This is a genomic window from Ensifer sp. EB106-03-01-XG145, assembly GCF_058792075.1.
Genome location: NZ_JBYTEC010000027.1, coordinates 1 through 49199, shown reverse-complemented (window position 1 = coordinate 49199; position 49199 = coordinate 1). Strand labels below are relative to the sequence as shown.

Here is a 49199-nt window from a genome sequence, read left to right as displayed (position 1 = left end):
CAAAAAAGAACAAGCCATTGAATCTAAATATGTTTTTCGACTGTTGATAAACTCTGTCGATTTCGAGGAGCGAAAACACGGGCGTTTGCGGCGCAAATCACCCCTTGGCTACGAAGAGACCCATCCCGGCATCACCCGACACGGATTACGATCGCGATATGCGCCGCATGCCCGTCATCAGCGGCCCAGTTTCCCGGGTGAAATCCGCCCGGTGTTCCCGAACGATCTGCATCAGGAATTCGCGCACCGCCCTTACCCGCGGCACCGCGACCAGATCCCGGTGGCAAACCAACCAATAGGTGCGCTTGAGCTCGATCTCTTCAGGCAGGACGATCTCCAGGTCTTCTTCCTGTTGCGCTATGAAGTACGGCAGCACGCATAGTCCCAGCCCCTGCCGCACAGCCTTTAGCTGCGTCAGGATGCTCGAACTCTGGAAATGAGCATGCAGGCCCGGCTGGAGTTCTCCCAGATAATCGAGACCCGGCGCAAAGATCATGTCTTCGATATACCCGACGAAGCGGTGCGCGGCGAGGTCGTTGCGTCCGGTGATCGGCGGATGTTTCGAGAGATAGCTGCGCGCGCCATAGACATGCAGCGTATAGGGCGTCAGCACCTCGGACTGGTAAGGTCCGGCCTTCGGCGCCGTCAGCGCCACCTGGATATCCGCTTCCTTGCGCGACAGCGACATGATCTGCTGGATCGCCACCAGTTCCAGCGAGACGTTCGGATAGTTTTCGGCAAAATCCGCCAACCGATCGGCCAGGAAGAAATTGCCGAAGCCTTCGAGCGTGCTCAACCTGACGACGCCGCGCTGCGCCGTCAGGCCATCATTGATGTCGAGCTGCAATTGTTCAGTCTCGCGCTCGATGCGCTCGGCGGTTTCGATGAAACGCTGGCCCATGCCGGTCAACACGTAGCCGCGCGGATTGCGCTCGAACAGCTTGACCTTGAGCGCGAACTCCAGCCGGTCGATGCGCCGAGAAACCGTGGCATGGCTGGTCCTCAAGCGTCGGGCCGCCGTCGACAGTTGTCCGGTACGGGCAACCGCGAGAAAGAACTGCAGATCGTCCCAGGTGAAATTCGGATTCATCGCCACCCCCATCTGTTCGAAAATGAACAGATCCTGTTTCGCAATTTACGGTCCAGGCCGCTTGCATCCAAGCGGTTTTTTCCGGATTGTAATCACCGGAGCCGACATCTGAGGAGCATGTCTGGCCAATTATGAACAGAACGAAACGGCACCGCCATCCGCGCAGAGGAGCCCGCGTACATTCCTACGCGCCCGTTTCGCGGCGGTTCCCGAACACCAAGAGAACCCAATGGACACGTTCGACTATATCGTCGTCGGGGCGGGTAGCGCCGGCTGCGTGCTTGCCAATCGCCTTTCCGAAAACTTGAGCCATCGCGTGCTCTTGCTGGAGGCCGGTGGCCGCGACAACTACCACTGGATCCACATTCCGGTCGGCTATCTCTACTGCATCAACAATCCGCGCACCGACTGGTGCTTTACGACGGCCGCCGAAGAGGGCCTCAACGGCCGCTCGCTCGGCTATCCCCGCGGCAAGGTGCTCGGCGGCTGCTCGTCGATCAACGGCATGATCTACATGCGCGGCCAGGAGCAGGACTACGACCATTGGCGTCAGCTCGGCTGCACCGGTTGGGGCTGGGACGATGTGCTGCCGCTCTTCAAGAAGTCGGAGGACCACTATAAGGGCGCCGACGATATGCACGGGGCCGGCGGCGAATGGCGGGTGGAAAAGGCCCGCGTGCGCTGGGACGTGCTCGACGCGTTCCAGAAAGCCGCCACCGAAGCCGGCATTCCCGAGACGCCGGATTTCAACCGCGGCAGCAACGAGGGCTCCGGCTATTTCGACGTCAACCAGCGCTCCGGCATCCGCTGGAACACGGCGAAGGCGTTTCTTCGTCCGGCGCAGAAACGCGGCAATCTGACGGTTCTGACCAAAGCGCATGTGCGCAAGCTGATCATCGAAGGCGATCGCATCGCCGGCGTCGAGTTTCAGCACGATGGCACGGTCAAACGTGCCCGCGCAGCCCGTGAGACCGTGCTTTCCGCCGGCGCGATCGGCTCGCCGCATATCCTCGAGCTCTCAGGCATCGGCTGCGGTGACGTGCTTCAGGCCAACGGCATCGAGCTTCGCCACGAACGCGCAGGTGTCGGCGAGAACTTGCAGGATCATCTGCAGCTGCGCATGGCCTACAAGGTGACGGGCGTGCCGACGCTCAACGAAAAGGCCAATTCACTCTTCGGCAAGGCGTCGATCGGGCTGGAATATCTGCTGCGGCGCTCCGGTCCCATGGCGATGGCGCCAAGCCAGCTCGGGATCTTCACCCGGTCCGGCCCGGAGAAGGAAACGCCCGACCTGCAATATCACGTGCAGCCGGTCTCGCTCGACAAGTTCGGCGAGCCTGTTCATTCCTTCCCGGCAATCACCGCCAGCGTCTGTAACCTGCGTCCGGAAAGCCGAGGCTCGGTACACCTGAAGGGGCCGGATTTTGCCGCGGCACCGGACATCCGGCCGCGCTACCTGACCGCAGAGGCCGATCGCAACGTCGCCGTCAGCGCCATCCGCCTGACGCGGCAAATCGTCAAACAGCCTTCCTTCGCCCGCTTCAACCCGGTCGAGTTCAAGCCGGGCCCATCCTACGAGACGGAGGACGACCTGAAGCGCGCCGCTGGCGATATCGGCACGACGATCTTTCATCCGGTCGGCACCTGCCGCATGGGCGCTGACGCTGAAAGCGTCGTCGATCCTGAACTGCGCCTTCGCGGCCTCAGGGGGTTGCGCATCGCCGACGCCTCGATCATGCCGACGATCACCTCGGGCAACACCAATTCGCCGACGATCATGATCGCCGAAAAGGCGGCAAGCCTGATCCTGGCAGCCAATCGCTAGCGAAAATGCGGGGTGGTTTTGTGTCAGCGAATGCGACATCCAGTGTGATCGAAGGTGCTGATTCGACGCCGGATTCGGCCCGGAGAGGGGCAGCGGATAACGGTAAACTGTCCGAAAAGCGACGCGAAACGCTTAAATCACGGGCCTTGAACCCCTATATCGGGCCCTGATGGCTCAGTTTTGAGCCCAAGCAAGATTAGGGGTTGTGATGGCAATGCAGCGATTTGGGCGTTTTGGACGAGCTCTGGCAATGATGGCGATCGGCTTGACCGTCGCGCTGACAGTTGTGGACGTCGCCGAAGCGCGGCGTTCGGGCGGCGGCTTCGGCAGCCGCGGCACCCGCACCTTCTCGCAACCGCCCGTCACCCGGACCGCACCGACCAACGCGGCACCGATCGACCGCTCGATGACGCCGCGCCAGGACGCCAGCCCCACCGCCACCAATCCGGCGGCCGGCCAGACGCGCCCGAACGCTACCCAGCCGAACGCCCGTCCGGGCTTCTTCAGCGGCTTTGGCGGCTCGCTGCTCGGCGGCCTCATGGTCGGCGGTCTGATCGGCATGCTGATGGGCGGCGGCTTCGGCGGTGCGGCCGGTTTCCTCGGCCTGATCGTGCAGATGCTCCTCATCGGCGGTCTGATCATGCTTGCCATGCGCTTCTTCGGCCGCAACCGCCAGCAGACGGCCTATGCCGGCCCGTCCGAGCGGTCGTCGGCTCAGCCGAACGGTATGCCGTCGTTCAAGATCCCGAGCATCGGTGGCGCCGAGTCCGGCGGTCAGGCGAACACGCGCCCGACCGCGGCGCCGACACCGGCCCCCGTCACCGACGGCCCGGCTGACGAAATCGGCGTCCAGCAGGCCGACCTCGAACAGTTCGAAAAGATGCTGAAGGACGTGCAGGCGGCCTACGCCGCTGAAGACTACGGCACGTTGCGTCGCCTGACGACGCCGGAAGCCATGTCCTACCTCGCCGAAGAGCTGAGCGACAACGCGACGAGCGGCGTCAAGAACGATGTGCGCGACGTGCACCTTGTCCAGGGCGACGTGGCCGAGGCCTGGTCCGAAAACGGGACCGACTACGCGACCGTTGCCATGCGTTACGAAAGCATCGACGTGATGCGCGACCGCGCCACGGGCAAGGTCATCAGCGGTGATCCGGACAAGCTGACCGAAGCGGTCGAGCTCTGGACCTTCGTCCGCAAGCCGGGCGCGGAATGGCAGGTTTCGGCGATCCAGGGCGTCAGCCACGACTGACGCGAAACAGAGTCTATGAGAAAGGCCCGGTCGGCATCGCCGCACCGGGCCTTTTCATTTTCAGGATCACATTTTCCCACGATCAAACGATGGCCGGAACCGACTCCGATGGCGCGAGAATGTGGGTGATCAGATCCCGGAGCCAGCGGTGGGCGGGATCGCCGTCGCGCCGCCGATGCCAGATCTGACGGAACGAAAAAGGCGGGATGGCGAAGGGCGGATCGAAGACGGTCAGTGACCCGGCCTCAGCATCACGCGGCAGGATGCGGTGTGCCACCGTAAGCACCATGTCCGTGCCGAGAACCAGGCCGGGCGCAGCACTCCAATGGGGCAGCGCCAGCACGATGCGGCGCTTGTGCCCCGCGGCCGCCAGCGCCAGGTCGATCTCGTTGCCGGTGTCGCCGCGCAGCGAAACGAGAATATGCGGCCGCTCCAGATAGGCCGTCAGATCCATCGCCTTTTCGCCACCAAGGCTCGCGCCATCTGCCAGGCAGGCGAAGTGTTCCTTAAACAGGAGCGATGTCCTCAGATCCTCGGTCAGCGTCGGAAACACCCCGAGCGCCAGATCGATCTCGCCGTCGACAATTTGCGACATCATCACTTCACGGCTCGCCTGTCTAACGATGAGATCGACGTACGGCGCTTGCCGGCGCAGCACCGCCATCAAGCGCGGCAGCAGAACGAGGGCGGCATAGTCGGACATCGCGAGCCGAAAGATATGGCGCTCCATTGCCGGATCGAACGGCTGAGACCCCATGAGCTGGCGCATGTGCGCCAGGGCCTCGGCAAGCTGTGGCGCGATCTCCAGCGCCCGCACCGTCGGTTCAAGCTGTCCGCCATGGCGGACGAGCAAGGGATCGTCGAAAAGAGCCCGCAAGCGCGCAAGCGCATGACTGACCGCCGGCTGGCTCTTGTTCAGCCGCAGGGCCGCACGCGATACATGGCGTTCCGCCAGCAGGGCATCGAGCACCACCAACAAGTTCAGGTCGATTCCGCCGAGATTATTCATGAGGCGAATGTAACACGTACGAAATTTGAATTTCCATTCATCCCATCGATGCGTGAGGATGAGGCAATCAAGAAGGAAAAAACAATGCCCACTCTCTCCTCCCTCCTCATGCTTGCCACGGCGATCTTCGCCGGCGCCGTCGTCCCCCTCCAGGCCGGCGCCAATGCCAACCTTGGCCGCCTCCTCGGCCATCCGCTCTGGGCGACGGTCGTCTCGCTCGGCGTCAGTCTCGCGCTCATCCTGCCGATGCTGATCGCGTTGCGGGCGCCGTTGCCCAGCCTTGCGACGGCATTCAAGGGTCCGTGGTGGATCTGGATCGGCGGCGCCGCCGGCGTGATCTATATCACCGCTGCTCTCCTCCTTGCGCCGAAGCTCGGCGCGGCAAGCTTCATCGTCGCCGTCATCGCCGGCCAGATGGCGGTCTCCCTGCTCATCGATCACTTCGGCCTGATGGGTTTCCCCGCAAAGCCGGTCAATGCGGCGCGACTGACCGGCCTACTCTTCATCGTCGGCGGCATGGTGATCACACAGATCGCCAATGTTGCTCCGGCATTAGCCAACGCAACGCGATAGCGGGTAGCCTCAAAGCATGGCGCGGGCGGCTTACCGACCGCTGAGCGACGTCTCCGAACCAAAAAGATCAACGCCAGCCGTAACTTGCGACTGGCGCGCTTCGCATAGTCTGGCCATACTTGCTCCGGGCTAAAAAGGGGTTATGGCATGCAGGATCGGCTGTTCATTGGCGGCAAATGGGAAAAACCGCGGCGCGGCGGCACGCTCGACGTGGTCGACCCGGCAACGGAAGAGGTCATCCACCGGGCGCCGGCCGCGACCTATGAAGACGTGGACAGGGCCGCAAAGGCCGCCCGCATCGCCTTCGACAGCGGTTCCTGGCCGAAACTGTCAGGCACTGAGCGTGCCGTCTATCTCCGGGCGATCGCGGCGAAGATCGAAGAGAAGCGCCACTCGCTGGCGCGGCTCGAAGTCGCCGACAACGGCAAGCCGCTGCCTGAGGCGCTCTGGGACATCGACGACGCCGCCGGTTGCTTCCGCTTCTATGCCGGCCTCGCCGAGGAACTGGACGCCGATCCGGAGGAGACGATCCCCGTCGGCGACAGCCGCTTCACCGCACGCGCCGTGCGCGAGCCGCTCGGCGTGGTCGGTGCCATCACCCCCTGGAACTATCCGCTGCTGATGGTCTCCTGGAAGGTAGCACCGGCGCTTGCCGCCGGCTGCACCATCGTGCTCAAACCCTCGGAACTGACGCCGCTGACGGCGCTTGAGCTTGGCGTCATTGCCGAGGAAGTCGGGCTGCCGCCCGGCGTGCTCAATATCCTCACCGGCACCGGCCAGGATGCCGGCCAGCCGCTCACCGAGCATCCGCTGATCGACAAGCTCGCCTTCACCGGCTCTGTCGTGACCGGCCGCAAGGTGATGATGGCCGGCGCTCAGGACATCAAGAATGTCAGCCTCGAACTCGGCGGCAAGTCGCCCTTCGTCGTCTTTGCCGACAGCGACATCGACAAGGCCGTCGAATGGATCATGTTCGGCATCTTCTGGAACCAGGGCCAGGTTTGTTCGGCAACCTCGCGGGTGCTGGTCGAGGAGGAGATTTACGAGACCGTCGTCAGCCGTCTTTGCGAAGAGGCCGCGAAGATCAAGATCGGCAATGGCCTGGAGGACGGCACGTTGCTCGGGCCGATCGTTTCGAGAGGTCAATACGACAAGGTTATCGGCGCCATCGATCGCGCCCGGCAGGACGGTGCCACGGTCGCTGCAGGCGGTGGCCGCCCGGCCGGCCTCAACAGCGGTTACTTCCTCGAGCCGACCGTGCTGACCGACATGCGCGAAGACAGCTTCGTCTGGCGCGAGGAGATCTTCGGCCCAGTCGTCTGCGTCAAGCCGTTCCGCGAAGAGGCGGACGCGATCCGCATGGCCAATGACAGCCGCTTCGGTCTCGCGGCGGCTGTCATGTCGGCTGACCGCGAGCGTTGCGAACGCGTCGCCCGGGCTTTTCGCGCCGGTATCGTCTGGATCAACTGCTCGCAGCCGACCTTCCCCGAGGCTCCCTGGGGCGGCTACAAGCAATCGGGCATCGGCCGCGAGCTCGGCCGCTGGGGCCTTTCGAACTATCTCGAGACCAAGCAGATCACCAGCTTCGACACCGACGAACCCTGGGGCTGGTATATGAAGGGATAGGGACGATCAGGGGCGCAGAAGCGCCCGGCGTCAAATTCCTTTCATGCGTCTGTGAAATAAGCCGACTAACGATAGAATTTGCAAAGCTGTCGGTGGACACATCGTATCGGAGGGTCAGATGAACAGGTCGAACGACGAGATCGAGACGCAGGACTGGCTGGAAGCGGAACTGGCCGACACGCTCGACGAAGACTACGAACTCGAGCTTTCAGAACCGGCGCTCTCTGAGGAGATCCGCAAGATCTATCGCAAGAGCCACCCGCCGACGATCCCGCGCATCGATTACTTCCGCGCGCTGCTGAAGCTGCAGTCGGAGCTGATCAAGCTGCAGGACTGGGTGGTCTACCACAAGGAAAAAGTGGTGGTGATCTTCGAGGGGCGTGACTCCGCCGGCAAGGGCGGCGTCATCAAGCGCATCACCCAGAGGCTCAATCCGCGCGTCGTGCGCGTCGTCGCGCTGCCGGCACCCTCCGACCGTGAAAAGACGCAATGGTATTTCCAGCGCTACGTGCCGCATTTGCCGGCCGGCGGCGAGATCGTGCTCTTCGACCGCTCCTGGTACAACCGCTCCGGCGTCGAGCGGGTCATGGGCTTTGCCGCCGAAGATCAGGTCGAGCAGTTCTTCAACGACGTCCCTGAATTCGAGCGCATGCTGGTGCGTTCGGGCATTCGGCTGGTCAAGTACTGGTTCTCGATCACCGATGAAGAACAGCAGATGCGCTTCCTTGTGCGCATCCATGATCCGCTGAAGCAGTGGAAGCTGTCGCCCATGGACCTGCAATCGCGGGTGCGCTGGGAGGGCTATACCAAGGCCAAGGAAGAGACCTTCGCCCGCACCAACATTCCGGAAGCGCCCTGGCATATCGTCGAAGGAAACGACAAGAAGCGTGCCCGGCTCAACTGCATCGATCATCTTCTGACGCAGTTCCCCTACGAGGAGGTGCCGCACGAGGAAATCTCGCTGCCGGAACGCGTCTTCAACCCGGATTACGAGCGCAAGGTGCTGCCGCCGGAACTCTACGTGCCGTCGAAGTACTGACGGCGGGGCTACTGCATGTCTCCTTAAATCGACCTCGATTTAAGGACGAAGACATGCAGCAAATCAAAGTGCTACAGCGACCTTCGCGCGTCTGATAAGACGCGCGGCGCTGTAGGACCTTCCCCCGTTCCCAGTTGAAAGCGAGGCGGCACCCGCCCGCCTCGCTTGCAATATCCTCTCGAAAATCAGAGATTGCCGTGAAACGACAGTTTCATGGAATCGACATGAGCCCCAAAGAACGCTCCTTCCTCACGCGCGTCCGCCAGGTGCTGCCGGAGCTGCATCCGGCCGAGCGGCGGCTGGGGGATTTCCTTTGCGATTTTCCCGGCGAGGTCGCGAGCTACTCGGCCCAGGAGCTGGCGGCGCTGGCGCATGTGTCGAAGGCGACCGTCTCCCGCTTCATCCAGCGCTTGGGCTACGACAACTACGAGGAGGCGCGCCGTCATGCTCGCGCCGACAAGCAGACGGGCTCGCGGCTGTTCCTTGCGACTGCCACCGACAGCGGCGGCGAACAGTCGCTCTCCTCACATGTGGCGCAAGGCGTGGCCAACATCGAGGCGACCTTTCTCGCCATCTCCGAGACCCAGGTGACGGCGGCGGCAAACGCCATTCTCGGCGCCCGCAAGGTCTGGGTCATCGGCTTCCGCGCCAGTCATTCCTTCGCCACCTATCTGCAATGGCAGATGACCCAGGTGGTCGAGCACATCGCCGCCATCCCCGGCGGCGGCCAGACGCTCGGCGAACATCTGGTCAGCATCGGGCGCGACGATGTCGTGATCCTCTTCGGGCTGCGCCGGCGCGTCTCCCTCATGGAGCCGATTCTCGGACAGCTGGAAAAATCCGGCGCGCGGCTGCTCTACATCACCGACGAGGGCGTGCCCTTCCTCAACCAGGCGGAATGGCATTTCCGCTGCCAGACACTGGCGCCAGGCCCCCTCTTCAACCACGTCTCGGTCATGGCGCTCTGCCATCTCTTGACGACACGATGCATCGAAATCGCCGGCACTGCCGGTCGAAATCGGCTGCGTGGCATCGAAGCCATCAACGATGCGCTCGAGGAATTGTGAGCGTAGATTGGGCAGCGGCCTGAAACGCCAGATTATTTTTTGCACATAAGAAATCTCAGTTTCGTTCGCTTGCGACACGACAGCCAGCCTCCAAGCCGCTGACTGCAAAAGAGAAACTGTGGTTTCTCTTGAGATGGCACGAAACCTGCATTCCACGAATTTTATGCAGCGAAGGGCTCCTTCCTTTCGCAGTGCATCACAGAATCTTCTATGAAACCTCAGTTTCATGATGTAGATTTCATGAAACTGAGTTTTCACATTTTCACGTTGTTAAGCCATAAAGGGGAACGAACCATGGCAGCGGAAAATATGGTGCCGTCCGGCAGGTCATCGCCGGCCATCAGACAGTTGGAATCAGCCTTCACCAAAATTGGCGTCACCGGCGCCCACAAGCAGATCCTCGCCCTCGTGCTCATCGGCTGCCTGTTCGACAGCTTCGAGCAGAACACCATCGGCGTCGCCGGCCCGATCCTGAAGGAACATTGGGGGCTCACCGGCACCGACATCGGCTTCCTCAACACCATCACCTTCGGCAGCGCCGCCATCGGCCGCCTGCTCTCCGGTATCCTTGGCGACCGCTACGGCCGCCGCGTGATGCTGACCATCAACCTCCTGCTTTTCACCATCGGTTCGGCCGCCTGCGCCATGGCGCCGAACTTCGCCACCCTCTGCTTTGCCCGCGCCATCGTCGGCTTCGGGGTCGGCGGCGAGATCTCCACGGCGGTCACGATGCTGTCGGAATTCTGCTCGCCAAAATTCCGCGGCACGGCAGCCGGCCTCGTCAATGTCGGTGCTGGCGGTTTCGGCAACTTCCTGGCACCTGCCTTCGGCCTGATGATCTTCACCCTCTTCCCGGGTGAAAACAGCTGGCGCTGGCTTTTCGCCTCGCTTGCTCTGCCGGCCCTGCTTGTCGTCTTCTATCGCCGTTTCGTGCCGGAAACACCGCGTTTCCTGGCATCACAGGGCAAGATCGACGAGGCCAATAAGGTGCTTTCGATCCTCGCCTCCGGGTCGCTGCGCCCGCGCAACCTCAAGGTCCAGGAATATCTGACCAAGGACCACCTCAAGGACCAAGAACCGGCCAAGAGCGACTGGAAGGAACTCTTCCGCGCGCCCTTCATCGGCCGCACCGTCCCGGTCGCCATCGCCATCCTGATGAGCTACGGCGCCCAGCTCTCGGTGCTCACCTTGATGCCGATCATCTTCGTGTCCATGGGCTACACGCTCCAGGGAAGCCTGCTCTACAGCATGATCATCCAGAGCGGCAGTGTGCTCGGTGCTATCGCCGCCTCGATGTTCGGCTATTACTTCCCGCGCAAGAGGGTGCTGACCCTGGGTGCCGTCTTCGCCTGCCTTGCGGCGGTCTCGATCGCCTATCTCGGCACCAACATCTATCTGGTGCTGATGTTCGGCGCGATCTTCCAGTTCTTCGTGCTCTTGCTCAACACCTCGATCTGGATCTATGCGCCCGAACTCTTCCCGACCCGCATCCGCGCCTTCGGCGTGGCGCTGATCCTGGCAACCGGCTCGGCCGCGGGCTCCTTCATCCCAACCATCGCCGGCGCGCTCTTCGACGTCTACGGCATGGTCGGGGTCTTCGGTCTCGCCGCCGGCATGTATGCGGTCTTCGCCTTCTGCATCCAGCTCGGGCCCGAGACCTATGGCATGTCGATGGAAGACCTGACCCAGCCTGCCGATGCCGACCTCGCAAAGGCTGACACTTCTGAAATCAAAGTCGGCGCGGAACTGAGAACGTGAGTGCACATATCCTTCTGATTAACCCGAACAGCTCGCTTGCCACCAGCGACATGATGGTCTCCATCGCACGCCGGGCTGCATCAGGACGCATGGCCGTGGCAGTCGCCACGGCCATGCGGAACCCGCCGATGATCGTGACGCCCGAGCAGTTGGATGCGGCCGCTGCCGAGGTCGTCGAGATCGGCGAAAGGCATGAGGCTGGATGCCTCGGTATTGTCGTCAGCGCCTTCGGCGATCCCGGCCTTGCCGCCCTCAAACGCCGCCTCGCGATCCCCGTGATCGGCATCTGCGAGGCCTCGATGATCGAGGCCTCGCAGGGCGGCCGCAAGTTCGGCGTCGCCACCACGACACCGGAATTGATCCAGGCGATCGACGACCGCGCCCGCGATCTCGGCGTCTGGGACCAGTATACCGGCATCCGCTGCACGTCAGGCGACCCGCTCGCGCTCTCCGCCCACCCCGAGCGCCTGCTGGAAGCCCTCGGCGACGCCGTCCGTCAGTGTGTTGAATTGGATGGCGCCGAGGCCGTCATCATCGGTGGCGGCCCGCTCGGCCAGGCGGCCGAACAGCTCCAGCCGCTGTTCCCGACGCCGATCATCGCGCCCATTCCGAGCGCGATCGACCGCATGCTCGACCTGATGCAGGTCGCCGCCTGACAGGCATTCATCATCGCAGCCACCCAAAAGGAGTATGGATCAGGCAACGGTAACGCCTGTTTCCACCGGTCGCCCTGTGGTATTTTCGCTCTTTCCAATTGGGCAAGACCGAAGCTGGGGCGGAGGTTGCGCGATGAAATCTATCCTGGCAGCATTCGTCGCGGTGGCGTCCTTTGCTGCGGTGGCCATGGCCGGCCCTTTGCATGACGCGGCACGGGACGGCGACACGGAGCGCGTCAAGCAGTTGCTCGATCAGGGAACCGACATAACCGAGCCCGATGCGGCCGGCGAGCCGGCGCTGTTGATTGCCGCTCTGAAAGGACGCACCGAGGTTGTCGCGCTCCTCATCGACCGCGGCGGCGACATCGAGATCCGCAACAAGGGCGGCCTGACGGCCCTGCACGCCGCCGCCTATGGCGGTAATCTCGAAACCGTCAAACTGCTCGTCGACAAGGGTGCTGCTGTCAACGACGTCGCCAACTTCTACAAGATGTCGCCGCTGCATGCGGCAGCCGAAGAGGGCCACGCCGAGATCGTGGCCTTCCTGCTGACCAATAAGGCCGACATCGAGGCCAAGGAACGCAACGGCTACACCCCGCTGACGCAAGCGGGGTGGCGCTCCCACTGGCCGGCCGCCGAACTGTTGCTGAAGGCTGGAGCCACCTGCCAGAAGGCCGACCTCGTCGGCGCCTGGCTCTACGGCGAATGCACCAAGCGACAATAACAAGCACATCCGGAAACGGAGGACATGGCATGTCTCGACACTCCATACCATTTGCGACCGCGGCGACGGCGGTGCTGCTCGCATTCGCCAGTCCGGCGTTGGCGGAAGAACCCGTCAACACCGGCTATTTCGGCGACGTGGCGATCAAGGGTTATGATCCGGTCGCCTACTTTACAGAGAACAAGGCGGTCGAAGGATCGCCAGAATTCAGCTATCGCTGGCTCGGCGCCACCTGGCAGTTCGCCAGCGCCGAGCACCGTGACCAGTTCATCAAGGAACCCACTCGCTATGCGCCGCAATATGGCGGCTACTGCGCCGATGGCGTCTCCTTCGGTACGGTGACGACCAACATCGACCCCAAGGCCTGGCGCATCATCGAGGACAAGCTGTATCTCAGCTACGATCCGGGCGCTGCTGACGGCCTTGTGAAGAACCCGAACAAGGTGGTCGATTCGCGCAAGCACTGGTCCGAGGTCGAGCAGACGCTGCTCACCGAGAAGACGTCGATCAACTGGACGAAGCCCTCGCCCTGAGTGGCTTATCGCTCGGACGATGATCGCGATCACCGCTCGATCGAGAAGAACTTCAGAGCCTGCGGCGTGACGTTGATGTAGTCCGCCGTGCGCTCGCCCTTTGCCGTGTTGCGGTAGACATAGCCGCAAACCATGCGGTCGAGGAAATATCCGTCATACTTCTCGCAGAGCTGGTTGCCCTTCACTTCGATGCGGCCGGTGATGTTCGTATTGCTGGTACGGTAGGCGGTGTTGCCGGCCTTGTCGAAGAACTGCGCGAAGCTCGTGCCGTTCTTGTGCACGCCAACCCAGGTCTTGTCATCGGTCAGTTGCTTGAGTTCCGCCGGGCCAAGCCGGTCGCTGGCAGCACCAACAAAGCCGAAGGGCCATTCCGGAATGCCAGCGACACGCAGGCCGAAAAGGTGACGATAGAGGTCCTCTTCGCGCCAGTAGTCATAGAGATAGCCATAATAGGTCAGGTTGGTGTCCGGGAAGAGTTTTAGCAGTTCCGCGGCTACTGCCGCTGCGCTCTGCTGGTCGCCGCGCTGGGCATAGGCCGAGGCGAGATACTCCTTCACGGCTTCCGCCTTCGGCAGCGTCTCGCGCGCCGCTTCGATCAATGGGATCGCCTTTTCGAGGCGGCGCGCCGTGTAGTAGACGATGCCCGCCAGAAGCTGCAGGCTCGATGAGGGCGACGGATCGAGCCTGAGTGCCCGTTCGATATCGTCTAAGGCCTGCTCGTGCTCCCCGGTCTGGGCAAGGATCAGCGCCAGATTGGCGAGCGCCTCGGCATCGTTGGGCTGCATCGAGACAGCCCTAAGCGCCGATTCCTTTGCCTCCGAAGCGCGTCCATCGACGAGCTGCAGCAGCGCCAGCACCGTGTGGGCGCGCGCATTGTTGGCGTCGAGTTTCAACGCCTGCCCGGCCGCATCATAGGCGATCTTGCGTGCCACGGCCGCCGACCAGAGATAGTTGTAGTCGTTGCGCCAGACGTCGACCGCGATGCGGGCTATGCCGGCATGAGCATCGGCGAAATCGGGATCGAGATCGATCGCCCGCTGGTAAAAGGCGAGTGTCTGACGATTGGTCTCGACATCGCGCCAGATAAGGCCCTGCTGCTCAGCGCGCATGTAGTTGTCATAGGCTTCGAGATTATCGGTGGGGATCCGTGCCAACCGGTCGCGCTCGCCCTCGCTGAGCTTGACCTCAAGCGCGGCAATGATCTTGCCGATGACGTCATCCTGAACGGCGAAGAGATCGGCATATTGGCGGTCGTAGCGCTCCGCCCAGAGCGACAACCCGCTCACCGCGTCGAAGAGCTTGACGTTGATGCGCAGCCGCTGGTCGGCCCGCTGCAGCGTGCCCTCCAGCACATAATGCACGCCGAGTTCGGCGGCCACGTCCTGGATCTTGGTGGCGCTCCCTTTGAGCGCAAACACCGAGTGCCGGGCGATGACGAAGAGGCCGGACACTTTGGACAATTCGGTGATGAGATCGTCAGTCAGTCCCTCGGCCAAGTGGTCGTGGTCGCTGTCGCCGCTGACATTGATGAAGGGCAGCACCGCGACGGAAGGCTGGTCCGGCAGGGGATAGGCGAAACGCTGCGCCGGGCCGTCCTGCCCGATCCATGTCCACGGCTGCCACCAGGCGAGCGCAGCTGAAATTGCGATGGCCGCAAGCCCGACCATCAGCCCCTTTACCCAGACAGTCTTTCGCCGGTTTTTCTCAACAACCGTCCTGCCCGCGGCTTCCGGGTCCAGGAGCACGCGGTAGACCCGGATCGGATCGCCGAGCCCCTTGACCGGCTGCTGCCCGAGCGACACGAAACCGGCCTTGAGCTTCGAGCTGACCTGGTCATAGGCCGTGCCGGATATCGCGATGCCGCCAGGCTCGGCCAATCCCTGCACCCGGTCGGCGATGTTGACGCCATCACCATGGATGTCGTCGCCCTCGACGATGATATCGCCGAGATTGATGCCGATGCGGAAATCCAGCCTCTCGCCATCTGGCCCCTTGTCGGCTTCTGCCGCCTTGCGCCTCTGGATTTCGATTGCGCACTGCGTCGCATCGACGACGCTGCGGAACTCGACGAGCAGCCCGTCGCCCATCGTCTTCACCAGACGCCCGTGATGCTCGATAAAAAGCGGCTCCAGGATGTTGGAAAGGTCCGACTGGAATCGCAGACGCGTCCCTTCCTCGTCCAGCCGGCTCAGGCGGCTGTAACCGACGACATCCGCGATCAGGACGGCAGCGAGACGGCGCTCCATCGACGAGCTCTCAACGTACGATGTACTCCAACGCAGATGTTACCGCAGCTTGGCAGACGGCGCCATCGGCGCGGTCCGGCGATGGCGCCCCGCGTGCGTCGTAACCGTTACGTACTTGCGGTTCCCCGTCGAACTGGCACGATTTTGGGCTACCATCGGATGGAGTTTGCCACGCTAGGTGACGAAGCGAGCACCGCCGATGCAGCGCGGCAACTGACTGAGAAGGATCCGAGCATGATGTATTGTCGTTCGCTCTTCATGGCCGGCGCACTGGTGATGGCCGTCGCCACACAATCAACCGCCGCCGACCCCGTCACGGTCGGCGTCGACAACTTCGTCCGCGCCGAGAGCGACATGTATGCGGCCAGCATGGTCAAGGACGGCGCCTTCGGCAAATTCCTGCACCGCCGCGAACCGGCTTCGATCGACAACCAGACCGTCATTCGCCTCAACCGCGACACGCTCTATTCGTCGGCCGTGTTCGATCTCGATGCCGGGCCGGTTACCATCACCATGCCGGACGCGGGAAAACGCTTCATGTCGCTGCAGGTGATCAACGAGGATCACTACGTGCCCGAGGTCGTCTACGGCGCCGGCGAGACGACGCTGACGAAGGAAAAGGTCGGCACGCGCTACGTCGTCGTCGGCATCCGCACGCTCGTCGATCCGGCCGACCCGAAGGACATCGCCGAGGTTCACACCCTGCAGGACGCGATCAAGGCCAGCCAGAAGAAGGAAGGCAAGTTCGAGGTCCCGGCCTGGGATCCGGCCAGCCAGAAGAAGGTGCGCGAGGCGCTGCTCGCGCTCGGCGCCACCATGCCGGACTTCAAGAAGGCCTTCGGCACCAGGCAAGAGGTTGATCCGATCCGCCATCTGATCGGCACGGCCACCGGTTGGGGCGGCAATCCGGACAAGGATGCGACCTATCTCAACATCACGCCCACTAAGAATGACGGCAAGACGATCTACAAGCTTGACGTCAAGGACGTGCCGGTCGATGCCTTCTGGTCGGTCAGCGTCTACGATGCGCAAGGCTTCTACGAGAAGAACCGGTATGATGCCTATACCATCAACAACATCACCGCAAAGAAGGGCGACGATGGCAGCGTTGCGATCCAGTTCGGCGGCTGCGACGGCAAAATCCCCAACTGCCTGCCTGTGGTCGACGGATGGAACTATACCGTGCGGCTCTACCGGCCCCGGAAGGAGATTCTCGACGGTTCCTGGCGCTTTCCCGAGCCGCAACCGGTGAACTAAGCTTCCCGCGTCGCGAATCAGGCAGCGGAGCCCGCGTGCATGGAATTCCAGGACGACGACCTTGCTGCATTTGCCGAACATGGCGCAGCGCCCCTGCCGGCCGCAACTGTCGAGGGCCACGTCGAGCACAACGGCGCGCGCATCTGGTACGCGGCCTATGGCCGGGGCACCCCGGTGATCCTGCTGCATGGTGGCCTCGGCCACAGCGGCAACTGGGGCTTTCAGGTCCCGGCACTGCTTGAGGCCGGGCACCGCGTCATCCTGATCGACAGCCGCGGCCACGGCCGCAGTACCCGCGACACCAGGCCCTACACCTACGAACTGATGGCATTGGACGTGCTCGCCGTCATGGACCGGCTGGAGCTTCAAAAAGCAGCCTTTGCCGGCTGGAGCGACGGCGCCTGCATTGCGCTCGTCCTCGCCTCGAGGGCGCCGCAGCGTGCCGCCGGCGTCTTCTTCTTCGCCTGTAACATGGACCCGAGCGGAACCAAGGAAATCGAGCCGAGCCCGGTGCTCGACCGGTGCTTCGGCCGCCATTCGAGCGACTACAGACAGCTATCGGCAACGCCGGATGATTTCGGCGCCTTCGTCGACGCCGTCAGCGAGATGCAGAAGACCGAGCCGAACTACACGGCCGAAGAGCTCGGCAAGATCCGCGTGCCGGTCGCGATCGTCCAGAGCGAGCACGACGAGTTCATCAAGCGCGAGCACGCGGACTATCTGGTGTGCAGCATTCCCGGCGCCGAGTTCATCCTGCTCCCCGGCGTCAGCCACTTCGCCCCGCTGCAGCGGCCGGACCGCTTCAACGTCGCGCTCACCAGTTTCCTGGCCAATTTGCCGAGCTAGTCCCGTCGCAGCGAGCCGCGCCCGCCACGGGCAATGACGAGCCCGGATCGGCTCGCCATCATGCCATCTCGCGTCGTTACTCGGCCGCCTCACTCTCCGGCATCGGCACGTAGTTGAGGATCGGCGACAGCCAGCGCTCGACCTCGCGCACCGGCATGCGCTTGCGTGTCGCGTAATCCTCGATCTGGTCGCGCTCCACCTTGGCGACACCGAAGTAATAGGCCTCGGGGTGGCCGATATAGAGGCCTGACACTGACGAACCCGGCCACATCGCATAACTCTCGGTGAGGCTGACGCCAATCGCAGCTTCCGCATCGAGCAGCCGGAAGAGCGTCGCCTTTTCCGTATGGTCGGGCTGCGCCGGATAGCCCGGCGCCGGACGGATGCCGGCATAGGGCTCGCCGATCAGATCCTGCGGCGTGAAAACCTCGTCGGCCGCATAGCCCCAGAGCTCCTTGCGCACATATTCATGCATGCGCTCGGCGAAGGCTTCGGCAAAGCGGTCGGCCAGCGCCTTGACCAGGATCGAGGAATAGTCGTCGTTGGCGCGTTCGAAACGCTCGGCAATCGCAACCTCCTCGATGCCGGCGGTGACGACAAAGCCACCAACATAGTCGTTGGAGCTGCTGTCGGCAGGGGCGACGAAGTCGGAAAGGGCCACATTCGGGCGACCGTCGCGCTTCGTCAGCTGTTGGCGCAGCGTGAAGAAGGTCGCAAGCTCAGACGACCGGTCTTCTCCAGTGAAGAGCCGGATGTCGTCGCCGACCGTGCCGGCCGGCCAGAAGCCGACCACCGCCTTCGGCGCAAACCACTTCTCCTCGATGATCTGCGCAAGCATCGCCTGGGCGTCGTCGAACAGTTGCCGGGCGGCGGCACCTTGCGCCTCGTCCTCCAGGATCTTCGGATAGACGCCCTTCAGTTCCCAGGTCTGGAAGAACGGCGTCCAGTCGATATAGCGGGCGAGTTCCGCCAGGTCCCAGCTCTCGAAGACCCGCGTGCCGAGGAAGGACGGCGCCTTCGCCTGATAGGCAGACCAGTCGACCTTGTGCTGGTTGGCGCGCGCCTGCGACAAAGGCAGCCGTCGCTTTTCCGCTTCGTTGCGGGCATGCGCCTCTGCAACCTTGCGGTATTCCGCCCGGACGGTCTCCATATAGTTGCCCCGCGCCTCCGGCGACAGGAGGCTCGAAACCACGCCGACGGCGCGGCTGGCATCGGTGACATAGACAGTCTGGCCACGATCGTAGCGCGGATTGATCTTGACCGCCGTATGGACGCGGCTGGTCGTCGCGCCGCCGATCAAAAGCGGAATGTCGAAGCCTTCGCGCTCGAGTTCGGAGGCGACATGCACCATTTCGTCGAGCGACGGGGTGATGAGCCCCGAAAGGCCGATGATATCGACCTTCCGCTCGCGCGCTATGTCGAGGATCTTCGCCGACGGCACCATGACGCCAAGATCGATGATCTCGTAATTGTTGCAGGCGAGCACGACGCCGACGATGTTCTTGCCGATGTCGTGCACGTCGCCCTTGACCGTCGCCATCAGGATCTTGCCGGCGCTTTCGCGCGCTTCGCCGCCATTGGCAAGCTTCTCCGCCTCCATGTGCGGCAGCAGCACGGCAACCGCCTGCTTCATGACGCGTGCGGATTTCACCACCTGCGGCAGGAACATCTTGCCGGAACCGAAGAGGTCGCCGACGACGTTCATGCCGGCCATCAGCGGACCCTCAATAACGTGCAGCGGCCGCGCGGCGGTTAGCCGGGCCTCTTCGGTGTCGACCTCGATATACTCCGTGATGCCGTTGACCAGCGCGTGCTCAAGACGTTTTTCGACCGACCATTCCCGCCAGGAGAGATCCTTCTCGCGCCCCTGTGAACCACCCTGACCACGATAACGCTCGGCGATTTCAAGCATGCGCTCGGTCGAATCGGCGCGGCGGTTGAGCACCACGTCCTCGCAGGCCTCGCGCAGCTCCGGATCGATCGCATCATAGACGGCAAGCTGGCCGGCATTGACGATGCCCATATCCATGCCCGCCTGGATGGCGTGATAGAGGAAAACGGCATGCATCGCCTCCCGCACCGGCTCGTTGCCGCGGAAGGAGAAGGAAAGGTTGGAGACACCGCCGGAGATATGCACATGCGGCAGCGTGGCGATGATTTCGCGCGTCGCCTCGATGAAGTCGACGCCGTAATTGTTGTGCTCCTCGATGCCGGTCGCCACCGCAAAGATGTTCGGGTCGAAGATGATGTCCTCGGGCGGGAAGCCGGCCTCTTCCGTCAGGAGCTTGTAGGCGCGGCTGCAGATCTCGACCTTGCGCGCCTTGGTATCGGCCTGACCGACCTCGTCGAAGGCCATGATGACGACGGCGGCGCCATAGGCGCGGCAGAGTTTCGCGTGGTGCAGGAAAGCCTCTTCGCCTTCCTTCATGGAAATGGAATTGACCAGCGGCTTGCCCTGAACGCATTTTAGGCCCGCCTCGATCACTTCCCATTTCGACGAGTCGATCATCACGGGCACGCGGGCGATATCCGGCTCGGAGGCGACGAGGTTCAGGAACTCGATCATCGCCTGCTTCGAATCGATCAGGCCCTCGTCCATGTTGATGTCGATGATCTGGGCACCGTTCGCCACCTGGTCGCGCGCGACATCGAGTGCGGCCGAATAGTCGCCGGCGGTGATCAGTTTGCGGAACTTGGCCGAACCGGTGACGTTGGTGCGCTCGCCGACGTTGACGAAGGGAATGTCCGCGGTCAGCGTGAACGGTTCCAGGCCGGAGAGCCGCATCAGCGGTTCGACCTTGGGGATCTCGCGCGGCGGATGCTTGGCAACCGCTCTCGCAATCGCGCTGATATGAGCCGGCGTCGAGCCGCAGCAGCCGCCGACGATGTTGAGGAGGCCATCGCGCGCGAAGGCTTCCACTTGGGCGGCCATCTGCTCGGGTGTTTCGTCATACTGGCCGAACTCGTTCGGCAGACCGGCATTCGGATAGGCGCAGACAAGGGTATCGGCAACGCCCGAGAGCTCGTCGATATGGGCGCGCATGGCATTGGCGCCGAGCGCGCAATTGAGCCCGATGGTGAACGGATCGGCATGGCGAACGGAATGCCAGAAGGCGGTCGGCGTCTGGCCGGAAAGCGTGCGGCCCGAAAGGTCGGTGATCGTGCCTGAGATCATCACAGGCAGCTCGATGCCCTTTTCGGCGAAGACTTCCTTGGTGGCGAAGATCGCGGCCTTGGCGTTCAGCGTATCGAAAATCGTCTCGATCAGGATGATATCGGCGCCGCCGTCGATCAGCCCGCGGATCTGTTCGGCATAGGCGATCCTGAGGTCGTCGAAGGTGACGGCGCGATAACCGGGATTGTTGACGTCAGGCGAGATCGACGCCGTGCGGTTGGTCGGTCCGAGCGCGCCGGCGACGAAGCGCCGGCGGCCGTCCTCGGCCTCGGCACGCTTGGCGGCACGGCGCGCCAGCCGGGCGCCGTCGCGGTTGAGCTCATAGACCATGTCCTCCATGCCATAGTCGGCCTGGGCGATGCGGGTCGAGGAGAAGGTGTTGGTCTCGAGGATGTCGGCGCCGGCGATCGCATAGGCGTAGTGAATGTCCTCGATCGCCTTCGGCTGCGTCAGCGTCAGAAGATCGTTGTTGCCCTGCTGATGACACGCGCAGCCGCCGAACCGGTCACCACGGAAATGCTGCTCGATAAAGCCGAGCTGCTGGATCTCCGTGCCCATCGCGCCGTCCATGATCAGGATGCGTTCACTCGCCGCCCGACGCAGCGCCTCTTTGATCTCGGAGCCGTCCGGCTTGGAGGAAACGTCACCGAAAAGGGCGCCGATGGCGGACATGGGAAATCTCCCGTTCTGAAAACGACAAACAATAATCGAGTCAATCACATAAAGATATCTTTATGTCAACATATGGCGCGATCACATTTGGCCATCTGGACAAAGAAAATGGCCCGCCGCGATTGCGACGGGCCATTATGAAAGGACCTGCTCCGGACGGCAAATCAAAGCCGTGCCAGGCAATCCTCGGTTTCGTATATGGCGCAGAGGATGTGATAGAAGCTGCTGGCCGGTGCAGGCTCGTCAACGAAGCTGCCATCGGCCTTCTGCTTGTCGCGCCAGAGACCCGCGACCGGGGTCTCCAGGAAAGTCTGAAGCGCTGCCGCCGCCCGCGCAGCCGAAGCGAGATAACGCTCCCGCTCGGCGCCGCCGGTCAGCGCCGCGAAACGAACCGCGGCCTTCAGCCACTCGGTCTGCGGCCAGAGCCGCGCGATCGGGTCGGCCACCGAGAGATCGTCGAGAAGCGTCATGATCGCAACGTTGCGGTTCGCGCAGATGCCGTGCGCCTCGCCGATATCGAAGAGCCGCCGCGCTTTCACGATCGCCTCGGCGCTGCCGCGGCGTTCCGCCCAGCGCAACAGCAGCCAGGCCCATTCGAAGAGATGACCGGGCTCGACGATGCGGCCCTTGTCGCCGGCAATCGGCGCCCAGTCGTGATCGAAGAACTCACGCAGGACGCCGGTCTCAGCGTCGATGAAATGATCCATCGCCAGATCCGCAATCTCGTCAGCGAGATTGGCCCAGGCGACCTGATCGAAGCCCTCGACCGCCTCGCTGGCGAGGCACGCCTCGAAGAGATGCATGTGCGGGTTGGAGCAAAGCGGCAGCCGTGGGGGATTGTCTTCCTCGAAACCCGCAACCGGATGCTTGACATGCGCCTCGATCCGAGACCGAAGATCATTGCTGCGTTCGATCATTTCGGCCTTCCGTGCCGGCACGACCTCAGCGAGATAGGCGAAGGCGAGCAGCGCGAAGGCCTGGTTGTAGAGATCGAAGGATCCGTCGAGCAAATTGCCATCCGCATCGGCGAGCGCGCCGTAGAAGCCGCTCGGCTGCTTGAAGACGCGATCGAAATAGGCAAGCCCGCCTTCGGCAGCGCCGCACCAATCGCCGGACCAGCCGCGTCGGCCGGCTTCGGCAAAGCAATAGACCTGCCGCGGCTGGACGCGCGCGCGCCTGTTGGCGCGCGTCGGTTCACCCGCCATGTCGATCGTCTCGACGAAGCCGCCTGGGGAATCGACACCCTTGTCGCGCCATAGCGGCAGGGCCTTGTCGGCGAGCCATTGCGAAAGAGCCTGGGACTGAGACAAAATATCGCCTGACAACACTCAGCCCTCAAGCTTCAACGCGTCATGATCCTTGCCGAGCAAGGACGAAAGCGCTTCGACGACCATGTTGTGGTCCTCGCGCTGCGGCAGGCCGGAAACCGTGACCGCACCGATGCAGCCGGTGCCTTTGACGACGATCGGGAAGCTACCGCCATGCGCGGCGTAATCAGCATCGGCAAGCCCGAGCTTTGCCTGCAGATTCGTCTGTGCCTTGGCGAGCTCGCGGCCCGTGGCATAGCTGCTCTTGAACAGCCGGAAGACCGTGTTGCGCTTGCGGCGCACCCAGTTCGGATTGTCGGGCGTCGCTCCTTCGAGCGCGGCGTAGAACACCTGCATCGAAAACAGCGTGATATCGATGACGACGCCGAGCTTGCGCTCGACCGCCATCTTGCGCAGCAGCGCGCCGAGCTCCCAGGCCGTTTCGAGATCGAAGCGCTCGAACTGCAATTCCTGTTCCTGCCGCGCGATGCGGCCCAAGTCCTTGTCGATATTCATGGGTTCAGTCCTTCCAGAGCCAGGCTGCGCCGCGCACGCCCGAGCTGTCGCCATGCAGGGCCTTGCGAACAGGCGTTTCGAACGTGTCGCCGAAGAGATAGTTGACCACCCGCGGCGGCACGTCGTCATAGATTTCGTCGACATTCGACATGCCACCACCGAGCACGAAGATATCTGGATCGACGATATTGGTGAGCAGCGCCAGGCTGCGCGCCAGCCGGTCGACGAAGCGCTCGTAGACGCCCGTTGCCACCGGGTCGCCCGCCCGCTTCGCCTCGATGATGTCGCGCCCGCGCTTTTCGACACCTGTCGTCAGGCGATAGTCGAGCTCGACGCCGGTACCGCAGGCATACATGTCGAGGCAGCCGTGTTTGCCGCACCAGCACTTATGCCCGGGATACTCGTCCCTGGTCATCCAGGGCAGCGGATAGTGGCCGATCTCGGCGGCAACGCCCTGGTAGCCGGCATGCACCTTCTTGTCGATCGCAAGGCCGCCGCCATGGCCGGTGCCGACGATGACGCCGAAAACCACATGCGCGTCCTTGCCCGCACCGTCGACCGCTTCCGAAACCGCCAGGCAGTTGGCGTCGTTGGCGAGCCGCACCGCACGGCCGAGCGCCGCCTCCAGGTCACGCCCGAGCGGCTTGCCATTGATCAGCACCGCATTGGAGTTGCGCACGATGCCGGTGCGCGGGTTGGGGCTGCCGGGAATGCCGATGCCGATGGAGCCTTTTTCGCCCGCCGTCTGCTCCGCCGCGGCAACCAGGTCGAGAACGGCGCGAATGCAGTCGTCGTAACCGCTGGTCGGGGTCGCGACGCGATGCCGGGCGCGCGTTTCGCCATCGCGGCCAAGCGCGATGACTTCCATTTTTGTGCCGCCCCAATCTATTCCGATGAACATATGTGGATCAGGTCTCTGATGAAGGTCTCACGGGGAACGCCAGCCTCCTCAAGCCGACGCCCGCCTTGCTTAGCATTCGAAAGACCGGAAAGACCAGCCCCCGTTTCGTAATCGATTTCAACCCGTGGGGACCCCGGCGACGCGCCGCCCTTTCAGGATAGCCGAAGCTCGACACGGCCTGCATTTCCGCCGGTACTCATGCAAAAACACTTGGCGAAGGGGCCGTGCTTTTGTATGGGTGCTATCCAAGTGGTCCCGTAGCTCAGCAGGATAGAGTTGCTTTAATAGCGCGAAGGTTTACCGGCTTCTAAATTATCCGGACATATCAATGGTTTAAGTGACCGGTAAACTTACTGATCTAGATCATGATTGCTTACAGTCGCCTCTTCACGATGCGCAATCCAACGCACACCAGCACCGAAACTCCCGCTTGCAGGCGTGATCTCAACGTTTTTCGATCTCAGCAGCACTTCGTAGCGTTGAAGCGACTCTTCGTTGATATGCTTTAGCGCATCCTTTTCCAGGCGATTGACGAAGGTTTCGTCTATCCCGGCTTGAAGAGCAACGCTTTCTTGTGACAGGTCAGCGAGTCCCCGACCTGCGCGGAACAGATGACTTCGGACTGGATCGACCGGACCGACCGTCTTCCAGCGTACCCCTGCGCCATGCCCGTCCACCGCGTCAACAAACTCCACACCCTTCGACTCATAGTAGTGCTTGAGCGAAAAGGCCGTTCTTGGAAGCCGCGCGTGCTTACCAGCCTCGACTTTGAAGACGGTCCTCTTGGTGAACTTGCACTCGTCATCGACGTGACCTTGCTTGAGCCCAAGCAGAAAACGCGCAGCTCTAAGAAGGTGCAAAAGGGGGTGCATATTCCCGAGAAACCATGGCACCAAGAAAAATGTCAACATTGGTGCAATATGCGTTTCCAACGATGCAAAAAGAAATCCAAATAGTGCAAAAAGATTCATTTCGATTGCGCGCCGACTGCGAATCAGTTTTCTGACTTTGCGGGATGCGGCGAAGTCATTGGACTCAAGACCAAGCTTTTTGGCGCAGCTCATCAACAATGACGACACAGCGATTTCGGCGGGGACCAACGGTCGCTTACCGCGTATTCAGGCGACTGCCTTCTGCACTGCAACCACGGTGGTTATCGATAATGAAGAACGATTTTGATGCCGGATCACGAACAGAATTGAGCGATCTCGCTGATCGACTACGGGACCTGGCTTTAGCCCTCGACGAATTGAAGTCGGTTGGCCATAGCGGCATTCAAGCTGATGTGTGCATCACCGACTGGGTCCTTGCCAAGCGGGCTGTCCCTATTTTGGTAGGCCGAATGAACGGTCATCCGACGATAAAGGACGGCAACATCGGTGCAACAACAGAGATTTTCTTCATTGATGCAGCGGCTGGTTTGGCCCGGTCATTCAATCGCTGGTACCGTTTAGGGCCTGCGGTCAACGAGCAATCGGTGCTGCAATGAGCGAAAGGCACGGCTATCACGTCGATGAGTTCATTGACGCGTTGCGGTCAGTGGCAGACGCCACGCGAGAACTAAATCGCATACTTAGAAAATCTCCTCAACGCCTCTATCGCAGACGAGGCAGGGAACTGCTTGAGAAAAGCCCACATGAATTCCTTGCGTACTGTGCTCTGGTCCGCGTTCTAAAGCGGCAGCATGAGTTTCTCTCGAATAGCGGCGGTGTCCTTGTTGTGCGAGTGCCGACGCATTGGCCCTTAGAGGACTTTGAACCTCTTGCGGACTTCTGCTTTGGCACAAGCAAAAACAGGGACACGTTAGATTTCAGCGTATGCTGTCATGGCGGCAGGAACCGAAAGGGCAAATGGGAATTCCAGCCACAAAAATACCTTTCCGCGCCACGAACCATTGTTTTCATCCCGAAAGGTGTTGAGCTGCATCCTGAATTCGAGACCGCAGTCGACTGGACAGTCGATTTGGAGGTTTTCGATGGCCGTTGCGTTGCGAGTCTCTGCAGATTCTTAGGGAGTGGAAAGCTTTCTGACGATGACAGAGAATTCCTCCAAAAACAGGATGTCGGCCTGATCGACAGCACATTTCGTCGCGGTAGGCCCGCACAACGAGCTATCGACCGGCTCAGGAAGCTCTCGTCCCAAGCAGCGCACAACAAACAAATCCTTCCTTTGTCATCATTTGGCGCGGCGAGCGAATGGGGACAAAGCGTCAAACGCGATCTTGCGCTTTGGAGGGAAGGAGTTCTCCCCTGGAATCAGGTCGACAAAGGAATTCTCCTCTACGGCCCTCCTGGAACCGGCAAGACATCTTTCGCGAAATCCTTGGCCGTTGAGTGCAACGCGCATTTTATCGCGTCCTCGCTCGGTCAATGGCAGAGTTCAGGGCACATGGGCGATTTGCTCAAAGCGATGTATGCGACGTTTGCCGAAGCAAAGGCGTCCGCTCCCTCAATATTGCTGGTGGACGAGTTTGATTCATTCGGTCATCGGGCAAAACTCAGCGGTGACAATGCCCAGTATATGCTGGAAGTCATCAACGCTATGCTCGAAGCCGTGGACGGGGCTATCGGCCGTGAAGGCGTGATCATCGTCGCGGCGAGCAATCTTCCCGAACTAATTGACCCGGCTTTCCTTCGTCCTGGTCGTCTGGAAAAACACATCGAGTTGTCGAAACCGGGTAACGCAGATCGAGAGGCAATCCTCACACACTATCTGCCCGAATTCTCCGGAAATGGTGCCTTGAAAGAGGTCGCGAGAAATTTGAATGGTAAGAGCGGTGCCGATCTTGAGTACATAGCCCGACAGGTCAGGCAGCGGGCACGAGATGAAAACCGATCCCCCAGGATGGCAGACCTGGAAGAGCACGTGCCGATCTTCATTCCGTTAAAGCCGGACGAGCTATGGCGGATATGCCTTCACGAAGCAGGACATGCCGTTCTCGCGAAGGTTTTCGACATCGGCATCATCACGTCTGTCGAGGTTTACACAGATGACCATCGTGCCGATCAAGACGATGATGTTCACGGTCGAACAATGATCCTCGCCCCTCATACGACCTTGCAGACTGAAATTTCATATCGTGCCCAAATCGCGATGAAGCTTGCGGGTCTCGCGGCCGAGGAAATCTTCGTCGGAGATCGGTCAACGGCTTCCGGAGGCCTAGAGAAAGGCGACCTTGCCGAAGCAACCGAATTAGCCGTCAGGATGGTTGGTATGTTTGGAATGGGCAGCACATTGCATGTCCTGCCGGTCCGATTTCTCGACACGAAAGATGCGGCCCTGTTTCAAAAATATCCGTTCATTCAGCAGGAGGTCGAGGATATTTTACAGGCCGAATTCGACGAGGCGCGTGGAACGCTCAGAAGACACCAGGATGTCGTCCTATCTTTGGCCGAAGCCTTGAGACAGAAGCGCAATGTCTTCGGGGATGACCTGGACGCTCTTCTCCGTCCCCTGCCTTCCGGCACCCCCCGTGCAGTCTTTGCCAGAGACCGCGACCTAAACAACGTGCCCGTGGCATGATAGCACGTTGGCGACCAGCCTTCTCGGCGGGGAACCAATTCTTTGGCCTTGATTGACGATCCAGCGCAGCCCTATTGGACCAGAACCATGTCCTCTATTTCAAACGGGCCATTGCTGAATATGCGATTATAGGACTGGTTCCACACGGCTTTCAGAAACACGCCTTCAGCCTCGCGGAAGGACCAGAATACTTTCTTGTATTCGCTGTGCTCGGAGCGGATTTTGATGGCATTGCTGTCCGAATGCAGTCTGCCAGTCTCCCCATCATCCTTAATTTCCACGAGCGCGATGCTATCCTTGTTCTTCCGCCCGTTCACTCCAACTACAAAATCCGGGAAAAAGCGTTTGCCGGTCGGCAGTATCAGACGGGTCGCCCATTTTTCGCTTTCCGGATTTCTCAGCCACCATTTGATCCGGCCCGTTTCGTCATTATCGAGCATTTCGGCGAATGCCCGCTCGGGACGATTGTACCGGCCAATGAAGGCTCCATAAGCCCCCTTCTTCGCCTCAGGGGCGTTGCGGGGCCCGAACTGCTCTGTGGGGATTGCCTCATTGCCTTCAAGACGAATGTGATAGCCCTGTGCGATACGGACGGCCTCTTTCAGCGCTTGTGGTTGTCGCAGGATGGCCAAATTAATCGTTCGACGTATGTCGCGGCTGTTAGCTCCAATCCCATCCCGTTGACACAATCGAGCAAGTTCGGCTTCGATTGCCTCACGGATGCGGCGAGGGTCGATCCCATCATTGAACATGAGCTGAGCCTGCGCCTGTTCTGCGATACGTGCCGCCGACAACCTGACGCTCAGATTGCGCTGATCGGTCTGGCCCGCATTGAACAGATCGCGCATTGACAGTTCGGCGTTGCTGTTCACGGCCAGCAACATGGAAGTCATCGGTACCAGGCGGCAGAATTCCCGGGCGATCTGGGGGCAGAGGTCGCCTTCGATATCGAATAGGTTCGGAAGTTCTTCCCTAATGAGCGCAGTCGGAATGGCCAAGTCTGTCCGCAGCAGATACTTGACCTGATGCTCTTGTGGCGCGGGCTGAGCTGGCGTTCCACGGGGCGACAACACATCGGGAAGATCAGGAAACAAGGGCGGCTGAGCTGGGGCGGAAAAACCTTCAACCGCACTCAGAGCGCTCTCCTGGCGCACAGTCGAGGCCGCCGTGTAGCCCGGATTGAAAAGACCCATCGACACCTGCCGCTCAATCCGGTCTGTAACGGTTTCGCCCGGTACAGCCTCCACCGGCGGGGGCGGCAGGGCTCTTGCCCCAAAGCTTTCTGCTGCCTGAGGATCGTTCCCCAACACATTCACGTCGAGCGTGTCAGTCAGTACGGCAATTCCCTCGCGCACCGCTTTGAGATCGGCGGCGGCCTCATCCAGCCCGACCTGTAACTCCGGATCGGACATAAAAACATAGCCGCGATCTAGCAGTGGTTCGGTCCCATGCAGCGGGCGCACCAGCGGATGCACTCGCATGATCCGGCCCACGATCTGCAAGCCGAACTCGCGCCCGCGCGAAGGCCGCACTGAAACCAGTGTCCACGCTCTCGGCGCGTCGAAACCCGTCGCCACGGCCAGCTTGAATACCAAAACCTCGATTTCAGGGTCATAGGCCAACGTGTGAAAAGCGGGGTCCGGCTCACCAGAGGTATGAACGGCAATCGCCTTCTCAGGCACCCCAATCTCAATCAGCCGTTCCTTCACCCGTGCAACAGGGTCTTCCTTGCCTTCCTGCTGATCCTCCACCTGCACCAGCATTAGCGGCGTTAGGCTTAACCCCTTTTCGGCCAGTTTGTCCTTGATGAACGAATGCTGCGACCAACCCGCCGTCAGGGTCGCCACTTCTGTGTCGATTAGCGCCCGATCTTCTTCCTTGAACCGCAGCACCCCCACCATCAGGCCGATCTTGTTCAGACCCGCCTTCACCACCGCATCGCGCGAAACCGTGACGCGGCTCGCTACCTTCAATCCGGCATCGCGTTCAAACTTCTCCAGCTTGGCATCGTTCGGCGTCGCCGTGGCCAGCACCGTGAAATCGGGCGACAGTACCTTCAGGAAGAAGTCCGCCGTGGCCGCTGCGCCCGAGCCGAAATTCAGATGCGCCTCATCGATAACAACGCCAATGCGGAAGCCCCGCTCGCGTAACTCGGCAATCATGCTGTCCACCGACAGCGACGCCTCCTTGTCGGTGCGGACCTTGCGGCTTTCCTTCTTGACCACGGCGACCGAGGCCCAGGTCTGTACGAACACGTCGCCATCACGGGCGGCACTCGCCTCACGGTCGGCATAGACATCGCGCTGACGCAATGCGCCGCACTGGGCGGACAGCGCGCTGCGGGTCTGCGTCACAAGCCCGGCATATGGAGCAAACCAGAACCACACCGTTTTGGCGTCCAACTGACCCCGCACAGCCTCCAGAGCCCTGCCAAGCATCAGGGTTTTGCCCGATCCGGTCGGCGCTTGCAGCAGGATCACGCCAAGCTCGCGGGAAATCCGTTCGCGGTACTGCGCTTCGCGATCATGCAGGGCCGAAACTGCACGCAGCGTTTCGGCCATCGCATCGACGGCCTTCTGCTGATATGGGGCCAGCGAAAGGCGGAAATCGGTGTCATGTCTCATTGGCGGAACCTTCCGACCAGTTCAGTTCGCACCGACCGCACGTCTAGCGCATCGCCCAGAACAGCGGTGATCTGTCCCGGAGCCCAGGCATAGACAAAAGCATTTTCGCGACGCTCTGCCACCCCGAGCAGATGCTCCAGCAGCTCCGTCCCGACGCGATCCGCGAAGATCAGGGTCTGGTTTCCCGTCTTATGTTCCTGCCAAGCGGCTTGGGTGTAGCGGGTCAGCGGTAGCCGGTGGAGCGTTTCGAGAGCTGCCCAAACCTCGGCGGGCGCAAGGTCTTGGTCCAGGTCTTCAAACTCGATCTCGCGGCAGCGCAGATATGCGAATTCGGCGGCAAAGGCCGCGAATTTCTTGTCTTCCGAGGCGTTCAGGCGGCGGATGCGTTCCGCCGTCACATCGCGGCAGATGTTCTTGTCAGGTTCATCCGCTGTGGCCTCGGTTGAGGACACCATGATGAACCGCCGATCCTCATCCTCAGCGTTCAACTCCATCGCGGCTTGGGCCGTGGTGGAGGAACCCGCGAAGAAATCGAGCACGATGTCGCCGGGGTCGGTGGCCTGCCGAACTAGTTCGCGGATCAAAGAAACGGGCTTGGCGTAGTTGAAGGCTTTCGAGCCGAATACGTCCTTAATTGTTTTGGCCGCTTCCATGTTCGTGCCTGCAACGATTTCGTTGCTGTCACCCTCTGGCAAGGTATCTGTTTCGAAGTTGGGCGTAATCCAGCTAGAAAGCGGCTGAGTCGGCGCTTTCAATTCTTTCTTGTAGCGTTTGAGTGATGGCGTTCCGAAGCCAACCTTCTTCCCAACCCAAAATTCAAGGTTCGGCGTATCTTCGCGGAGGAAAGGAGCGTTACCGCTAGATGGCACATCCCCTGACCGAATGGCCTCCAATAGCTGTTCCATGCCCTCCCAAATGGCCACCCGCTGCTCGATGGGAAAATGAATGTAACCGTCGGCTACAAACTCCTCCATAAAGCGCGTTCTAATTTTCTTCTTCTCGTCTCCGAAAACCTTTGAAGCATATCGCCAAACGCTATCAGGGTTGCAGGGGTACCAAACGTCAGTGGCTGGATCATGTAGGGGATAATACGTATTCGGTCGCTCCGTCCTATTATGTGCCTTTGTGAGGTCGCCCCCAGTCCGAAAATAGTCCTTTTTCGCTTCATCCCAGTGCTTGTAAAGGTCGAAGGTCTTCTCCGTGCCTGAAAAGCGAAAACCTGATTTCCCATAGGCCAAGATGTGCTCGTGATTGTCCGAGAGGAACGCACCTTTCGTATCATTCCCGCCCGTCCTGGTGCGCCAAGTAAATGAACCCACACGCATTCCCGGCATTGCCTCGTCCATCAGCATTTCCAGCTTGGCTCTCTGGTCATCGTTGATCGAGACAAGGATCACCCCATCCTCGGCCAGCAGGTCGCGAGCCAGCGTCAGGCGGCGAAACAGGAATTCCAGCCAGGTCGAATGGAAATAAGCATCTTCGGGGTTGGAGTAGTGGTCGTTATAGACCCAATCCTTCGCACCGGTGTTATAGGGCGGATCAATGTATATGCACTTAATCTGTCCCGCCATGGTCATGCGAAGCCAGCGCAGGGCGTCGTAGTTGTCACCCTCGATCACCATGTTGTGCCACGGCGCGGGCTTGTCCGACAGCTCCGGGATAATGGTGGCTGCTACGAAATTGGCATCGACTGCATTGTCGGCCTCGATTTCATCGCGTTCCCAGACGAGCCCCAGTTTTTTGTTCCGGTCGCGCTTGTTGAGCAATTCAATCAACTGCTGGCGAGGAAGATCGTCGTATTTACCCATACCCTGTCCCGTCATTCTTGGCCGCGCAAATGGCTGCACGGCCAATCGACTCGATACTTGCGGGCCAACTCCGCAATCACTGGGCAAAGCGATATACCACCGCGCCAGTTCGCTCAACGCTGCGACCTGAAGAACGGGCCACAAAACAGCCTGCAGTGGACCACTATGCCGACGTCATTGGAAGTTGTTGTCGTCGCCTAGAACATGAACATTGATACAAGGTCGCTTACTCGTGACCTCCGTCGACGCCCGACGCCCAAGTCGGCGTCGGGCCGTCCTGCATCACAATCTTCCGTCCGATCTTGTGAGAAGCCCGTTCCAGCAGCTCCTTTTGCCGGTCGTATAAATACTCGTCCATGCGGCGCAGGACTGGATCGTATCGTTCATAAGAATCGAGCGGCAGACCAAACTTGACCTGCGGCGACAATAGCAACCCGCCGCTCTCCCTGTGGCGGACCTGGCAGCCGACGACAGTCGTCAACATATTGTCTTCGTGATGGGCGTATTTTCGATTCCGGAGATGCATGATTTCTTCGTGCATCTTCGTCAGCTTTTCATCTGAGCCGTATACCTGGCCCGGCTTTAGGACCGTCCGGCCCGGTCCAGCAGAGACGAAACCCCGTCCATAGGCGATGACGAAGGCCAGCAGATTGCCGTCCGCTTCATATAGCCACTCTATTGTCTCCTCGAACTTGGTCCGTTTGATCCGCTCCAGGAAATAACGGGCTTCGTTCATCGACATCATCAGCTCAAGCAACTGCATCAATTGCTTGATTTCGCGAAGGTCAGAGAGTCGGTCCTGCAGCGAAGGCTTTTCTGTCATGTCTCCCTTTCCGCCTTCTTCCTTGCTTGGAGTTGTTTCTCCAGCTCCCGGAAATCGAGCCCGTACCGATCTTCGAGCACATTCAGGATTCTTTGGGTTGCGCCCCCGACATGAAACCGGTGCGACCCGAACGATACGTAGGAGCCTAAAACCTCACCCGCTGTCCATTCGCTGAACCAGTCTCGTCCTCGACCGTCAGACGCGCTGTAAGAGGTGCTGGTGAGCATCGTCCAGTTCGTCGTACGGCCACGCCCCTTTGTATGCGTTGACGACGTCAGAACATGGGCGATGCTTTGATGAAGCGGCAGTGGATAGATGTTTCGCTTCGCTTTCCTCTCGTCGGACATGGCACTTTCAAGCGCATCTGTCAGCGCGTAGGACGGCTTCATGTCGTGTTCGTCAGAATACACGAGATACTGAAGCATATTCGCCATCACCGTGCGCTTTTGCTTATCTCGCTGTTTCTGATATCGCGTAACAAAATCCCTGTACGCAGATATCTCAGTATCAAGCTGATTTTTATTAGACGACTGTCTTTTGCAGTAATCCAAAACTGGTTGCGGTATGGGATTGTCGGTCACTTCTATTGGTTCTGACATGCGTTCTCCGGCGTGAGGCAGCTTTGTGCGAGAACAAAGCTTGATACGGCGCGGATGATGCCACGTGCAGCGATCATGAGCGACGCGAGCATCGGTATTATTTTCACTTTTATCGCGAAACTCGTAGACGACACTATTGAGCGAATATAGCTTCTTCACAGATTCGAAACTGATCAAACGGAATAGAAATGCCGGGAAACTCACTGCACCCGCGTGGCTCCGAATGGAGACAGTGGGACCTTCATGTCCATACCCCAGTATCGTTTCACTGGGAGGGTCAGAGATTTATACCGGGCGACGAAAAGCAGAACAATCGAATCATCGATGAGATGATCGTCGCATTCAATGAGGCTGAACCCCAAGTGTTCGCCTTAATGGACTACTTTACGTTCGATGGCTGGTTTCTTCTTAAACGCCGCCTTCAGGACCCGGATGCTCCAAAGCTCAAAAAGACGATATTCCCAGGTATAGAATTGCGCCTTTCGGCACCTATGCGTGGCCGTCTGAACGCCCATGTCGTATTTTCGAACGAAATTTCCGATCAGCATCTGAAGGACTTCTTATCTGCCCAGAAAATAGAGCTTGTAGATAGACCGCTGTCGGATGAGGGCCTCAGAGAATATGCGCGCCGCGTTCCAGCCGATAAATTGGCTCACCACAGCCTCAAGAAAGCCACGGTCGACGCGAGTGACGAAGCTGCATTGCAGGCAGGGTACATCATTGCGGAATTAAACTGTGACGCATACAAGGCAGCAATTCGAAAGGTGCCAAACAACCTCGCGGTCGGCTTCATGGCCTTTACCACTTATGACGGGTTGGACGAGATCGAGCGAAATGAACACTACGCCTACACTCTCGGGTTATTTGAAACTTCACCAATCTTCGAGACGCGCGAGTACGATTTATGGGCAGCATTCGCTGGCGTAGAGACAGCTGGCAACACAAGGTGGCTCAAGTCTTTCCAGACGGCTTTGCGGGGTGTCCCGAGGCTCGCTGTCGCGGGCAGCGATTCCCATCGATTTCGGGGAGTAGCTGGCGATAACAACAAACGCGGCTACGGCGACTATCCATCCAATAAAAAGACCTGGATCAAGGCCGATCCGACGTGGCAAGGTTTACTGCAAGCGATCCGAGAGCCTGCGAAACGGTCATTCCTGGGAGCTGCTCCCCCGAAACTTGAACTGGTTAAATCGCTCAAGACCTACTACATCGATAAAGTTGCGATCAATAAGGTTGCCAACAGCACGTTTTCGGATGAATGGCTGAATGGCGTCGAAGTAGAGCTAAACCACGACCTCGTGGCAATTATCGGCAACAAAGGCAGCGGAAAGAGTGCGCTTGCTGACATCATCGCGTTGCTCGGCAACTCTCAGCAGCAGAAGCATTTTTCATTTCTTCAGAACAAACGGTTTCGCGGGAAGAACGGGGAGCCAGCCCATCACTTCGAGGGAACTTTGAACTGGCTCGCCGGAGACCCCAGCTCGATGCTCCTAAGTGAAAATCCTCCATCTGAGCGGGTGGAGATGGTGAAATATATCCCACAAGGCAGGTTCGAAGCGCTCTGCAACGAACACGTGATGGGCACGTCCAATGCTTTCGAGAATGAGCTGCGGTCCGTCATTTTCACGCATGTACCTACGGAGATAGCCGACGGAGCATTGGATTTCGACCAACTGATCGAGCGGCAAGAAGAAGTTCACAGGGCCAGAATCAACGAACTGCGCAAGAGGTTGCGTACCCTAAACGAGGACATTATCGCCATTGAGGATCAGCTCAACCCCAACCTGAAGCTTCATGTGCAGGAGCAACTCAAAATAAAACAGCTCCAGGTCGAGGAACACCTAAGTCTTCGTCCTGCCGAGGTAGCTGCTCCAACCGATGAGTTATCTCCTGAACAGCGGGATGCTTCGTTGAAGCTTGTTGCATTTTCAGAAGAGATGGCCGCTCTCGGATCAGCGATTGAGGCTGTAAATGATCGACGTGTCGCGATCAGCTCAAAACGTCGCTCAATAAAAAGCATCAGGGATCGCGTGGCTATTTTCGAGTCACAGATGAGCGAACTACGGTCAACGATCCAAGATGACTTATCGAACATCGGGCTGAAGTTCGTAGATGTCATTGAATATAAAAATAAAATTGCGCGATTGTCGGAAAGTGACGCTACCCTCTCTGCGGAATTCGAAAAGCTTGGCACCGAAGTTAAGCTGTTCGAGGAGAGGATGAAGACAATTCAGGATGAGCGGCTGGCTTTATCCATGAAGCTCAACGAACCCCAGCAGCTCCATCAAGCATATCTCGCGAATTTGGAGCACTGGAACAATACGATGAACACACTCGAAGGCAACGATACTCTGCCAGAGAGCGTCAAAGGCCTCCAGGCGCGTTTGCTGCAGCTCGAAAGATTGCCGGAAACACTCGGAAGGAAGCGGCTCGACAGGCGCGAGCTGACCGGTCAGATATACGATCTTCTCTCCAATCAGAGAGCTGGTCGTGCTGACCTGTTTTCCCCGCTCCAATCGCTGATCCAGAGCAACACCTTGATCAGAGACGGCTATAAACTGGAGTTCCTTGCCAAACTAGGTGGCTCCTCAGAGGCAATCTCATCGCGTCTGTTTAGCATGATCAAGCAGAATGCTGGGGAGCTACGTGGCGAAGAAGAGAGCCTCGCAGCGGTGAGGACGCGCTTTGAAAAATATGATTTTTCTATCCGCGATCACGCCACCGACTTCGCAAGCGACGTGGATTCACTGGTGAGGGACGCCTCTGGCCGCAACTCGGGTGCGGGAGAAGGAATTCGCCCACTGCTCAGAAAGGATCGCGAGCCCATCGAGGTCTACGATTTCATATACGGCCTAGACTATCTTGAACCGAAATACACGCTTCTTTTCCAAGATACGCAAATCGAACAGCTCTCACCCGGTCAGCGCGGTGCTCTCCTCCTGATCTTCTACCTATTGGTCGACAAGGGCAGAAATCCGATTGTTCTCGATCAACCGGAGGAAAATCTCGATAATGAAACGGTCGTGAGCTTGTTGGTGCCGGTGTTGAACCAAGCGAAGCAAAACCGTCAAATCATCATGGTAACTCATAACCCAAATCTCGCTGTGGTCTGTGATGCCGAGCAGATCATCTTTGCGGAATTCGACCGGAAAACAAATCCAAAAATTTCCTATGTTTCGGGGTCAATCGAAAACCCGCACATAAACGCCCACGTCGTGACTGTTCTTGAGGGAACGAAACCCGCGTTTAACAATCGTAGCCAGAAATACCATTGAGCACGCTTTTATGGCTCCAAATCATCGTATTAAGAAGCTTAGCACCCTGGCGCGTTCTATGCTCGAAGCCGGAGAAAGCGCTACTGTAGACTTCAAGAAAATACCCGATGGGATCAGCGCCGACGACTTGGTTTCGTTCGCTAATTCGGACGGTGGGCAAATCCTTGTGGGTGTCACCGAAGGAGAGCGAGACGGAGCACAAGTCGGTGTTATCCGGGGATGCGACGTGTCCGATCATACGATCTTACAAATCACGAACAAAGCGATCAGCTGCATCCCTCCCGTTTCCATTGACATCTTTATCGAGAACCTTGGTGATAAGCCCATCCTTAGGATCGACATTCCAGCAAGCCGGACGAAGCCGCACTGCACTCAAAAAGGAATCTACTGCAAAAGAGACGGCACACGAAATAGGCCGATCCATCCACACGAGTTGCTCCGTATCTTCCTCGATACAGAGGCCAGGGTTTTTTCCCAGCGATTTGAAGCGGCTGCGGATCGGATCACCGACGATCTTACGAATCTCGAACATTCACTCGATAGCACCATAAGAAGTATGGGCGATCAGCTCGGCTGGGCTAGCTCACAGCTCGACGACACCGAAAGCGACATCAAGTCTATTTTGGGCCTTACTAAGCGCATCGATGAGCGAACCGGAAAGATTAGTGGCCGTATGCGAGAGCTATTCCGCCAGGATAAGCGGGATGATCCAGTAAGAGAGAAGGATTATAAAAAGCTCTTGAATGACATGTTCAAGTCGATCAGCGAGCGCGCTGATCTGGTGAAAATCATCGCAAGAGGTGGAAAAATAAATGCCTCAGCGAACGCTAATATTTCGGAGGACCTCACTGCCGAAGATTTTGAACGGGCCCTAAAACGGGTGATAGAATTCATTCATCGCCGTGAATTACTCAAGCAGTATTCTTCCTTTTGTAAGCCTCCTTCAAGATGCACGGAAGAAGAGCTTGACGGTTTCGGCGCTGTCGTTGGTGCCGACGTTGACTTAGCGTCTGATTTTAGAACAACGCTGAAGGGGGCATTTCGGCTGGGTTTCGCAATGTTTGGGGGAGGTGTTGTCGGCACGTCAGCGCTTAATAAAACGACGATGGCATACCGGAAGCATGTATTTAAGGAAGCCGGAGCTTCCGAAGCGCCAAGCGCTTACCGCTATCAACTTAATTGGGTGCATCTGTTACCCGACCACCGCGAGAAAGGCGTGTTGACGAAGCTGATGGGCGACCTGCTTCCTAGTGGAAAAGAAGCTGGAATTTTTGCTGTCCCTCGGATCGAGGATGAACTGATGATGAGCATGCTGAGCCAGCTCAAGTTTGATGCAATTGGACAACCTTTTAGCCCCAGCACGGAATCGGATACGCAGCGGCAGCTATTCTTTTTGCGGAACTAGTCTGCGACACCCCCTACGCCAGCCTCTAAGGAAACGCCATCTAACGTGCCCAGCCATACCGAACACGACACGCGCCACCCAGTGATCTCAGAATGTCTGGCGTGGCAATTTATTAAAACCGCTGGATCGTCCTTGGATCATCTACATGCGCCGGATCAGGTTCTTTATCCAGCTCATACTGAACTCGATTGCCCATTCTGTTTGTGGCCTTGTCAGCGACGGCATGGTTGAGCTACCGGCCCCATGCCCGAATGGATTTCGGACGTGGGTGAAGAAGTCTTTGATCGAGGCGCTTTCCCAGGGCGTTATGAACGCATTTGTCTTAGACCCGAGGTTATCAATAAAATTATGGGCCCCCTTTTCTTTTCCGTGCGTCCATCCTTTGGTGTCGGAGATGATTTTGATGGTGCTTTCCAACGCTCGCGCCGCATAAAAAGCAGGGTCCCTGCCATCACTGTCGCGGAGGTCGAGCGCCTCTTTCATGTCAATATCAACGTTTTGCCATTGGGGGGGTGCCAGGAGAAACCAGAAGGGGGTCTCAACCTCGATCTGCACCAGATCGTCGGTCACTATCTGAATGAAGCCGTTGTGGTAATTCAAAGGATATTTGGCTTGGCGGAAGCGAGTGTTCAGTTCGTCTACAGCGATCTGAAATGCTTTTGTTCGCATAGCGCGTCGAGCGCGGGCACCGTCCTCTGGATTTCCAGGTACTCTCAGTCCGGGGCGGGTGAGCGAGGCAAGTAGCTTCTCGCCTTCTGATATATCCCTCGCATTCATTGCTGCAATTTCGGTTTCCTTGGCGCGGAAGCCGAGTTCGATGAGGCTCAAGCGCTCTTTTATGTAAGTATCTGCTGAACCAGCAGGGGCCTGGGTCAGCCACTTTTCGCAGACCTTGAGCAGGGTATCTTTGAACGTCTGAAATCGCCCGTTGATGGTGTAAGACGACCGGTGTTGGGAAAGCTCTTTCACGCCAAGTTCGCGTGACAGGCTGCTTTCAAGCGTCGTCCAGAAACTGACAGATGCAGGGTTCTCTTTACCATCAATGTCATAAGGCGACAGGTCCTCTGCCAGGATACGGAACGATTGGACAAGCAAGCGACTGTCCCGCTCCTCAAACGCTGCACGAAGCTGAATTCCTTCGTATCGGCGAGCAAAAATATCGACAAGCATGGTGTTTATCCGTCGGGCGACCGGGCGTTTCTGTCGTTAGCCTCGATCTTTTTTCAGTTTGATGTCCAGGAGATTGCTCGCTCTCGCTTCAAGTAGGCGCTTAGCGACCAATTTGCGCCGGTCTCCAGTAGACGGAATCCCCCAGGCTCGACTGCCCGCATAACAATCCAAGATGCGCCCTGTGAAACCGGTCATTGTCCGTGGCTGGATTCCGGTGAGAGAGTTTTGCTTCATCTGACCCACCTGGTGCGATGACAGCACTTTGACGCCATCAGGTTCATACACCCAGACGTAAACGCCCTGCCGTTCCGCTATTGCCTCCATACGGCGGCAAGCATCTTTCAGCTCGGTGCGGTTGATGTTGCGGTCATACTTCGCCTGGATGAAAATGCCTTTGTCAAAGCCATTAGCCCCATCGAGCGAGATCGACAAGAAAAGGTCCGCGCCGAAAAGCTTTTCCATCGAGTTGGGGCCGCGATCCGGCAATGACTGGGCTATGACTCGAAAAACGTAGTCTCCTGCCTGCGAGTTATCCAGCTTGTCTTCCAGGCGCTGGCACAAGCGCGACGTGATCTCGGCTTCCTGCACCACACTGACGCCGCCTGCGGTGTCTGAGTACAAGTCCGCTACAAGGTCATCCACCGCCCCGCCAAGTCGATTCATAATCAGGCGGCGGTTTTCGTCGTCCAGCATGTTGCCTCGAATCGATGTGATGCAATCTTACCGAGCGATACAGGAAATTTTGCCACGTCACACCGGCACCCAAGCTAAACCAACACGAAAATGTTGACTTTAAGCTGCGTCGAGGCTGCATGTTACCGACCTTCCTCCGGAAGAGGTTGATGTAGCCTAGGATATCGGTTAGGAGACCTTGTTCGCAGTGATGCGAGAGTGTCCACGTAGCTCAGCAGGATAGAGCACAGGATTCCTGAAGGAAAAATTGGGGGTTACAGCTGGAAACTCTGTAATCGATCTGCTCAAAGTCGGGGAACGCTGCACTGGTCTTCCAGGATGCCAATCCCGAGCCAAGCTCCAGAGAAATCTGGTGAAGGTGTAGAGACTGGATGGGCAGCACCTAAAAGCCGAAAGGCTCATGGTGAAGGGACAGTCCAGACCACGAACGTCTTTGGACGGCGGCGAAAGCCGAAGTGGTATGAATCCTGGGGTCGGAGGTTCGAATCCTCTCGTGGACACCAATATTCCTTGCCTATTTTGCCCTGACCACCAGGCAGCTGGTAACGTTTCGTTGGTTTGATCCGCGTTGCGGTTGCTAGGCGCAAATGTTGCGATACCGTTCATCCCGGCCAAGAATAACGAAGCTCGGCAGCGACGCCGTTCTGGTGCGAAAGCTTGCGGTTTCGACTCGCGCGCTGGCCTTCATTGTTAGCGCTTGCGGAATTTGATGGCTGGTTGAGCGTTTGATTGCGCTCCCTTGGTTTGCGACATCACGCGCCAGTTGGTCCCTGGCAATGAAGCGGCCTACGCATCGACTAAATCTGGGCTGGGAGAGAATGGCTTGCGACGTACGTGACGTCTTGCCAGAGGGCGACGACTGGATACTCATCTACCCAACTCGAATACACGCGGTTAATCACAGCCTCTCGCGAGGCGGCGGATCAGCGGGATATTCGTATGATGTGCAGGAGCGTGTTCTTCATAGTGAGAACGGATAGAGAGCAAAAAGGAGTGTGTTAATCCCTGTTCAGCGCTCCGTGAGCACTTGGGGGAGACTTCAAATCAGGGCGCGGGGCATTTGCAGAGGAAATTGCCGTTCACCTTCCGAATGTCGACCGTCGATCCTGTCGTGAAAACGCGATACTTTTCCTGAGACATCTGCGAAACCGCAAAACATGTCGGATATCGGCTCAAATAGCTGAGCATCAGCTGGCGATGCGTTGTCGCCTCCACCTGCGCGAACTCGCAAACATATGCCTTTCGAAGCTCCGGCGGCTGGAATTCGAATTCGACAGTTTCGCCCGACTTCGAAACGGCATTGTTCAGTGGCTCCAGCGGCTGCGTATACCCCTGAGCGTTCGCGAACGCGGAGAAATGGAGTGGTTCCGGACCGATCCAAGCGGTCGTTACCATGGTGATTACGGCTGCGACTACGGAACTAACGACTATGGACCGGATATCACCTGGAATGCCCTCCTTCAGCCATTCCCAAGATGATCTGAGATACCTCCGCCAATCAGGCATTTCAGTAAGCCGGGAAAAGAAGGGAGAAGGACAAGTCTTCGAACCGAGCTTGGATGCCGAAACCTCTATCCCCGATTGCGCCACACGAGATGAGACGTTGCTCGTCGGCAAAGGGCTGCCGCCTTGGCAAAGCTTCAGATACGCAACGCTCGATCAGATTTCGGCCTTCCGCCGTCTGTATCGCTTCGATCAAAAGTCCTGCTTTCTCGGTGCGAAGATTGCCTTCCGTCAAAGGTCGAACGAGTGCGCCAGAGAGTACCGGGGCGAACTTCAAGCGAAGTGCGTCCGCTTGCTCCGGCGTCCCCGCCTTGAACTCGCTACGAATGGTCCCCAGGACGCCGATGGCGTCATAGGTCGCCGCCAAGCCAGGGTCAGCGGACGATGAAAGGTTCGGCGGCAATGCCACGCTAAACCGGCAAACACGCTGATCCCGGTCCGAAAACAAGGTGACAATCAGGGTGTCATCGAATTCTACGGTGGCCAAGTCGGAGACGTCCTTGCATTCGCTCAACGCCATGCTGGCCGACGCTGTCCCGCCGGTCGCGCAGCCCACAAAAACCGCAGCGAAAACAAGCAATGCTGAAGCAAAACGTCCCATGTCGCCCCCTACGAGCCAAGACAGCGGGATCATACAGCAACCATGAAGAAAAAAGAGGCCATTGATAACGTTGAAGTTGATTTTATTCTTACGAATTGGATCGCACGCGCGTCCTACCATAAAGGCCGACGGGGGAAGTTCGCCCTGCGCTACCCGGTAGTGCCCACCTTCATTGCCAGTCACGCACGCTTCCACGCTAGCACGGCGAGTGCTGAAATCCAGCGCGGCGTACGAACGTAAGGCATTTGTAAGAAACAGGACCATCAACCTGCTCTGACTCGGAAATCGCAAATTCATCGTCAGGTATTGGAGGGAAATGGCGGTCACCACCAAATGTCGCATGGAGTACCGTCAGATGAATTCGATCTGCGAGCGGAAGGAAAAGCTCATAAACCTGTTGGCCGCCGCCGATGATAATCTCTGAACCTGGCAAGCCTGATGCCAGCGAAAGCGCCTCCTCGACGGACGCAGCAGAATGTATTTTAGGGATATCATTTGTGGCCGAGCGGGAGAGCACAATACAATGCCTCCCTGGAAGCGGACGGGGTAGTGACGCATATGTCATACGCCCCATGATCAGGGGCTTGCCCATCGCAAGTTCCTTGAACCGCTTCTGCTCACCAGGGATGTGCCACGGAATATCGTTGCCGCGTCCAATTGCGCGGGTTGCATCCATAGCGGCGATAAGGACGATAGGTTTCATGACGGTCCTTTGCTACGTTCGGGTGCTGGTGGCGGCAAGACCGTCCGGCTTTTCTCGGAATGCAAGTAGGAAAACCGCCTCGCCGTCCTCCATCAGCCTTCCTGCTAAGAGTGCTAGCATCCGGCAGTATTGCCTCCTCAAACGTAAAAGGTCTTTAAGCGCGAATCATGCGCGGGCAACGTGCAGCAATAAGGATGACGAGGTTTGAAGATTTACTGCGGTACTCTGCTATCAACCTCGTGCTTGTTATGGCCTTTCCCTATGCTTCTTCTGGCCAACCAGTAAGCTAGCCCGCCTGTATGGGGCATTGTTTCCATCAAATGGGACTTCTCATCTGCGAGCTTTTCAAGTGTCTTTCTTAGGCTGGCGTCGTCCGTGGTGCAATCAATTTGCCAGAAGCGCCTAATCTTACCTTTTAGAGCACTGCAACGGACGCCAGCATTATGAAACTCACGTGCAGAGCGGCTGGGATTTACGAATGTGGCAAGGGCGCTGAGGATTGCGGATGCGATGGCAAAATAAGCCAGCGTCTGGGGGTCACCCGCTTTCACCGCCTTTATACCCGTTACGGCTGCCGCCAACACACTTGGAACGCCAATGATCCAATGAAGCAGACGCCACCATGTCGCGATTTGGAAGCAGGCGGTCATGGACCACAGCAGGTCTTCATCCAGTCTCTGTGCTTCCTCGATGATGAGCTGCTTGTTCACTTAATAACCCCAGCTTGGAAAATAGCCATTGAAGAGCAGGCCATAGTCTTCAAAAGCGTTGAACACATTACCCGCCTGATCATTTTTGTAGGCCCGCTCCGCCCGTGCAATGGCCGTATCGAGCTTCGACAGGGCTTGCGATTTCATGGCGTCGGAACAAGGATAGAAAGTGCCACAAAGTCCTGTTGGGTCTTTCATGGCAGCAAGTTCCTTGTTGCGCAGGAAATTCAGGGCCCGCCACACGTCCACGGGGTAGGAAATGTAACTCTCACTCGCAGCGTACTGCGCGACCCGCATTTCAAGGTAAAATGACCGGATGCCAGCCTCACGCTTATAGTTCCAGAGCTTAATAAAACGGATGAGTGCCTTTGTGCCAGGATTGCGTAGATTGATGGAGTTTATCCATTCTCCGTGAGCGTGAGGGCTAGTTGTCATCCATTCGCCGTAGCGGTTAGGAATCTCGTAAACGCTGGAGCCGTTCGTCTTCCCCATATAGTCGGCAGGGGTGATTTCATGGTGCTCGCTGATTTTGTTGCCAAAGGGCACGACAACGGCAGGGCTACGGATGCTGACAGCGGTGCGGGGGAAACGATAGGCGAGGGCGTCGCGGACCTTTTGAAGCGTAGTGGACGAATTGCTGGACAACTTCGACCGTGGCAGGACGGCCATATAGTCTACGTCGCTATAGCCGCTAATACTGGTTCCGTGCCCAAAGGACCCTGAACGAAAGAAATTCGTCATCCCGAAGCTGTTTTCAAGGCAAGCCTTGATACTGGCGCGATGGGATGCGGCCGAAGTGGACTCCGTCGTAGAAGGCGTAAGCCAAGAATGAAGGGTCTCGAAAGCTGCCGGTATGGTGATAGGCAATGGCAATGCTCGATGTGCTGGACGGAAGTATTTTTTAGCATATTCACGTGCAGTAGTTCAGCCTGCCAACACGTTTTGAGTGAGTTATCCGCAGTGCTGAGTGCATCGTGGTATCGGACATCATGCCAAAATCCATAACCGAAATGCTCATTCCAATATGTCTGGCAGGCGGCGGCGCTGATTGCGAGTGTAGCCTGACGCTCTTACATCAACCGCTTGATCACCATTTCAACGAGTTGGGGGACGGCGTGGGCGAGGCAAAGCGTAAGTTGGCAGAAGCGAGAACGTCGTTCCTGGCGGAGTTGGACAAATGGTCTTTCCCTGCAACGGAGTGGGAGGCGCGAACTGTCGCTGAGATCAGCCAGCTTCCCGTCGTTAAGGTCACCCGCCATTCCGACGAAGACTTGGCATATATGCGAATGCCGCCAAGAGAGTGCCACGCGAACGCTCGCCTCATGCAGGACAACGATCCGGACAAGCGCTTGCGGCAGGTTACCGGCTGGTGGCCACAGGACGGACAATACGTCCTGCACTCGGTCGTCGATCAATATGGCGAGTACGTTTGTGTGACCCCTGCACCGATGTATGTTGGCAGCACGTTCGATTTCATACCGGACGAAAAGATCGAGTGGCGTGACGAAGGTGACTACCGCACGGCGTATCGGGAGGGGATTGAAATCGGGCCTGGTGTTCGTGCCGACCCCGCGAAGACCCTTGCAGAACTCGAAGGTATGCGGCAGCGTCTGTTATCCGGCATGAATCCGTATCAAGCAGTTAAGCGCTGACGGGCAATCGGGCGGTTCTCGGAGACATGGCGTCTTGATGATTGACCGAGTCCATTGCATTATCCTCGGGTCCTCGACTTTGAGGGGAAACCAACATGAGGGGCACCATAATGCTGAGAGATAAACCCGGCTGGGTAACCCACCACTAGAATGACGCAGGGTCGAGCGAACCATGCGCACGGTCCATCAATCAACATGGAGACCTACGTCTGCGTGACACCGAGCCGATGCGCTCGGGCCGGTTTCGCACTATTTACTTAACCAATGCTGCCTACGGCTATTATGCTGGGCGAGCAGACTTCGCACCTCGCGAAAGTTCGAACCAACATGATCATGCCGCTCTCAACAACCAGGCGAATCTCCGCCATCTTGACCGGGCTCGCACTTACTTCGACCCCCTTGACTGCTCCTCTCGCTAACGAGCGCGCTTCTACTGAGCGGAGTATGGCCGACTATATCGGCGACCATCCTGATTGCATGGAATTCAGCGACGGCTGTTCCATATGCGTCATCGCAGACGGGCAAGCCAATTGCTCCACGCCGACGATTGCTTGCATCAAGAAGTCCTACGCATGCACCCGACGGGCGGGTGATTGATCGCGCCGCGAGTTGGCGGCGAACGCAAGATAGTATTCGGTCACCCTGCGTTCATTGCAACTCACAGCCGATCTACGCCGCCTTGCGAAGGTCAGCGATCTTTTGAAACTCGGAAAGGATATCTGGGAAGAACTGCGCCAAATAGCGCACCACCCGTGCGTTACCAAGTAGGCGGGTGAGATGGCCAGTAACCAGGACGAGATCAAGGTGATCCGCGCCGTAGTCCTGTTCGATGGTCTTGAATTCGCGGTCGAGGGTCGCGGCCTCATGCTCCATCATGGCAATTTGGCTTTCGCTCAGTCCACCGATCTTCTTCTTCGGTCGCACGAGCAAGACGTCCGGCGTCGCGGCGACCAAGGACTGAGCATAGGTTATCGTGAACTTATTCATTGCAATCATCAGCTGAGCGGCCTCGATTTGGCGCATCGACTTCATCTTTTTCAACTGACCGATGGTATTGATCGGAACGTGTTTGTCCTTCAGCATCTCAATAGCTTCCGGACAAATCCCGTCCAACAAACTCTTCTTGTGGCGAATGCTGGAAACATTGAGGTTTAGCGCACGCGCCAGACGCTCCTCCGGCACCCCCTTCTCAATCGCGTTGAGGATCATCTTGTGTTCCTGGATCGTCGCCAACCGGCTGATCCGGCGATTGTAAGTGTATGCCTCGTCTTCCGTCGCAACCAGACAGACAACCTCGGTCTCGTTCCTCTTGGCGAGCACGTCGAGTCGAATATGGCCATCAAGTAAGTGAAAAAGGTCGGGTTGCCGTCGGTCGCGGATAACAACCGGGGGCTCGATTATGCCGACTTCCGCTATGGAAGCCGCTATTTGCATATATTTGACTGACTTAAGCACGGACGCGGTGAGTTGCTTCAGCGGAAGAATCTCAGCAATCGGTATTCGGAGACTTGTGCTCTCAAATGAAAACTGGACCATTTTGAACACACCTATCTCTGAAGTCTTTTTGCCACGGCGTCGGGCACTGATGTGAACCCTTCTTCCGCGAGAATGGCGGTGAACTGATTGTCGGCCAGAAGCTGACGCATGGCCTCCGTTATGAAGGTCAGGCGAGCTTTTGCGGTTTCGGCACGGCGTATCAACATACGTTTTCGGTCGGCGTCTTCTTGAAATGCTTTTAGCAAGACCTCCGACGACAGAGGCCGCGACTTGGGCTTGGTAGTGTACTTCAATCCTTTTCCCTGCTGTCGCCGCACCTCAACAATACGCTTCGCGATCAACAGCTTCTTGCCACGGAGAAGCTTCTTTTCGTATGCGGTTTGCAGGGCAGCTTGAATCTCGTGGTCCTCGGCTTCGGCTATCTCCAAAGCAACGCTGAATGGAATCTGACCGGATTCGACCGACCTCAGTAATCGTTCCTCGCCCTTCTCCAGCAACCGGATTACAGCATGGATGTATTCCGCAGATAATCCGATCATCCGGGCAATTTCCGGGACGCTGTAGCCGCGCTCCTTCATCCCGCCAATATCGTGAAGCAGATCGATTGCCCTGTGTTGCCTACGGGCACAGTTCTCGACCAGGCTGGCAACCAGGCAGTCCTCCTCATTCGCGTTGACGACGAGTGCGGGGACCTCGTGCTGTCCCAAAGCCTTGAATGCTTCGAGCCGCCCTTGGCCACACACGAGGTCATAGAATGGCCCTCCGGCCTCCATGCGGCGCGTAACGGTAATCGGACGTTTGAGCCCGATTTGCTCGATGTTCGCGATGATTTCCTTGAAGTGCTTCTTGTTTCGAATACGGGGGTTGAGCACCGTAATTCTATTTATCGGGATCATCTCGACCTTTTGGGCAGGAATAGCAGCCATTACGCCACCTCCATGAGCGACCTTCGAGCCGCCATCGCGTAGAAACGTGAAAGGGATTCACAACGGTATGCATCGAGAGAAAGGCCATTGAATTCGCAGAGCCGCAGAACCGCTTCGCGCATGTCGAGCAGTGGCAAAAGGTAGTAATCGTATGGTTCAGAATTTCCGGGCCCCATCCGAAGCACCACCGTGAGATCGGGCTTAAGGGCCGTGTCCAGCCGAACCTTCCAACGAAGCGCTCCCGCCGAAGTTTGAAGGCACCGGACGATAACGAGAGATGCGGTAAACTCCTCATTTATTGTGAGCAGGTCGGTCTCCGAATTCTGCAACACGGTGCCGCCCACCGCCTGGAGGCCTTGGATTATCTCTTCGAGGAGCTTGGGGTACATTCGGCGCAGTGCCCGGTTGACCTCCAGATAATGGTAGTCGCGATCCGGAGCGAAGCCGACCAAAGCATATGCCCGCAGCAAGCTACCAAACCGATGCGAGTAGGAGCTGCTCGACGGGCAGTCATCCGCCTCATCAATTATCAAGCCAGACAAGTAGCCCTGTTTTTCCAACACCTCGGCCAGCTTCTGCAGCATCGCGTCATCTGACAAACGCTCTGCCCGGGCAGCTATGATGGTTCGGGCTCTTTGGAATAGCTCATGGGGTACAATACCTTCGAAAGCACCGTCGGCGCGGACCCATTCCGACTCCGGATTCTTTACGTGGGCTTGCTTGAGCTTAAACGAGGTGCGGCCCCAAACGTTGTTTCCGACGTATTTCTCGTTGATTAGCACCTGATGGACGGCCCCCCGGGACCAGGGGCGATCCAAGTCTGTTAGGGTGCCCTCGGCATTCAGGGCTTCCGCGATTTCGGCTTCGACCCGGCCTTGAACAACAAAGAGATCATAAATCCTTCTCACGACGAGAACCTCGCGCTCCGGCCCTGGAACGAGAATGACCCTATCAGTGGCGATACTCTTGTGTTCGCCACGCGAAAGTTCGCCCTTGGGGTTGCCCTCCTGGTCGATGAGCTGGCGGCGCAGGCCGAAGCCTGGAGCGCCACCCTGCCTAAAGCCTAAGCGGATGAGGTTGGCCTGACCGTTGAACACTTTGACAGAGAGTTCACGACTGTATTCGCCAGCCATCGCCCGCTTAACGGTTTTGATGATTGACGAACCCATGCTGCCGTCGTTCTCGAATTGCTCCGCGCAGTAGTGAACAAGAATTCCTTGGCGCTTGCAGCGAAGTTCAATTTCGGCGGCTTCGTCGGGGTCCTGGAATCGTCCCCAGCGGCTCACGTCGTAGACGAGCACGGCTTTATAGTCAGCCTGCGCCCCTTCCACATCGGAGAGCAGGCTTTGGAGAGCATCTCGCCCTACGAGCCGTAGTCCACTTTTGCCTTCGTCTGCGTAGGTGCGGACAATTTCGAAACTGTGCCTCTCAGCGTATCGCCTGATCACGGTGATCTGGTTGTCAGTCGAATACTTCTGATGCTCGGTCGACATCCGAACATAAGCAGCAGCTCGAATCTGAGGTCGTTCGGCGGATGGCTGCGCGGCGGCAATCACGGTGAGATTCAGCGTCAATCAGGATGAGACTCGGCGGCGGGGGTGTGACGAAGGGAGGGC

38 protein-coding genes are annotated in these 49199 nt (G+C 58.6%); 17 read left to right on the top strand and 21 right to left on the bottom strand.

The features are described from left to right. Positions 1–145 precede the first annotated feature (145 nt). Positions 146–1090, bottom strand: a complete 945-nt coding sequence (locus AC3WWH_RS31140) for a LysR family transcriptional regulator (protein WP_058321808.1) — start codon at positions 1088–1090, stop codon at positions 146–148. A gap of 229 nt (positions 1091–1319) precedes the next feature. On the opposite strand from AC3WWH_RS31140, the gene AC3WWH_RS31135 reads away from it, so the two are divergent. After that, positions 1320–2915, top strand: coding sequence for a GMC family oxidoreductase (locus AC3WWH_RS31135; protein ID WP_058321783.1), 1596 nt, complete (start codon positions 1320–1322; stop codon positions 2913–2915). A 253-nt stretch (positions 2916–3168) separates the two neighbouring features. Further along, positions 3169–4167 (top strand): Tim44 domain-containing protein, encoded by a 999-nt coding sequence (locus AC3WWH_RS31130; RefSeq protein WP_373419846.1) that lies wholly within the window; start codon positions 3169–3171, stop codon positions 4165–4167. An 82-nt stretch (positions 4168–4249) separates the two neighbouring features. Here AC3WWH_RS31130 and AC3WWH_RS31125 read toward each other — a convergent pair whose 3' ends face one another. Continuing rightward, positions 4250–5176, bottom strand: a complete 927-nt coding sequence (locus AC3WWH_RS31125) for a LysR family transcriptional regulator (RefSeq protein WP_058321781.1) — start codon at positions 5174–5176, stop codon at positions 4250–4252. 84 nt (positions 5177–5260) lie between these two features. On the opposite strand from AC3WWH_RS31125, the gene AC3WWH_RS31120 reads away from it, so the two are divergent. The 8 genes from AC3WWH_RS31120 to AC3WWH_RS31085 all read left to right on the top strand — a co-directional run bounded on the left by AC3WWH_RS31120 (position 5261) and on the right by AC3WWH_RS31085 (position 13152). Beyond that, a complete protein-coding gene (locus AC3WWH_RS31120) occupies positions 5261–5749 on the top strand; it encodes a DMT family transporter (RefSeq protein WP_057255111.1) in 489 nt (162 codons plus the stop codon). Positions 5750–5896: 147 nt separating this feature from the next. After that, the gene (locus tag AC3WWH_RS31115; RefSeq protein WP_058321780.1) at positions 5897–7375 is read left to right on the top strand and encodes an aldehyde dehydrogenase family protein; all 1479 of its coding nucleotides are present in this window, start codon (positions 5897–5899) and stop codon (positions 7373–7375) included. Between the two features lie 118 nt (positions 7376–7493). Next, positions 7494–8414, top strand: coding sequence for a polyphosphate kinase 2 (ppk2, locus tag AC3WWH_RS31110; RefSeq protein WP_057255075.1), 921 nt, complete (start codon positions 7494–7496; stop codon positions 8412–8414). A 224-nt stretch (positions 8415–8638) separates the two neighbouring features. Continuing rightward, positions 8639–9481 carry a MurR/RpiR family transcriptional regulator gene (locus tag AC3WWH_RS31105; protein WP_057255074.1) on the top strand — a complete coding sequence of 281 codons (843 nt, stop codon included), beginning with the start codon at positions 8639–8641 and terminating at the stop codon, positions 9479–9481. Positions 9482–9775: 294 nt separating this feature from the next. Next, a complete protein-coding gene (locus AC3WWH_RS31100; RefSeq protein WP_058321779.1) occupies positions 9776–11239 on the top strand; it encodes an MFS transporter in 1464 nt (487 codons plus the stop codon). After that, complete coding sequence (locus AC3WWH_RS31095) at positions 11236–11895, top strand: aspartate/glutamate racemase family protein (RefSeq protein WP_057255072.1); 660 nt, start codon at positions 11236–11238, stop codon at positions 11893–11895. Before AC3WWH_RS31100 ends, AC3WWH_RS31095 begins: the two co-directional genes overlap by 4 nt. Positions 11896–12028: 133 nt before the next feature. After that, complete coding sequence (locus AC3WWH_RS31090) at positions 12029–12619, top strand: ankyrin repeat domain-containing protein (RefSeq protein ID WP_058321778.1); 591 nt, start codon at positions 12029–12031, stop codon at positions 12617–12619. A 29-nt stretch (positions 12620–12648) separates the two neighbouring features. After that, positions 12649–13152: a YHS domain-containing (seleno)protein gene (locus tag AC3WWH_RS31085; protein WP_058321777.1), complete on the top strand. Its 504-nt coding sequence runs from the start codon at positions 12649–12651 to the stop codon at positions 13150–13152. A gap of 29 nt (positions 13153–13181) precedes the next feature. Here AC3WWH_RS31085 and AC3WWH_RS31080 read toward each other — a convergent pair whose 3' ends face one another. After that, complete coding sequence (locus tag AC3WWH_RS31080) at positions 13182–15398, bottom strand: adenylate/guanylate cyclase domain-containing protein (protein WP_058321776.1); 2217 nt, start codon at positions 15396–15398, stop codon at positions 13182–13184. Positions 15399–15632: 234 nt separating this feature from the next. Between AC3WWH_RS31080 and AC3WWH_RS31075 the strand changes: the two genes are divergently transcribed. Both AC3WWH_RS31075 and AC3WWH_RS31070 read left to right on the top strand, forming a co-directional pair. Then, the gene (locus AC3WWH_RS31075; RefSeq protein ID WP_058321807.1) at positions 15633–16655 is read left to right on the top strand and encodes a DUF1254 domain-containing protein; all 1023 of its coding nucleotides are present in this window, start codon (positions 15633–15635) and stop codon (positions 16653–16655) included. Between the two features lie 39 nt (positions 16656–16694). Continuing rightward, a complete protein-coding gene (locus tag AC3WWH_RS31070) occupies positions 16695–17501 on the top strand; it encodes an alpha/beta fold hydrolase (protein ID WP_058321775.1) in 807 nt (268 codons plus the stop codon). A 76-nt stretch (positions 17502–17577) separates the two neighbouring features. On the opposite strand, the gene metH is transcribed toward AC3WWH_RS31070, so the two are convergent. From metH to AC3WWH_RS31045, 5 genes are all read right to left on the bottom strand, one after another. After that, positions 17578–21348 (bottom strand): methionine synthase, encoded by a 3771-nt coding sequence (metH, locus tag AC3WWH_RS31065; protein ID WP_058321774.1) that lies wholly within the window; start codon positions 21346–21348, stop codon positions 17578–17580. A gap of 164 nt (positions 21349–21512) precedes the next feature. Next, positions 21513–22661 carry an AGE family epimerase/isomerase gene (locus tag AC3WWH_RS31060; RefSeq protein ID WP_373419845.1) on the bottom strand — a complete coding sequence of 383 codons (1149 nt, stop codon included), beginning with the start codon at positions 22659–22661 and terminating at the stop codon, positions 21513–21515. A 15-nt stretch (positions 22662–22676) separates the two neighbouring features. After that, positions 22677–23171, bottom strand: a complete 495-nt coding sequence (locus AC3WWH_RS31055) for a heme-degrading domain-containing protein (RefSeq protein ID WP_058321773.1) — start codon at positions 23169–23171, stop codon at positions 22677–22679. A 4-nt stretch (positions 23172–23175) separates the two neighbouring features. Beyond that, complete coding sequence (locus AC3WWH_RS31050; protein WP_058321772.1) at positions 23176–24072, bottom strand: ROK family protein; 897 nt, start codon at positions 24070–24072, stop codon at positions 23176–23178. 350 nt (positions 24073–24422) lie between these two features. Then, a complete protein-coding gene (locus AC3WWH_RS31045; protein ID WP_492377469.1) occupies positions 24423–25172 on the bottom strand; it encodes a hypothetical protein in 750 nt (249 codons plus the stop codon). Between the two features lie 62 nt (positions 25173–25234). On the opposite strand from AC3WWH_RS31045, the gene AC3WWH_RS31040 reads away from it, so the two are divergent. Further along, a complete protein-coding gene (locus tag AC3WWH_RS31040; protein WP_492377468.1) occupies positions 25235–25561 on the top strand; it encodes a hypothetical protein in 327 nt (108 codons plus the stop codon). Further along, the gene (locus AC3WWH_RS31035; protein ID WP_492377467.1) at positions 25558–27594 is read left to right on the top strand and encodes an AAA family ATPase; all 2037 of its coding nucleotides are present in this window, start codon (positions 25558–25560) and stop codon (positions 27592–27594) included. The genes AC3WWH_RS31040 and AC3WWH_RS31035 overlap by 4 nt, the downstream gene beginning before the upstream one ends. A gap of 71 nt (positions 27595–27665) precedes the next feature. Here the strand turns inward: AC3WWH_RS31035 and AC3WWH_RS31030 are convergent, their stop codons facing one another. The 4 genes from AC3WWH_RS31030 to AC3WWH_RS31015 all read right to left on the bottom strand — a co-directional run bounded on the left by AC3WWH_RS31030 (position 27666) and on the right by AC3WWH_RS31015 (position 33448). Continuing rightward, a complete protein-coding gene (locus tag AC3WWH_RS31030; RefSeq protein ID WP_492377466.1) occupies positions 27666–30218 on the bottom strand; it encodes a DEAD/DEAH box helicase in 2553 nt (850 codons plus the stop codon). Beyond that, positions 30215–32026 (bottom strand): site-specific DNA-methyltransferase, encoded by a 1812-nt coding sequence (locus AC3WWH_RS31025; protein WP_492377465.1) that lies wholly within the window; start codon positions 32024–32026, stop codon positions 30215–30217. The genes AC3WWH_RS31030 and AC3WWH_RS31025 overlap by 4 nt, the downstream gene beginning before the upstream one ends. Positions 32027–32252: 226 nt before the next feature. Beyond that, a complete protein-coding gene (locus AC3WWH_RS31020; RefSeq protein ID WP_492377464.1) occupies positions 32253–32849 on the bottom strand; it encodes a hypothetical protein in 597 nt (198 codons plus the stop codon). Continuing rightward, a complete protein-coding gene (locus tag AC3WWH_RS31015; RefSeq protein WP_492377463.1) occupies positions 32846–33448 on the bottom strand; it encodes a hypothetical protein in 603 nt (200 codons plus the stop codon). Before AC3WWH_RS31015 ends, AC3WWH_RS31020 begins: the two co-directional genes overlap by 4 nt. 188 nt (positions 33449–33636) lie before the next feature. Between AC3WWH_RS31015 and AC3WWH_RS31010 the strand changes: the two genes are divergently transcribed. Continuing rightward, positions 33637–36723, top strand: coding sequence for a TrlF family AAA-like ATPase (locus tag AC3WWH_RS31010; protein WP_492377462.1), 3087 nt, complete (start codon positions 33637–33639; stop codon positions 36721–36723). Between the two features lie 58 nt (positions 36724–36781). After that, positions 36782–38128, top strand: a complete 1347-nt coding sequence (locus AC3WWH_RS31005) for an AlbA family DNA-binding domain-containing protein (RefSeq protein ID WP_492377461.1) — start codon at positions 36782–36784, stop codon at positions 38126–38128. A 141-nt stretch (positions 38129–38269) separates the two neighbouring features. On the opposite strand, the gene AC3WWH_RS31000 is transcribed toward AC3WWH_RS31005, so the two are convergent. The 6 genes from AC3WWH_RS31000 to AC3WWH_RS30975 form a co-directional block, all read right to left on the bottom strand. Then, positions 38270–39298: an AbiJ-NTD4 domain-containing protein gene (locus tag AC3WWH_RS31000; protein WP_492377460.1), complete on the bottom strand. Its 1029-nt coding sequence runs from the start codon at positions 39296–39298 to the stop codon at positions 38270–38272. Positions 39299–39334: 36 nt separating this feature from the next. Then, a complete protein-coding gene (locus tag AC3WWH_RS30995) occupies positions 39335–39991 on the bottom strand; it encodes a hypothetical protein (protein WP_492377459.1) in 657 nt (218 codons plus the stop codon). Positions 39992–41498: 1507 nt separating this feature from the next. Then, the gene (locus AC3WWH_RS30990; RefSeq protein ID WP_492377458.1) at positions 41499–42278 is read right to left on the bottom strand and encodes a hypothetical protein; all 780 of its coding nucleotides are present in this window, start codon (positions 42276–42278) and stop codon (positions 41499–41501) included. Between the two features lie 13 nt (positions 42279–42291). Beyond that, positions 42292–42798 carry a dihydrofolate reductase gene (locus tag AC3WWH_RS30985; protein ID WP_492377457.1) on the bottom strand — a complete coding sequence of 169 codons (507 nt, stop codon included), beginning with the start codon at positions 42796–42798 and terminating at the stop codon, positions 42292–42294. A 212-nt stretch (positions 42799–43010) separates the two neighbouring features. Continuing rightward, positions 43011–43508: an SLATT domain-containing protein gene (locus AC3WWH_RS30980; protein WP_492377456.1), complete on the bottom strand. Its 498-nt coding sequence runs from the start codon at positions 43506–43508 to the stop codon at positions 43011–43013. Further along, entirely contained in the window at positions 43509–44375 is an 867-nt protein-coding gene (locus tag AC3WWH_RS30975; protein WP_492377455.1) for an SMODS domain-containing nucleotidyltransferase, read from the bottom strand. Between the two features lie 107 nt (positions 44376–44482). Here AC3WWH_RS30975 and AC3WWH_RS30970 point away from each other — a divergent pair, with 107 nt between their 5' ends. Further along, positions 44483–45160, top strand: coding sequence for a hypothetical protein (locus AC3WWH_RS30970; RefSeq protein WP_492377454.1), 678 nt, complete (start codon positions 44483–44485; stop codon positions 45158–45160). 669 nt (positions 45161–45829) lie between these two features. Here AC3WWH_RS30970 and AC3WWH_RS30965 read toward each other — a convergent pair. From AC3WWH_RS30965 to AC3WWH_RS30955, 3 genes are read right to left on the bottom strand one after another with little or no spacing between them, the layout of a single operon-like run. Continuing rightward, positions 45830–46696: a plasmid partitioning protein RepB C-terminal domain-containing protein gene (locus tag AC3WWH_RS30965; protein ID WP_492377453.1), complete on the bottom strand. Its 867-nt coding sequence runs from the start codon at positions 46694–46696 to the stop codon at positions 45830–45832. 11 nt (positions 46697–46707) lie between these two features. Then, positions 46708–47583 carry a plasmid partitioning protein RepB C-terminal domain-containing protein gene (locus AC3WWH_RS30960; protein ID WP_492377452.1) on the bottom strand — a complete coding sequence of 292 codons (876 nt, stop codon included), beginning with the start codon at positions 47581–47583 and terminating at the stop codon, positions 46708–46710. Continuing rightward, positions 47583–49151, bottom strand: coding sequence for a recombinase family protein (locus AC3WWH_RS30955; protein WP_492377470.1), 1569 nt, complete (start codon positions 49149–49151; stop codon positions 47583–47585). The genes AC3WWH_RS30960 and AC3WWH_RS30955 overlap by 1 nt, the downstream gene beginning before the upstream one ends. Positions 49152–49199 lie beyond the last annotated feature (48 nt).

Bases quoted from the DNA above. Each gene is read 5' to 3' on its own strand.
- AC3WWH_RS31140 (WP_058321808.1), bottom strand. From the start codon at position 1,090: ATGAATCCGAATTTCACCTGGGACGATCTGCAGTTCTTTCTCGCGGTT.
- AC3WWH_RS31135 (WP_058321783.1), top strand. From the start codon at position 1,320: ATGGACACGTTCGACTATATCGTCGTCGGGGCGGGTAGCGCCGGCTGC.
- AC3WWH_RS31130 (WP_373419846.1), top strand. From the start codon at position 3,169: ATGGCGATCGGCTTGACCGTCGCGCTGACAGTTGTGGACGTCGCCGAA.
- AC3WWH_RS31125 (WP_058321781.1), bottom strand. From the start codon at position 5,176: ATGAATAATCTCGGCGGAATCGACCTGAACTTGTTGGTGGTGCTCGAT.
- AC3WWH_RS31120 (WP_057255111.1), top strand. From the start codon at position 5,261: ATGCCCACTCTCTCCTCCCTCCTCATGCTTGCCACGGCGATCTTCGCC.
- AC3WWH_RS31115 (WP_058321780.1), top strand. From the start codon at position 5,897: ATGCAGGATCGGCTGTTCATTGGCGGCAAATGGGAAAAACCGCGGCGC.
- ppk2 (WP_057255075.1), top strand. From the start codon at position 7,494: ATGAACAGGTCGAACGACGAGATCGAGACGCAGGACTGGCTGGAAGCG.
- AC3WWH_RS31105 (WP_057255074.1), top strand. From the start codon at position 8,639: ATGAGCCCCAAAGAACGCTCCTTCCTCACGCGCGTCCGCCAGGTGCTG.
- AC3WWH_RS31100 (WP_058321779.1), top strand. From the start codon at position 9,776: ATGGCAGCGGAAAATATGGTGCCGTCCGGCAGGTCATCGCCGGCCATC.
- AC3WWH_RS31090 (WP_058321778.1), top strand. From the start codon at position 12,029: ATGAAATCTATCCTGGCAGCATTCGTCGCGGTGGCGTCCTTTGCTGCG.
- AC3WWH_RS31085 (WP_058321777.1), top strand. From the start codon at position 12,649: ATGTCTCGACACTCCATACCATTTGCGACCGCGGCGACGGCGGTGCTG.
- AC3WWH_RS31080 (WP_058321776.1), bottom strand. From the start codon at position 15,398: ATGGAGCGCCGTCTCGCTGCCGTCCTGATCGCGGATGTCGTCGGTTAC.
- AC3WWH_RS31075 (WP_058321807.1), top strand. From the start codon at position 15,633: ATGATGTATTGTCGTTCGCTCTTCATGGCCGGCGCACTGGTGATGGCC.
- AC3WWH_RS31070 (WP_058321775.1), top strand. From the start codon at position 16,695: ATGGAATTCCAGGACGACGACCTTGCTGCATTTGCCGAACATGGCGCA.
- metH (WP_058321774.1), bottom strand. From the start codon at position 21,348: ATGTCCGCCATCGGCGCCCTTTTCGGTGACGTTTCCTCCAAGCCGGAC.
- AC3WWH_RS31055 (WP_058321773.1), bottom strand. From the start codon at position 23,171: ATGAATATCGACAAGGACTTGGGCCGCATCGCGCGGCAGGAACAGGAA.
- AC3WWH_RS31050 (WP_058321772.1), bottom strand. From the start codon at position 24,072: ATGTTCATCGGAATAGATTGGGGCGGCACAAAAATGGAAGTCATCGCG.
- AC3WWH_RS31040 (WP_492377468.1), top strand. From the start codon at position 25,235: ATGAAGAACGATTTTGATGCCGGATCACGAACAGAATTGAGCGATCTC.
- AC3WWH_RS31035 (WP_492377467.1), top strand. From the start codon at position 25,558: ATGAGCGAAAGGCACGGCTATCACGTCGATGAGTTCATTGACGCGTTG.
- AC3WWH_RS31030 (WP_492377466.1), bottom strand. From the start codon at position 30,218: ATGAGACATGACACCGATTTCCGCCTTTCGCTGGCCCCATATCAGCAG.
- AC3WWH_RS31025 (WP_492377465.1), bottom strand. From the start codon at position 32,026: ATGGGTAAATACGACGATCTTCCTCGCCAGCAGTTGATTGAATTGCTC.
- AC3WWH_RS31020 (WP_492377464.1), bottom strand. From the start codon at position 32,849: ATGACAGAAAAGCCTTCGCTGCAGGACCGACTCTCTGACCTTCGCGAA.
- AC3WWH_RS31015 (WP_492377463.1), bottom strand. From the start codon at position 33,448: ATGTCAGAACCAATAGAAGTGACCGACAATCCCATACCGCAACCAGTT.
- AC3WWH_RS31010 (WP_492377462.1), top strand. From the start codon at position 33,637: ATGCCGGGAAACTCACTGCACCCGCGTGGCTCCGAATGGAGACAGTGG.
- AC3WWH_RS31005 (WP_492377461.1), top strand. From the start codon at position 36,782: ATGCTCGAAGCCGGAGAAAGCGCTACTGTAGACTTCAAGAAAATACCC.
- AC3WWH_RS31000 (WP_492377460.1), bottom strand. From the start codon at position 39,298: ATGCTTGTCGATATTTTTGCTCGCCGATACGAAGGAATTCAGCTTCGT.
- AC3WWH_RS30995 (WP_492377459.1), bottom strand. From the start codon at position 39,991: ATGCTGGACGACGAAAACCGCCGCCTGATTATGAATCGACTTGGCGGG.
- AC3WWH_RS30985 (WP_492377457.1), bottom strand. From the start codon at position 42,798: ATGAAACCTATCGTCCTTATCGCCGCTATGGATGCAACCCGCGCAATT.
- AC3WWH_RS30965 (WP_492377453.1), bottom strand. From the start codon at position 46,696: ATGGTCCAGTTTTCATTTGAGAGCACAAGTCTCCGAATACCGATTGCT.
- AC3WWH_RS30960 (WP_492377452.1), bottom strand. From the start codon at position 47,583: ATGGCTGCTATTCCTGCCCAAAAGGTCGAGATGATCCCGATAAATAGA.